General features: G+C 74.0%; 49 protein-coding genes (1 of these 49 running past the window's edge). 11 read left to right on the top strand and 38 right to left on the bottom strand.

Annotation, left to right across the window (positions count from 1 at the left end):
• Nucleotides 1-772, top strand: partial view of a type I glutamate--ammonia ligase gene (gene glnA / locus KVS67_RS02860; RefSeq protein ID WP_036314201.1) — the 3' portion only. 653 nt of this gene lie to the left of the window's left edge; 772 of the gene's 1,425 nt are visible here — the last part of the coding sequence; its start codon lies off the left edge, out of view; it ends in the stop codon at nucleotides 770-772.
• A 153-nt stretch (nucleotides 773-925) separates the two neighbouring features.
• Nucleotides 926-1,930, top strand: a complete 1,005-nt coding sequence (locus KVS67_RS02855) for an LLM class flavin-dependent oxidoreductase (RefSeq protein ID WP_036314199.1) — start codon at nucleotides 926-928, stop codon at nucleotides 1,928-1,930.
• 66 nt (nucleotides 1,931-1,996) lie between these two features.
• Here the strand turns inward: KVS67_RS02855 and KVS67_RS02850 are convergent, their stop codons facing one another.
• Together KVS67_RS02850 and glnA (KVS67_RS02845) are read right to left on the bottom strand one after the other, a co-directional pair.
• Nucleotides 1,997-5,119: a bifunctional [glutamine synthetase] adenylyltransferase/[glutamine synthetase]-adenylyl-L-tyrosine phosphorylase gene (locus tag KVS67_RS02850; RefSeq protein ID WP_082836649.1), complete on the bottom strand. Its 3,123-nt coding sequence runs from the start codon at nucleotides 5,117-5,119 to the stop codon at nucleotides 1,997-1,999.
• A 10-nt stretch (nucleotides 5,120-5,129) separates the two neighbouring features.
• The gene (gene glnA, locus KVS67_RS02845; protein ID WP_036383058.1) at nucleotides 5,130-6,470 is read right to left on the bottom strand and encodes a type I glutamate--ammonia ligase; all 1,341 of its coding nucleotides are present in this window, start codon (nucleotides 6,468-6,470) and stop codon (nucleotides 5,130-5,132) included.
• Between the two features lie 36 nt (nucleotides 6,471-6,506).
• On the opposite strand from glnA (KVS67_RS02845), the gene panB reads away from it, so the two are divergent.
• The gene (gene panB, locus KVS67_RS02840) at nucleotides 6,507-7,370 is read left to right on the top strand and encodes a 3-methyl-2-oxobutanoate hydroxymethyltransferase (RefSeq protein WP_061867229.1); all 864 of its coding nucleotides are present in this window, start codon (nucleotides 6,507-6,509) and stop codon (nucleotides 7,368-7,370) included.
• A gap of 68 nt (nucleotides 7,371-7,438) precedes the next feature.
• Here the strand turns inward: panB and KVS67_RS02835 are convergent, their stop codons facing one another.
• Nucleotides 7,439-7,651 carry an SPOR domain-containing protein gene (locus tag KVS67_RS02835; protein WP_036340724.1) on the bottom strand — a complete coding sequence of 71 codons (213 nt, stop codon included), beginning with the start codon at nucleotides 7,649-7,651 and terminating at the stop codon, nucleotides 7,439-7,441.
• A gap of 36 nt (nucleotides 7,652-7,687) precedes the next feature.
• Between KVS67_RS02835 and map the strand changes: the two genes are divergently transcribed.
• Both map and ppgK read left to right on the top strand, forming a co-directional pair.
• Nucleotides 7,688-8,632 carry a type I methionyl aminopeptidase gene (gene map, locus KVS67_RS02830; protein ID WP_217564739.1) on the top strand — a complete coding sequence of 315 codons (945 nt, stop codon included), beginning with the start codon at nucleotides 7,688-7,690 and terminating at the stop codon, nucleotides 8,630-8,632.
• A gap of 21 nt (nucleotides 8,633-8,653) precedes the next feature.
• Nucleotides 8,654-9,478 (top strand): polyphosphate--glucose phosphotransferase, encoded by an 825-nt coding sequence (gene ppgK / locus KVS67_RS02825; protein ID WP_049146942.1) that lies wholly within the window; start codon nucleotides 8,654-8,656, stop codon nucleotides 9,476-9,478.
• Nucleotides 9,479-9,636: 158 nt separating this feature from the next.
• On the opposite strand, the gene nrdR is transcribed toward ppgK, so the two are convergent.
• From nrdR to dinB, 24 genes are all read right to left on the bottom strand, one after another.
• On the bottom strand, nucleotides 9,637-10,131 hold the full coding sequence (gene nrdR, locus KVS67_RS02820) for a transcriptional regulator NrdR (protein WP_002855838.1): 495 nt from the start codon (nucleotides 10,129-10,131) through the stop codon (nucleotides 9,637-9,639).
• A 43-nt stretch (nucleotides 10,132-10,174) separates the two neighbouring features.
• Complete coding sequence (dnaE, locus tag KVS67_RS02815; RefSeq protein ID WP_063189719.1) at nucleotides 10,175-13,771, bottom strand: DNA polymerase III subunit alpha; 3,597 nt, start codon at nucleotides 13,769-13,771, stop codon at nucleotides 10,175-10,177.
• Nucleotides 13,772-13,878: 107 nt separating this feature from the next.
• Nucleotides 13,879-14,841, bottom strand: a complete 963-nt coding sequence (locus KVS67_RS02810; RefSeq protein WP_078025836.1) for an RluA family pseudouridine synthase — start codon at nucleotides 14,839-14,841, stop codon at nucleotides 13,879-13,881.
• Between the two features lie 4 nt (nucleotides 14,842-14,845).
• A complete protein-coding gene (gene lspA / locus KVS67_RS02805; protein WP_036314214.1) occupies nucleotides 14,846-15,316 on the bottom strand; it encodes a signal peptidase II in 471 nt (156 codons plus the stop codon).
• 56 nt (nucleotides 15,317-15,372) lie between these two features.
• Entirely contained in the window at nucleotides 15,373-15,972 is a 600-nt protein-coding gene (locus KVS67_RS02800) for a DivIVA domain-containing protein (RefSeq protein ID WP_036314182.1), read from the bottom strand.
• 139 nt (nucleotides 15,973-16,111) lie between these two features.
• On the bottom strand, nucleotides 16,112-16,408 hold the full coding sequence (locus KVS67_RS02795) for a YggT family protein (RefSeq protein WP_036314180.1): 297 nt from the start codon (nucleotides 16,406-16,408) through the stop codon (nucleotides 16,112-16,114).
• A 7-nt stretch (nucleotides 16,409-16,415) separates the two neighbouring features.
• Complete coding sequence (gene sepF / locus KVS67_RS02790) at nucleotides 16,416-17,048, bottom strand: cell division protein SepF (protein ID WP_036314178.1); 633 nt, start codon at nucleotides 17,046-17,048, stop codon at nucleotides 16,416-16,418.
• Nucleotides 17,049-17,158: 110 nt separating this feature from the next.
• A complete protein-coding gene (locus KVS67_RS02785; protein ID WP_036314175.1) occupies nucleotides 17,159-17,947 on the bottom strand; it encodes a YggS family pyridoxal phosphate-dependent enzyme in 789 nt (262 codons plus the stop codon).
• Nucleotides 17,944-18,765, bottom strand: a complete 822-nt coding sequence (locus tag KVS67_RS02780; protein WP_036314173.1) for a polyphenol oxidase family protein — start codon at nucleotides 18,763-18,765, stop codon at nucleotides 17,944-17,946. The genes KVS67_RS02785 and KVS67_RS02780 overlap by 4 nt, the downstream gene beginning before the upstream one ends.
• The gene (ftsZ, locus tag KVS67_RS02775) at nucleotides 18,762-19,979 is read right to left on the bottom strand and encodes a cell division protein FtsZ (RefSeq protein ID WP_036314171.1); all 1,218 of its coding nucleotides are present in this window, start codon (nucleotides 19,977-19,979) and stop codon (nucleotides 18,762-18,764) included. The genes KVS67_RS02780 and ftsZ overlap by 4 nt, the downstream gene beginning before the upstream one ends.
• Before the next feature lie 317 nt (nucleotides 19,980-20,296).
• Entirely contained in the window at nucleotides 20,297-21,025 is a 729-nt protein-coding gene (locus tag KVS67_RS02770) for a cell division protein FtsQ/DivIB (protein WP_063189721.1), read from the bottom strand.
• A gap of 53 nt (nucleotides 21,026-21,078) precedes the next feature.
• Nucleotides 21,079-22,566: a UDP-N-acetylmuramate--L-alanine ligase gene (murC, locus tag KVS67_RS02765; RefSeq protein ID WP_036314167.1), complete on the bottom strand. Its 1,488-nt coding sequence runs from the start codon at nucleotides 22,564-22,566 to the stop codon at nucleotides 21,079-21,081.
• Entirely contained in the window at nucleotides 22,563-23,693 is a 1,131-nt protein-coding gene (murG, locus tag KVS67_RS02760) for an undecaprenyldiphospho-muramoylpentapeptide beta-N-acetylglucosaminyltransferase (RefSeq protein ID WP_010078501.1), read from the bottom strand. Before murG ends, murC begins: the two co-directional genes overlap by 4 nt.
• Nucleotides 23,690-24,982, bottom strand: a complete 1,293-nt coding sequence (ftsW, locus tag KVS67_RS02755) for a putative lipid II flippase FtsW (RefSeq protein ID WP_063189723.1) — start codon at nucleotides 24,980-24,982, stop codon at nucleotides 23,690-23,692. The genes murG and ftsW overlap by 4 nt, the downstream gene beginning before the upstream one ends.
• Before the next feature lie 43 nt (nucleotides 24,983-25,025).
• The gene (murD, locus tag KVS67_RS02750; protein ID WP_063189725.1) at nucleotides 25,026-26,621 is read right to left on the bottom strand and encodes a UDP-N-acetylmuramoyl-L-alanine--D-glutamate ligase; all 1,596 of its coding nucleotides are present in this window, start codon (nucleotides 26,619-26,621) and stop codon (nucleotides 25,026-25,028) included.
• A complete protein-coding gene (mraY, locus tag KVS67_RS02745) occupies nucleotides 26,618-27,745 on the bottom strand; it encodes a phospho-N-acetylmuramoyl-pentapeptide-transferase (RefSeq protein WP_036314159.1) in 1,128 nt (375 codons plus the stop codon). Before mraY ends, murD begins: the two co-directional genes overlap by 4 nt.
• Nucleotides 27,742-29,256 (bottom strand): UDP-N-acetylmuramoyl-tripeptide--D-alanyl-D-alanine ligase, encoded by a 1,515-nt coding sequence (gene murF / locus KVS67_RS02740; protein WP_063189728.1) that lies wholly within the window; start codon nucleotides 29,254-29,256, stop codon nucleotides 27,742-27,744. Before murF ends, mraY begins: the two co-directional genes overlap by 4 nt.
• On the bottom strand, nucleotides 29,253-31,010 hold the full coding sequence (locus tag KVS67_RS02735) for a Mur ligase family protein (protein ID WP_036314155.1): 1,758 nt from the start codon (nucleotides 31,008-31,010) through the stop codon (nucleotides 29,253-29,255). Before KVS67_RS02735 ends, murF begins: the two co-directional genes overlap by 4 nt.
• 38 nt (nucleotides 31,011-31,048) lie before the next feature.
• The gene (locus tag KVS67_RS02730; RefSeq protein WP_231866325.1) at nucleotides 31,049-32,803 is read right to left on the bottom strand and encodes a penicillin-binding protein 2; all 1,755 of its coding nucleotides are present in this window, start codon (nucleotides 32,801-32,803) and stop codon (nucleotides 31,049-31,051) included.
• A gap of 68 nt (nucleotides 32,804-32,871) precedes the next feature.
• A complete protein-coding gene (locus tag KVS67_RS02725) occupies nucleotides 32,872-33,441 on the bottom strand; it encodes a hypothetical protein (RefSeq protein ID WP_230297511.1) in 570 nt (189 codons plus the stop codon).
• A gap of 20 nt (nucleotides 33,442-33,461) precedes the next feature.
• Entirely contained in the window at nucleotides 33,462-34,457 is a 996-nt protein-coding gene (gene rsmH / locus KVS67_RS02720) for a 16S rRNA (cytosine(1402)-N(4))-methyltransferase RsmH (protein ID WP_036314148.1), read from the bottom strand.
• A 142-nt stretch (nucleotides 34,458-34,599) separates the two neighbouring features.
• Complete coding sequence (mraZ, locus tag KVS67_RS02715) at nucleotides 34,600-35,031, bottom strand: division/cell wall cluster transcriptional repressor MraZ (RefSeq protein WP_002854575.1); 432 nt, start codon at nucleotides 35,029-35,031, stop codon at nucleotides 34,600-34,602.
• Between the two features lie 322 nt (nucleotides 35,032-35,353).
• Nucleotides 35,354-35,740, bottom strand: a complete 387-nt coding sequence (locus tag KVS67_RS02710) for a DUF3040 domain-containing protein (protein WP_012750919.1) — start codon at nucleotides 35,738-35,740, stop codon at nucleotides 35,354-35,356.
• A 133-nt stretch (nucleotides 35,741-35,873) separates the two neighbouring features.
• Nucleotides 35,874-37,169 (bottom strand): DNA polymerase IV, encoded by a 1,296-nt coding sequence (dinB, locus tag KVS67_RS02705; protein WP_063189731.1) that lies wholly within the window; start codon nucleotides 37,167-37,169, stop codon nucleotides 35,874-35,876.
• Nucleotides 37,170-37,225: 56 nt separating this feature from the next.
• Here dinB and KVS67_RS02700 point away from each other — a divergent pair, with 56 nt between their 5' ends.
• Complete coding sequence (locus tag KVS67_RS02700) at nucleotides 37,226-38,341, top strand: polyprenyl synthetase family protein (RefSeq protein WP_063189733.1); 1,116 nt, start codon at nucleotides 37,226-37,228, stop codon at nucleotides 38,339-38,341.
• A 42-nt stretch (nucleotides 38,342-38,383) separates the two neighbouring features.
• On the opposite strand, the gene KVS67_RS02695 is transcribed toward KVS67_RS02700, so the two are convergent.
• A complete protein-coding gene (locus KVS67_RS02695; protein WP_044659490.1) occupies nucleotides 38,384-38,782 on the bottom strand; it encodes an Rv2175c family DNA-binding protein in 399 nt (132 codons plus the stop codon).
• Between the two features lie 210 nt (nucleotides 38,783-38,992).
• Here KVS67_RS02695 and KVS67_RS02690 point away from each other — a divergent pair, with 210 nt between their 5' ends.
• Together KVS67_RS02690 and pknB are read left to right on the top strand one after the other, a co-directional pair.
• Complete coding sequence (locus KVS67_RS02690) at nucleotides 38,993-40,165, top strand: LysM peptidoglycan-binding domain-containing protein (protein ID WP_063189735.1); 1,173 nt, start codon at nucleotides 38,993-38,995, stop codon at nucleotides 40,163-40,165.
• A 54-nt stretch (nucleotides 40,166-40,219) separates the two neighbouring features.
• Nucleotides 40,220-42,169, top strand: a complete 1,950-nt coding sequence (gene pknB, locus KVS67_RS02685) for a Stk1 family PASTA domain-containing Ser/Thr kinase (RefSeq protein WP_208011606.1) — start codon at nucleotides 40,220-40,222, stop codon at nucleotides 42,167-42,169.
• A 24-nt stretch (nucleotides 42,170-42,193) separates the two neighbouring features.
• Here pknB and KVS67_RS02680 read toward each other — a convergent pair whose 3' ends face one another.
• Together KVS67_RS02680 and KVS67_RS02675 are read right to left on the bottom strand one after the other, a co-directional pair.
• Nucleotides 42,194-43,606: a class II 3-deoxy-7-phosphoheptulonate synthase gene (locus KVS67_RS02680; protein ID WP_036316682.1), complete on the bottom strand. Its 1,413-nt coding sequence runs from the start codon at nucleotides 43,604-43,606 to the stop codon at nucleotides 42,194-42,196.
• Between the two features lie 71 nt (nucleotides 43,607-43,677).
• Complete coding sequence (locus tag KVS67_RS02675; RefSeq protein ID WP_036384573.1) at nucleotides 43,678-44,385, bottom strand: 1-acyl-sn-glycerol-3-phosphate acyltransferase; 708 nt, start codon at nucleotides 44,383-44,385, stop codon at nucleotides 43,678-43,680.
• 68 nt (nucleotides 44,386-44,453) lie between these two features.
• Here KVS67_RS02675 and KVS67_RS02670 point away from each other — a divergent pair, with 68 nt between their 5' ends.
• Nucleotides 44,454-45,224 (top strand): carboxylesterase, encoded by a 771-nt coding sequence (locus KVS67_RS02670; protein WP_036316677.1) that lies wholly within the window; start codon nucleotides 44,454-44,456, stop codon nucleotides 45,222-45,224.
• 114 nt (nucleotides 45,225-45,338) lie between these two features.
• Entirely contained in the window at nucleotides 45,339-47,177 is a 1,839-nt protein-coding gene (locus tag KVS67_RS02665; RefSeq protein WP_063189739.1) for a long-chain fatty acid--CoA ligase, read from the top strand.
• A gap of 61 nt (nucleotides 47,178-47,238) precedes the next feature.
• On the opposite strand, the gene KVS67_RS02660 is transcribed toward KVS67_RS02665, so the two are convergent.
• The 8 genes from KVS67_RS02660 to KVS67_RS02625 all read right to left on the bottom strand — a co-directional run bounded on the left by KVS67_RS02660 (nucleotide 47,239) and on the right by KVS67_RS02625 (nucleotide 56,988).
• Nucleotides 47,239-48,702, bottom strand: a complete 1,464-nt coding sequence (locus KVS67_RS02660) for a mycothione reductase (protein WP_036316674.1) — start codon at nucleotides 48,700-48,702, stop codon at nucleotides 47,239-47,241.
• Nucleotides 48,703-48,784: 82 nt separating this feature from the next.
• A complete protein-coding gene (locus KVS67_RS02655; RefSeq protein ID WP_063189743.1) occupies nucleotides 48,785-52,303 on the bottom strand; it encodes a pyruvate carboxylase in 3,519 nt (1,172 codons plus the stop codon).
• Between the two features lie 111 nt (nucleotides 52,304-52,414).
• On the bottom strand, nucleotides 52,415-52,978 hold the full coding sequence (locus KVS67_RS02650) for a MerR family transcriptional regulator (RefSeq protein WP_036384587.1): 564 nt from the start codon (nucleotides 52,976-52,978) through the stop codon (nucleotides 52,415-52,417).
• Between the two features lie 211 nt (nucleotides 52,979-53,189).
• Nucleotides 53,190-53,705, bottom strand: a complete 516-nt coding sequence (locus KVS67_RS02645) for a bifunctional nuclease family protein (protein WP_063189745.1) — start codon at nucleotides 53,703-53,705, stop codon at nucleotides 53,190-53,192.
• Nucleotides 53,698-54,441: a MerR family transcriptional regulator gene (locus tag KVS67_RS02640; RefSeq protein WP_063189747.1), complete on the bottom strand. Its 744-nt coding sequence runs from the start codon at nucleotides 54,439-54,441 to the stop codon at nucleotides 53,698-53,700. Before KVS67_RS02640 ends, KVS67_RS02645 begins: the two co-directional genes overlap by 8 nt.
• 12 nt (nucleotides 54,442-54,453) lie before the next feature.
• A complete protein-coding gene (locus KVS67_RS02635; protein WP_002854606.1) occupies nucleotides 54,454-54,879 on the bottom strand; it encodes an FHA domain-containing protein in 426 nt (141 codons plus the stop codon).
• 101 nt (nucleotides 54,880-54,980) lie between these two features.
• Nucleotides 54,981-55,367, bottom strand: a complete 387-nt coding sequence (gcvH, locus tag KVS67_RS02630) for a glycine cleavage system protein GcvH (RefSeq protein WP_002854607.1) — start codon at nucleotides 55,365-55,367, stop codon at nucleotides 54,981-54,983.
• Between the two features lie 85 nt (nucleotides 55,368-55,452).
• A complete protein-coding gene (locus KVS67_RS02625; protein WP_082836651.1) occupies nucleotides 55,453-56,988 on the bottom strand; it encodes a peptide MFS transporter in 1,536 nt (511 codons plus the stop codon).
• 100 nt (nucleotides 56,989-57,088) lie between these two features.
• Between KVS67_RS02625 and KVS67_RS02620 the strand changes: the two genes are divergently transcribed.
• Nucleotides 57,089-57,610 carry an adenine phosphoribosyltransferase gene (locus tag KVS67_RS02620; RefSeq protein WP_217564738.1) on the top strand — a complete coding sequence of 174 codons (522 nt, stop codon included), beginning with the start codon at nucleotides 57,089-57,091 and terminating at the stop codon, nucleotides 57,608-57,610.
• The last annotated feature ends 61 nt before the right edge of the window (nucleotides 57,611-57,671 follow it).

Raw genomic sequence — 57,671 nt, 5'->3', positions numbered from 1 at the left:
CGCGGGCCAGGCGGAGATCAACTACCGCTTCAACACGCTGACCCACTCGGCGGACGACCTGCAGAAGTTCAAGTACGTCGTCAAGAACGTCGCCAACATGTTCGGCAAGTCCGCGACCTTCATGCCCAAGCCCGTCTTCGGCGACAACGGCTCCGGCATGCACTGCCACCAGTCCCTGTGGAACGGCGGCGAGCCGCTGTTCTTCGACGAGAAGGGCTACGCGAACCTCTCGGACACCGCCCGCTGGTACATCGGCGGCCTGCTGAAGCACGCCTCCGCGGTCCTGGCCTTCACCAACCCCACGGTGAACTCCTACCGCCGCCTGGTGCCGGGCTTCGAGGCCCCCGTGAACATGGTTTACTCGCAGGGCAACCGCTCGGCGGGCATCCGCATCCCGATCACCGGCTCCAACCCGAAGGCCAAGCGCATCGAGTTCCGCGCCCCGGACGCCTCGGGCAACCCGTACCTCGCGTTCGCCGCGCAGCTGATGGCCGGCCTGGACGGCATCCGCAACCGCATCGAGCCGGCCGAGCCGATCGACAAGGACCTCTACGAGCTGCCGGCCGAGGAGGCCGCCGACATCCAGAAGGCACCCGCCACCCTGGACGAGGCCCTGAACGCCCTCGAGGAGGACCACGAGTTCCTCCTGGCCGGCGACGTGTTCACCGAGGAGCTGATCGAGACCTGGATCGCGTACAAGCGCGAGATGGAGATCGCCCCGCTGGCCCTGCGCCCGAACCCCTACGAGTTCGAGCTGTACTACTCGGTCTGATCCGCCCGCCGCGGCCCCGACGACGGCCGTTCGTCTCCCACGCCGGAGGCGGGCGGCCGTCGTCGTGCCCGGCCGCGGAATAGTCCGGGGCCGGTGGGCGCTGGATCTGTGGAGACCTCCGCCCGGCCGGGCGGCCCGCAGACCAGGAGCACCATGACCGAGCACACCGCCCCCACCCCCCTGCCGCTGTCCCTGCTGGACCTCGCCCTCGTCCGCGACGGCGCCCCGATGGGCGAAGCCTTCGCCGAATCCGTGGAGCAGGCCCGCGTCGCCGAGGCCGCCGGCTTCCGGCGCGTCTGGTACGCGGAGCACCACAACATGCCCTCCATCGCCTCCTCCGCCACGGCCGTACTCATCGCGCACGTGGCCGCGCACACCGACTCGATCCGCCTCGGCTCCGGCGGCGTCATGCTGCCCAACCACTCGCCGCTGGTGATCGCCGAGCAGTTCGGCACCCTGGCCGAGCTGCACCCCGGCCGCATCGACCTGGGCCTGGGTCGCGCCCCCGGCACCGACCAGCGGACGCTGCAGGCGCTGCGCCGGGATCCGTCGGCGGCCGAGCGCTTCCCGCAGGACGTGCTCGAGCTGCAGGGCTACCTCACCGGCCAGAGCCTGATCCCCGGCATCGACGCCTACCCCGGCAAGGGCACCAACGTGCCGCTGTACATCCTCGGCTCCTCGGCGTTCGGCGCCCAGCTGGCCGCGCAGCTCGGCCTGGGCTACGCGTTCGCGAGCCACTTCGCACCGCAGATGCTCGAGCATGCGGCGCGCCTGTACCGGGAGCACTTCGAGCCCTCCGAGGCCCTCGCGGAGCCGCACTTCATCGCGGCGGCCAACGTGATCGCCGCGGACACCGAGGAGGTGGCCGAGCGGGAGTGGCAGGCCGCGCAGCGGGCGCGCATCCGGATGATGCTCGGCCGGGGCCGCACCCTCACCGACGACGAGGTCGAGATGCTGCTGCACTCCCCCGCCGGTCAGCAGGTGCTCGGGATGCTCGAGTGCACGGCCGTGGGCACCGGCCCGACGACGGCGGCGTGGCTGCACGACTTCGCGGCGCGGGTCCAGGCGGACGAGCTGATCATCACGACGGCGGCCCAGGACGCCGGCGTGCGGCGACGCACCCTGGAGCTGCTCGGGGAGCACGTCGTGCGCGCCTGAGCCGGCGCTCGTGACACCGGAGCACGGCCGGCCCGCCACCCCGTCGAGGTGGCGGGCCGGCGTCGTTCAGAGCCCGTAGAACCGGGTCTCGAACACCTGACGGGCCAGGCGGGTCACCCGCAGGTAGCGCTCCTCGAGCTCCCCGCCGGTCGTGCCCACCCCGCTGAGGCGGGCCACGGCCTCGAGGTCGCGCATGTTCGTGGGCAGCACGTCCGAGACCTTGCCCGTCCACAGCAGCAGGGCGGCGCGGATCCGGGTGGCCAGCAGCCACGCCTCCTCCAGCACGGCGACCTCGGCCTCGGGCAGCAGCCCGTGCCGGGCGATCGCCCGCAGGGCCGGCAGCGTGCCGGTGACCCGCAGGTCCTCGACCTCTCCCGCGTGGCGCAGCTGCAGGGACTGCACCAGCCACTCCACGTCCGAGAGCCCGCCGCGGCCGAGCTTGACGTGCCGGGAGGGGTCCGCGCCGCGGGGCAGGCGCTCGGCCTCCACACGGGCCTTGATGCGCCGGATCTCCCGCGCGTCCGCGGTGGTCAGGTCCCCGGCGTAGCGGACCCCGTCGGCCCACCGCCGGAAGTCGGTGGCCAGGTCGTCGTCGCCGGCCAGGGGCCGGGCGCGCAGCAGCGCCTGACGCTCCCACATCTCCGCCCAGCGCCCGTAGTACTCCCGGTACGAGTCCAGGGTGCGCACGAGCGGCCCCTGGCGCCCCTCGGGGCGCAGGTCGGCGTCCACCTCGAGCGGCCGCTCGCCGGGCAGCGGCGGGGTCGCGGGGCGGTGCAGCAGGGACATCAGCGTCCGCACGACCTCCTCGGCCTGCTCGCGCGCCCGCCCCTCGTCGACGCCGGGGCGTGGCCGGTGCACGAACAGGGCGTCGAGGTCCGAGCCGTAGGTGATCTCCCGGCCGCCCTGGCGGCCCATGGCCACCACGAGCACGTCGGTGAGCGGGTCGGCGTCCCCGACGACGGCGCGCGAGGCCACGCGCAGGGCGCCGACGACGGTGATCTGGTCGATGTCCGACAGGGCCCCGGTGACGGCCTCGAGGTCCAGCAGCCCCGAGATGTCCGCCAGGGCCACGCGCAGGGTCTCGCTGCGGCGCACCTGCCGCACGTGGCGGACGGCGGCCGGGGCCTCCTGCGCGGCCACGCGGCGGTCGAGCCGCGCGTCGACCTGGCGCCAGAGCTGTATGGCGCCCCGGGGGTCGAGCTCCCGGTCGTCCCCCACCCAGGCCACGGCCTCGGGCGAGTGCTCGAGCAGGTCCCCCACGAACCGGGAGCCGGACAGGACTAGGCACAGCCGCCGGGCGGCGTCCGAGGAGTCGCGGAGCATCCGCAGATACCAGGCCGTGCCGCCGAGCGACTCGGAGAGCCGGCGGAAGGCGAGCAGGCCGCCGTCGGGGTCGGCGCCCCGCGCGAACCACCCGAGCATGGCCGGCAGCAGCTGCCGCTGGACCGCGGCCCGGCGCGAGACGCCCTGCGTGAGGGCCTCGATGTGCCGCAGGGCGCCCTGCGGGTCGCGGTAGCCCAGCGCCGCCAGGCGGTCGCGGACGGCCTCCGCGGACAGCCGCACGTCCTCGGCGGACAGGGCGGCCGTCGTCGACAGCAGCGGCCGGTAGAACACGGTCTCGTGGAGACCGCGCACGGCGCGGCGCACGCGCGTGAACTCGGCCTGGAGGTCCTCGCCGGTGGCGGGGCCCCGGTCGGCGGCGCCGCGCATCGACCGGGCGACGACGCGGCGGGCCTCTTCCTTGACCGGCATCAGGTGGGTGCGCCGCAGGTGCACGAGCTGGATGCGGTGCTCGAGGGTGCGCAGCCACCGGTAGTGCTCGTCGAACGCCCGCGCGTCTCGCGTGGTGACGTAGGAGGCGGCGTGCAGCGCCCGCACCGCGTCGAGCGTGCCGCGCACCCGCAGCGACTCGTCCGCACGGCCGTGCACGAGCTGGAGCAGCTGGGCCGTGAACTCGACGTCGCGCAGACCGCCGGGCCCGAGCTTGATCTCCCGCTCGCGCTCCGCGGGGGCGAGGGTGTCCAGGACCCGGGCGCGCATGGCCCGGACGGACTCGACGAACCCGTCGCGCGAGGAGGACTCCCACACCCGGGGCCAGATCTCCGCGATGTAGCGCTCGCCGAGCTGTGGCGAGCCCGCGATGGGACGGGCCTTGAGCAGGGCCTGGAACTCCCAGCCGTGGGCCCAGCGGCGGTAGTACTCGGCGTGGGACTCCACGGTGCGGCTCAGGGCGCCGTCCTTGCCCTCGGGACGCAGGTTGGCGTCCACTTCCCACAGCCCCGGCTCGGGGGCCGCACCCTGGATCACGCGGCCGATGCCCGCGGCCAGCTCGGCCGCGAGCGCGGCGGCGCGCGGCCCGTCCGGGACCTGGGCGTCGGGGTCCGCGCCGTCCACGGCCTCGCGGACGGCGTGGGCGAACACGACGTCCACGTCCGAGACGTAGTTGAGCTCGCCGGCGCCGCACTTGCCCATGCCGATCACGGCGAGGTCCAGGCGGTCCACCACGGGGCCCTCCCGCTCGGTGAGGACGGCCCGTGAGACGGCGAGCGCCGCGTCCACGGCGGCGCCGGCCAGGTCCGCGAGCCAGCGGCCCACCGAGGGCATGGCCGCCGTGGGCTCGGCGGAGTCGAGGTCACGCAGGGCGATCGCGGCCAGCTGGCGGCGGTAGGCGCGGCGCAGGGCGACGGCGGCGTCCTTGCCGGTGACGGCCGCGAGGGGGCGGTCGGCGTCCGGGTCGGCGCCCACCGAGTCCAGGAGCAGGCGGCGCAGGGCGGCGGACGCATCACCCCAGGGCTCGCCGGCGGTCGGGTCGGGCTGGGCGAGGGCGGGCGCGGTGGCGGCGGCCGCGTCCGGGTCGAGGACGAGGTCCAGGTGCTCGGGACGGCGGATGAGGAACTCGCCGAGGGCCTCGGAGGCGCCGAGCAGCCGCAGCAGGCGGGCCGTCGTCCCGGGGTCCCGGAGGGCGTGGTGGACGCGGGGCTCGCGCTCGGCCAGGCGCACCCACAGCAGCAGGGCCCGGTCGGGATCGGCGGCGTGGCCGAGGAGCTCGACGAGGGGACGCACGTCCACGCCCTCGAACTCGGGCGAGGTGAGCAGCGTCTGCACGCGGCCGGCGTCGGCGACGCCGGCGTGCGCGAGGGTGCGGCGGTCCGGGGCGTCGGCGGTCGCCGCGTCGGGCAGGGCGGACACGGCCGGCGCCTCAGAGGCCGGAGAGGTAGCGCCGCAGCTCGTACGGCGTGACCTCCACCCGGTAGTCGTCCCATTCCTGGCGCTTGTTGCGCAGCAGGGCGTCGAAGACGTGCTCGCCCAGCACGGATGCCACGAACTCGGACTCCTCGGCGGCGCGCAGGGCGTCGTGCAGGGTGCCGGGCAGGGGGACGTGGCCGAGCACGCGCCGCTCGTGGGTGGTCAGCGCGCTGACGTCCTCGGCGGCGGACTCGGGCAGCTCGTAGCCCTCCTCGATGCCCTTGAGCCCGGCCGCGATCAGCAGGGCGTAGGCCAGGTACGGGTTGGCCGAGGCGTCGATGCCGCGGTACTCAATGCGGGCCGAGCCGGCCTTGTCCGGCTTGTACAGGGGCACGCGCACGAGCGCGGAACGGTTGTTGTGGCCCCAGGAGACGTACGAGGGCGCCTCGCCGCCGCCCCACAGGCGCTTGTAGGAGTTCACGAACTGGTGGGTCACCGCGGTGATCTCCACGGAGTGGCGCAGCAGGCCCGCGATGAACCGGCGGCCCGTGACGGAGAGCCGGAACTCGTCCGCCGGGTCGTAGAACGCGTTCGCGTCACCCTCGAAGAGGGAGAAGTGGGTGTGCATGCCCGAGCCGGGGTGCTCGGAGAACGGCTTGGGCATGAACGTGGCGTACGTGCCCTGGGCGGCGGCGACCTCCTTGACGACGGTCCGGAACGTCATCACGTTGTCCGCCGTCGTGAGCGCGTCCGCCGCGCGCAGGTCGATCTCGTTCTGGCCGGGGCCGTTCTCGTGGTGGCTGAACTCGACGGAGATGCCCATCCCCTCGAGGAGGCTGACGGCGTCGCGGCGGAAGTCGGCCGCGTCGGAGCCGGGCACGTTGTCGAAGTAGCCCGCGCGGTCCACGGGCACCGGCTCCCCGTCCGGGCCGGGCTGGTCCGACTGGAGGAGGTAGAACTCGATCTCCGGGTGGGTGAAGCACGTGAAGCCCCGGTCTGCGGCCCGGTCCAGCACGCGGCGCAGCACGTGCCGCGGGTCGGCGGGGGCGGGTCGGCCGTCCGGGGTGAGCACGTCGCAGAACATCCGGGAGCTCTGTCCCTGGTCGCCGCGCCACGGCAGGATCTGGAAGGTCGAGGGGTCGGGCTGCAGCAGCATGTCTGACTCGGAGATGCGGGTGTATCCGTCGATCGAGGAGCCGTCGAAGCCCAGGCCCTCCGTGAAGGCGTTCTCCACCTCGGCCGGAGACAGGGCCACCGACTTCAGCGTGCCGATCACGTCCGTGAACCAGAGCCGGACAAACCTGACGTCCCGGTCCTCGATGGTGCGGAGCACGTAGTCCTGCTGTCGATCCATGCCGCCACTCTAGACGCGCCGCGTAGACTCCGGCCCATGTCTGCTCCCCAGTCCCCCCGGCAGCCTGACGACACCGCCCCCTACGGTCCGCCCGCCCCGTCCCGGTACCGGACGGTCCACCTGCAGCGGGCCAAGGACGAGGGCCGGCGCTTCGCGATGCTCACCACCTACGACGCGATGACGGCGGCCCTGTTCGACGAGGCCGGCGTCGAGGTGCTGCTCGTGGGCGACTCGGTGGGCAACACCGTGCTGGGCCACCCCACCACCCTGCCGGTCACCCTGGACCAGATGATCCTGTTCACCCAGGCCGTGGTGCGCGGTGCCGAGCGTGCCCTCGTGGTCGCGGACCTGCCCTTCGGCTCGTACGAGGCCTCCCCGCGGCAGGCCGTCGAGTCGGCCGTCCGCCTCGTGAAGGAGTCCGGCGCGCACGCCGTCAAGGTGGAGGGCGACGAGCGCTTCGCCGAGCACGTGGCCGCGATGACGGCCGCCGGCGTCGCGGTCATGGCCCACATCGGCTTCACCCCGCAGTCCGAGCACGTGCTCGGCGGCTACCGGGTGCAGGGCCGCGGCGCGGGGGCGGCCGAGCGGATGACCGTGTCGGCCCGGGCCCTCGAGGCCGCGGGGGCGTTCGCCGTCCTGATGGAGATGGTCCCCTCGGACGTCGCCGCCGCCGTCGACGCCGCACTGCGGGTGCCCACCGTGGGCATCGGCGCGGGCCCGGGCACCACGGGCCAGGTGCTCGTGTGGCAGGACATGCTCGGTCTACGCGAGGGACGGGTGCCCCGGTTCGTCCGTCAGTACGCCCGCCTGCACGAGGTCGTGGGTGAGGCGGTCCGGGCCTATCGCGCGGACGTGCTCGACGGCGCGTTCCCGGCCCCGGAGCACGGCTTCGAGGGCTGAACCCGCCCCGTGCGACGACCGGGCCCCCGTCCCTCAGGACGGGGGCCCGGTGTCGTCCGGTGCCGCGGTCAGGAGGCGTCATCGACGGGACGGCTGTCCCAGTCGTCGTCGCGCGCGTCCTCCGCGTCGGCGGCCTCGTTGTTCGCCCGCACGCGGTCCATCGCGGCCTGGGCCTCCTCACGGGTGCCGAACGGGCCCAGCAGCTGGGACCAGTCCGACTGGGCGCCCACCTCCACCTGATGCGTGTTGACGTTGTACCAGAACTCGCTCGTCTCGGTCATGGGGGCCACAATAGCCGGGCCGATAGGCTGGAGGACATGTCCCAGCGTCAGAACCCCGCCGTCCCGTCCAGCCACAACGGTCCCCGCCCCGCGGGCCCCACCGCACCGGAGCCCGGGTCGCTCGCCCCCGTCGGCACTCTGACGCCCGGGGCCCCGTCCCCCGCCCCGCCCGTGCCGGCCGCGATCCCGCGCCCCGAGTACGTCGGCAAGGCCACCCCGGACGAGGGCAACGCCTCGGACGTCTACGACGCCGCCGGCATCGAGCGGATCCGCGCCGCCGGCCGCCTGGCCGCGCAGGCCATGGAGCACACCGCCGCCCACATCCGCCCGGGCGTCACCACGGACGAGCTGGACCGGATCGCGCACGCCTTCGTCGTGGAGCGCGGCGCCTACCCGTCCTGCCTGGGCTACCGCGGCTTCCCGCGGTCCATCTGCACCTCGATCAACGAGGTCATCTGCCACGGCATCCCGGACGGCACCGTCCTGGAGGACGGGGACATCGTCAACCTGGACATCACCGCGTACCTGGACGGCGTCCACGGGGACCACAACCGCACCTACCTGGTCGGCGACGTGGACGAGGAGTCCCGGCTGCTCGTCGAGCGCACCGAGGAGGCCCTGCGCCGCGGCATCCGCGCCGTGAAGCCCGGCCGTCAGGTCAACGTGATCGGCCGCGCCATCGAGTCCTACGCCAAGCGCTTCGGCTACGGCGTGGTGCGCGACTTCATCGGCCACGGCGTGGGCGTGGACTTCCACTCCGGCCTCGTGATCCCCCACTACGACGCGGCCCCGGCCCACGACCGCCTGCTCGTGCCCGGCATGGTGTTCACCATCGAGCCGATGCTCACCCTCGGCACGATCGAGTGGGACCAGTGGGACGACGGCTGGACCGTGGTGACCCGCGACCGCCGTCGCACCGCGCAGTTCGAGCACACGATCGTGGTCACGGACGACGGCGCGGAGATTCTCACGCTGCCGTGACCCGGCACTAAGCTGGGGGCCGTGACGACGCACACCAGCACCGCCCAGCGCTCCTCCAAATACCCCACGACGATCGGCATCGACGTCGGGGGGACCGGCATGAAGGGCGGCCTGGTCCGCCTCGGGTCGGGGCCGAAGGCGGGCACCCTGCGCGGGGACCGCTTCCGCATCCCCACGCCGCAGCCGGCCATGCCCGAGCCCGTGGCGGCGACCCTGGCGGCCATCACCGCTGAGCTCGACGGGCGCGAGAAGGCGCCGAAGCCCTCCGCCCCGCTGGGCGTGTGCTTCCCCTCGATCGTCAAGGACGGGGTGTGCCTGTCCGCGAACAACATCGACCACTCGTGGATCGGCACGGATTTGCGCGGCACGTTCGAGGAGCACCTGCGCCGCCCCGTGACCGTGGTCAACGACGCCGACGCGGCCGGCCTCGCGGAGGCCCGCTACGGGGCCGGGCGGGGCGTGCGCGGCCTGGTGCACGTGATCACCCTCGGCACCGGCATCGGCGGCGCGATGATCCACGACGGCGTGCTCGTCCCGAACTTCGAGGTCGGCTCCCTGGAGCTCGACGGCGTGATGGCCGAGTCGCGGGCCTCCGCGAAGGCCCGGGAGCGCGATCAGCTCAGCTGGGCCGAGTACGCCGAGCGACTGCAGCGCTTCTTCTCCCACGTGGAGCGGATCTTCTCGCCGGACCTGTTCATCGTCGGCGGCGGCATCTCCAAGCGGCCGGACGACTACCTGCCGCTGCTGCGCCTGCGCACCCCGATCGTCCCGGCCCAGCTGCAGAACAACGCGGGCATCGTGGGCGCCGCCCTGGCCGCGCACGGCTCGCTCGCCGACGGCAACTGAGGGCGCAGACACCGAGGGCGGTTCCGGCTTCCCCTCCGGAACCGCCCTCGGCAGTCTTGCCGGGCCGACCGATGTCGACCCGGGGATCACTGTAGCGCCTGGAGGCCGTGCGCACCACTGCACCGTCGATCCCGGCGGCGCCGTCGCATCGGCCCAGGTCAGCGGGTGAACAGCCGCGGCTGCACGGCGGGACGGCCGCGGTCGTCCCCGTCACCGGCCCGGAGCTCCGCGATGGCCTCCTCGAAGTCGTCGAGGGACTCGAAGTCCCGGTAGACGGAGGCGAAGCGCAGGAAGGCCACCTGGTCGAGACGGCGCAGCGGATCGAGGATGGCCAGGCCGACGTCGTGGGCGTCCACCTCGGCGTTGCCCGTGGCACGGACCGTCTCCTCGACCTCCTGGGCGAGCATGGCCAGGTCGTCGCTCGTCACCGGCCGCCCCTGGCACGCCTTCCGGACGCCGTTGATCACCTTGGAGCGGTCGAACGGCTCCGCCACCCCGGAGCGCTTGACGACGGTCAGGGCGGTGGTCTCCATGGTCGTGAACCGCTTGCCGCAGGCCTGACACTGCCGACGCCGACGGATGGCGGAGCCGTCGTCGAGGGAGCGTGAGTCGACCACGCGCGAGTCCTCATGGCGGCAGAACGGGCAGTGCATCAGCTCTCTCCTCCTGGGCGGGGCACTCCCATGCTACGTCCGCTCAGCCGAGGCAGGCCGGACCCAGCAGGATCTTGAGGTCGCCGAACAGCGCCGGGTTCGGGCTCACTCGGAACTGCGGGCCCAGCTGGAACTCCTGCGTGGCACGCTGGCCCACCAGGGACAGCCGCACCTCCGAGGAGCCCTCATGGGTGCGCAGCACGTCCGCCAGCTGTCCCATGACCTGCTCCGTGGCCTTGAACGCCGGCAGCGTGATCCGCACGGGGCCGCCGGGGCCGTCCGAGAGCTCCGGGATGGTCAGCTCCATCGCCGACAGGGACACCGACCCGTCGTCGCGGCGCTGGACCCTGCCCTTGACGGCGACGACGAGGTCCTCGGCCAGCATCATCGCGATGGGCGCGTACACCTGGCCGAAGAACATGACGTCCATCGAGCCGCCGAGGTCCTCGATCTCGCAGCGCGCGTACGCGTTGCCCGAGGACTTGGCGATGCGGCGCTCGAGCGTGGTGATCAGGCCCGCGATGGTGACGATCGCGCCGTCCGCGGGCCCGTCGTCGTCGAGGACGCGGGTGATCTGGACGTCGGCGTGCTGGGCCAGGACGCCGTCGAGGCCCTGCAGCGGATGGTCGGACACGTACAGGCCCAGCATCTCGCGCTCGAACGCGAGCTTCTCCTTCTTCGCCCACTCCGGCAGGTCCGGGACGGCGACGCCGTCCGCGGCGTCGGAGTCGTCCTCGTCGCCGCCGCCGAGCGCGAACAGGTCGAAGGTGAACTCGCCGTGGTCCTCCTTGCGCTTCTGCGCCACGGTGGCGTCCACGGCCTCCTCGTGCACGGCCAGCAGGGCCCGGCGGGCGTAGCCGAGGGAGTCGAAGGCGCCGGCCTTGATCATGGACTCGATGGTGCGCTTGTTGCACACCACGAGCGGCACCTTCGCCAGGAAGTCGCCGAAGCCCGTGTACGAGCCCTTCTCCTCGCGCCCCTGGACCATGCCCTTGACCACGTTGGCGCCCACGTTGCGGACGGCGCCCATGCCGAAGCGGATGTCCCGGCCGACGGGGGTGAAGGTCAGGTGGGACTCGTTCACGTCCGGGGGCAGCACGGTGATGCCCATGTGGCGGCACTCGTTGAGGTACATGGCCAGCTTGTCCTTGTCGTCGCCCACCGAGGTGAGCAGCGCGGCCATGTACTCCGCCGGGTAGTGCGCCTTGAGGTAGGCCGTCCAGTAGGAGACCAGGCCGTAGGCGGCCGAGTGCGCCTTGTTGAACGCGTAGTCCGAGAAGGGCAGCAGGATGTCCCACAGGGCCTTCACCGCGGCCTCCGAGTAGCCGCGGTCCAGCATCCCCTGGTGGAACGCCTCGTACTGCTTGTCCAGCTCTGACTTCTTCTTCTTGCCCATCGCACGGCGCAGGATGTCGGCCTGGCCGAGGGAGTAGCCCGCCACCTTCTGGGCGATCGCCATGACCTGCTCCTGATACACGATCAGGCCGTAGGTGGTGTCCAGGATCTCCCGCAGCGGCTCCTCCAGCTCCGGGTGGATCGGGGTGATCTCCTGCTGCCCGTTCTTGCGCAGCGCGTAGTTGGTGTGCGAGTTCGCGCCCATGGGGCCGGGGCGGTACAGGGCGATGGTCGCCGAGATGTCCTCGAAGTTGTCCGGGCGCATCATCTTCAGCAGCGAGCGCATGGGGCCGCCGTCGAGCTGGAACACGCCGAGGGTGTCGCCGCGGGCCAGCAGCTCGTAGGCCGCCGGGTCGTCCACGTCGAGGGTCTCCAGGTCCAGGTCCACGCCCTGGTTCGCCTTCACGTTCTCGAGCGCGTCCGAGATGATCGTGAGGTTGCGCAGCCCCAGGAAGTCCATCTTGATCAGGCCCAGGGACTCCGCCATCGGGTAGTCGAACTGGGTGATGACCTGGCCGTCCTGGAGGCGGCGCATGATCGGGATGACGTCGATCACCGGCGCCGAGGACATGATCACGCCGGCCGCGTGCACGCCCCACTGCCGCTTCAGGCCCTCGAGGCCCTTGGCGGTCTCGAAGACCTCCTTCGCCACCGGGTCCGTGGCGATCAGCTCGCGGAAGGGCGCGGCCTCCCCGTAGCGCGGGGCCGCGGGGTCCTCGATGTCCTTGAGCGGGATGTCCTTGGCCATCACCGCCGGCGGCAGCGCCTTGGTGAGGGACTCACCCATCGAGAAGGGCTGGTCCATCACGCGGGCCGAGTCCTTCAGGGCCTGCTTGGTCTTGATGGTGCCGTACGTGACGATCATGGTGACGCGCTCGTCGCCGTACTTGCGGGTGACGTAGTCGATCACCTCGGAGCGACGGCGGTCGTCGAAGTCGACGTCGAAGTCGGGCATGGACACGCGGTCCGGGTTGAGGAACCGCTCGAAGATCAGCCCGTGCTTGAGCGGGTCCAGGTCCGTGATGCGCAGCGCGTACGCCACCATCGATCCGGCGCCCGAGCCGCGGCCCGGGCCCACCCGGATGCCGTTCTCCTTGGCCCAGTTGATGAAGTCGGCCACGACGAGGAAGTACCCGGGGAAGCCCATCGAGATGATGACGTCCAGCTCGTAGTCCGCCTGCTTGCGCACGTGGTCCGGCACGCCGTCCGGGTAGCGGTAGGCCAGACCGGAGGCGACCTCCTTGATGAGCCAGCTGGTCTCGTCCTCGCCCTCCGGCGTGGGGAAGACCGGCATGTAGTTGGCCTTCGTGTCGAACTCGACCTCGCACCGCTCGGCGATGAGCAGCGTGTTGTCGCAGGCCTCGGGCAGCTCCGCGAAGAGCTCGCGCATCTGCCGCGGGGACTTCAGGTAGTACTCGGTGCCGGAGAACGCGAAGCGGGAGCCGCCCTGGTCGTAGCTGGGCTCGTTGAGCTTCGAGCCCGACTGCAGGGCCAGCAGCGCCTCGTGCGCCTTGGCGTCGTGCTCGTGGGTGTAGTGCAGGTCGTTCGTGGCCACGAACGGCAGGCCCAGGTCCTTGGCGAGCCGGCGCAGGTCCGTCATCACCCGGCGCTCGATGTCGAGGCCGTGGTGCATGATCTCGCAGTAGTAGTTGTCCTTGCCGAAGATGTCCCGGAAGTCCGAGGCCGCCTGCATCGCCTCCCGGTACTGGCCCAGGCGCAGGCGCGTCTGCACCTCGCCGGAGGGGCAGCCCGTGGTGGCGATCAGGCCCTTCGAGTACTGGCTCAGCAGCTCCCGGTCCAGCCGCGGCCACTTGGCGTACACCGAGTCCAGCGAGGCGATCGAGCCCATCCGGAACAGGTTGTGCATCCCCTCGGTGGTCTCGCTCAGCAGCGTCATGTGCGTGTACGCACCGCCGCCGGACACGTCGTCCCCCCGCTGGTGGGGCTCGCCCCAGCGGGTCTTCTCCTTGTCCGTGCGGTGCTGCTGCCCGGGGGCCACGTAGGCCTCGAGCCCGATGATCGGCTTGACGCCCGCCGCCTTCGCCTTGGACCAGAAGTCGTAGGCGCCGAAGAGGTAGCCGTGGTCCGTGATGGCCAGCGAGTCCATGCCCAGCCGCTGGGCCTCGGCGAACAGGTCGTCCAGCTTCGCGGCGCCGTCGAGCATGGAGTACTCGGTGTGCGTGTGCAGGTGGACGAAGCCGCCGTCCTTCACGGCGTCGGGGCGGGCGTCGGCGGACACGGTCATGCGGGGTGGGCCTTTCGACGGGGAGGACGGCGGGGCCGCACCAGCCTACTCGTGGTGCCCGGGCGGCGGGGCCGGACCGGGACGGGGGTCACGTCGACGGTGCCGGCTCAGTCCTCGTCGCCGCGCAGCGCCGCCAGGGCGTGGGCGAGGTCGTCCGGATACGGGGAGGTGATCGTCACCGGCTCCCCCGTGACCGGGTGCGGGAACGCCAGGCGGTGGGCGTGCAGCCACTGGCGGGTCAGCCCGAGCTCGGCCGCCAGGCGCGGATCCGCCCCGTACGTGAGGTCGCCGACGCACGGGTGGCGCAGCGCCGAGGTGTGCACGCGGATCTGGTGGGTGCGCCCGGTCTCCAGGTGGACCTCGAGCAGGGTGGCCCGGCCGAACACCTCGAGCGTCTCGTAGTGGGTCACGGACGGCCGGCCGTCCTCGAGCACCGCGAACTTCCAGTGGTGGCCGGGATGCCGCCCGATGGGCGCGTCCACGGTGCCGCTCAGCGGGTCCGGGATGCCCTGGACCACGGCGTGGTAGACCTTCTCCGGCACGCGCTCGCGGAACTGGTCCTTCATGGCCGTGTAGGCGCGCTCGGTCTTGGCCACGACCATGACCCCGGTGGTGCCGACGTCGAGCCGGTGCACGATCCCCTGGCGCTCAGGGGCGCCCGAGGTGGTGATGTCGTAGCCGAGGGCGGCCAGGGCGCCCACCACGGTGGGCCCGACCCAGCCCGGCGAGGGGTGCGCGGCCACGCCGGTGGGCTTGTCCACGGCCACCAGGTCCTCGTCCTCGTACAGGATGCTCAGCGCGTCCACGCGCTCTGCCCTCACTTCCAGGGGGTCGGGGTCGTCGGGGACGTCGACGGCGAGGGTCTCCCCCGCCACGGCCTTCGCGGACTTGGCCAGGACGCGGTCCCGGCGGCCGGAGCGCGACTCGGCCCGCACCAGGCCCCGGGAGAACCAGTCCGCCAGCAGCGAGCGGGAGACGCCGAACGCGTCGGCGAGCACCGCGTCGACCCTCCGGCCCGCCTCGGCCTCGGTGACCTCGAGCCGCTCGGTCAGTCCCGGTCTCATGCCCATGTCCTCACGCCTCCCGTGTGCCGTCCAGGCGGCGGCCGGTCATCACGAGCAGGGCGACGCCGATGACGGAGCAGACGATGAACGAGTCCGCCACGTTGAAGATCGCGAAGTGCGGCACGGAGATCATGTCGACCACGTGGCCGCGCCCGAACGCCGGGGGCCGGAACAGCCGGTCCGTGAGGTTGCCGAGCACACCGCCGGCGAGCCCGCCCAGCGCCAGGGCCCACGGCGTCGAGCGCACGCGGGCGATCCCGACGAGGGCGGCGACCGCCACCACGGCTTGGATGATGGTGAACACCCAGGTGTGGTCCTCGCCGATGGAGAAGGCCGCGCCCGGGTTCAGGATGTAGTGCCAGCGCAGCACCCCGGGGATCACCGCGACGGAGTCCCCCAGCTGCATCGTGCTCTCGACCGCGTACTTGGTCAGCTGGTCGAGGGCGTAGGCCAGCACCGCCACGATGAGGGCGGTGAGCACGGCTCGCCGGCCCGCGCGAGGGGATCGCGGGGCCGGCGCGGCGTCGACGGCTCGGCTCACGCCGTGGGCGTGGGGGGCTCGACGCGCTTCTGGGCGCGGATCTCGCGCAGCTGGCCCTCGATGTAGGAGGTGAGGCGGCTGCGGTAGTCGGTCTCGAAGCTGCGCAGCTGTTCGACCTCGCCCTCCAGGCCGGCCTTCTCCTCGGCCAGGGCTTCGAGGGTGCGGGCCTTCTGCTCCTCGGCGTCGCTGACGAGCCGGGCCGCGGTGGCCTCGGCCTCGGCGACGAGCTCGGTGCTGCGCTGCTCGCCCGCGGCGACGTGCTCGTCGTGCAGCCGCTGGGCCATGGCCAGGACGCCGGCGGCGGAGGTCGCGGCCGCGTCGGCGGACTCGGGGGCGGCGGCCGGGGCCGACTCCTCGGCGGAGGCCGGGGTCGCGGCGGCCTCCGGGGTGTCCGCAGCGGGGCCGGCGGCCGGGGCGGCGCCGCCGGCGCGCAGCTCCGCGTTCTCGGACTCGAGCTGCTCGTTGAGGGCGATCAGGCGCTTGAACTCCGCCACGATCTCGTCGAGGAAGTCATCCACCTCGGTCTGGTCGTAGCCCTCGCGGAACTTCGTGGGCTGGAACTGCTTGTTGACCACGTCTTCCCAGGACAGCGCCATGGAACCGTCTCGCTCTCTGCTCGGTGCTCGGGGACGGCCGGGCGGCCCGGCGCGTCGGCGGTCGGCGCGCCGGTGAGGGGCGGCGCCGATCCTGCCGCGAAGACTACCACCGGGGCCGACAGCCGCCCCGGGCCGCGGGTCAGGCCACGCCGGCCAGGCTCAGCACCAGGACCCGCAGCAGGACGACGCCGAGGAACACGATGAGGAAGGCCACGTCCAGGCCGATGCCGCCCAGGTTCACCGGCGGCACGGCACGACGCACGGGGCGCAGCAACGGATCGGTGGCCCCGTACACGCCGCTGGCCAGCATGAGGGCCGCCCCGGTGGGGCGCCAGTGGCGGACGAACGACTGCGTGACGTCCAGGACGATCCGCACGGTCAGCGCCGCGAGCACCACCGTCAGGGCGATGTAGGCGAGGGCGAGGAGCAGCTGCATGGGCGCCTCAGTCGCCGTCGAACGGGGAGTCGGCCGCGCCGGACTCGCCCTGCTCGGCGCCGACGACGTCCACGGTGGCCGGGGTCAGCAGGAACACCTTGCTGGTGATGCGGGAGATCGAGCCGTGCAGGCCGAAGACGAGGCCGGCCGCGAAGTCCACGAGGCGCTTGGCCTCGTTCTCACCGAGGTCGGTCACGTTCATGATCACGGGGACGCCGGAGCGGAAGGCCTCGCCGATCGCCTTCGCGTCGTTGTAGGAGCGGGGGTGGACGGTGGAGAGGGTGTGCACGGAGGCTCCTTCGGCAGACGACGCTGCGGCTCGCTTGATGGGGGTCACCGGGGCCCGGTAGCCCGGGTCGACCGGCTCGGGACGCGCCGGACGCCGGGGTTCGACGGGATCGGCCGCGGTGGAGCCGGACGGGGTCACGGGCTCCGGCCGCTCGGCCGGCTCGGGATCGCGGACCGCAGCCGGGCGGACGGCCTCCATGTGGGGGTCGGTGTCCGGCTCCGCGGGGCGGCGCGCCTCGACGACCTCGTGTCGGGGCGCGGTCTCCCGCTCGGCCGCACGCGGCTGCTCGTCGTACTCGTCGCCGTCGGCCAGGCCGAGGTAGATCATCGTCTTCTTCAGGGCACCAGCCATGAGTCTTCCTTCACCACGTCCTCCGGCCCCGGGGGCCGCCGTCGTTCGTCGTCGGTGCGCGTGCGTCCGCACGGTCCTGTCGCGTCCCGCCGGGACGCGCGGGGTCAACGTTAGCCCACCGCGTCCCGGGCCCCCAGAACGTCGGAGCCGATGCGCACCTGTGTCGCCCCGGCGCGCACGGCCGCCTCGAGGTCCGCGCTCATCCCCATGGACAGTGCGGTGGCCTCCGGATGCGTCTGCCGCAGGCGCGCGCCGAGTGCGGCAAGGCGGCGGAACGCGTGCTCCGGGTCCAGGCCGCGCGGTGCCACGCACATCAGCCCGCCCAGCCGCAGGCCCGGCAGGCCTGCGATGACGTCCGCGAGGGCGGGGACGTCCTCGGGGCGGGCGCCGCCGCGCGGGCCGATCCCCTCGGGACGGTCCTCGTCGGCGCGGTCGTCGACATCCACCTGCACGAGGCACTCCAGGTCGGGGATCGCGGCCTCGGGCTCGCGCTCGCGCCGCAGCACGAGCGCCCGCGAGAGCGCCTCGGCCAGTTCGGGTCGGTCCACCGACTCCACCACGGACGCGTAGCGCACCACGTACTTGGCCTTGTTGGTCTGCAGCTGGCCCACGAAGTGCCAGCGCGGGGCGTCCGCCCCCAGAGCCGCGGCGACGGCCTCGGCCTTGGGCCGGGCCTCCTGGTCGCGGTTCTCCCCCACGTCGGTCACGCCGAGCGCGGCGAGGCGCACGACGTCCTCGGCGGGGTGGGTCTTGGTCACGACGACGAGCGCGGGCTCCGCCTCGCGCCCGGCGTCCCGCGCGGCGTCGGCGATGCGGGCGTGCACCGCGGCGAGCGCGTCGGCGATCTCCCGGGCGCGGGGGTCCGTCGGGGTCGGCCCGGCGGTGGCGGGGGCGGTCATGCGTCTCCTCTCGGGACGGTGGCGTCGGGGTCGGCGCGCCAGACGAGGCCGGCGAACCGGCCCTCACCGGGCGCCCGACGGTGTGAGAACAGGCGCTCGTCCTCCCGCGTGCACACGTCGATCGTCGCGGTGGCCACCCCGCGGGCACGGAGGACCTCCGCGGCGCCGGCGGGCAGGTCGAGGGCGGGGGTGCCCCAGGACGTGGTGGCCGCGGTCGCCGGGAGGCGGGCGGCGGCCTCGTCGCGCATGGCCGCGGGCACCTCATAGCAGCGGCCGCACACGCCGGGGCCGATCCAGGCGCGCAGGCCGGGACCGGTCCGGTCGGCCTCCGGCCGCAGGGAGAGCAGCCGATCGACGGTCGCCTCCAGGACGCCGTCCAGCAGCCCGCGCCGCCCGGCGTGGGCCACGGCGGTCGCGCCGGTCGTCTCGTCGACGACGACCACGGGGAGGCAGTCGGCCACCATGACGGCCAGCGGCCGTGACCCGTCGCGGCTCACGGCGGCGTCGGCCACGGGGGCCGAGGCACCGCCGCGCCCGGGCCCGTCCGCCCACACGACGTCGGCCGAGTGCACCTGGTCCAGATAGAGCGTGGCGCCCTCGGGGACCCCCATCACGCGCTCCAGGGCGCGACGGGCGGCGCTGACGCGAGCGAGCCCCTCGGCCTCGTCCGGCGGGACCACGTGCAGCGCGAGGTTGCCGGCGGCCACGGAGGTCCAGGCGACGTGCACGGCGCCCGTCGCGGTGCGGACGGTCTCGCGGTGCACGAAGGGGCCAGCGGGGACCCGTGCGGTCCCGGCCGGCCCCTCCGCGGCCGTCACTTGAGGAAGTCCGGGACGTCCAGGTCCGAGGACCCGGCGCCGAGGTCCGGCTCCACCACGGTGGGCAGGTCCTGCTGGCGGCGCGGCTGCTGCTCCTGCGGGGCCAGCGGCACGGTGCCGCGCACGGCGGGGCGCTCGGCCTGCTGCGGCTGGGCCGGGGCGGCGGGCTGCGGCTGGGCGGCGGGCTGCGGCTGCGCGGGGGCCGCGGCCCGCTGCGGGGCCGCCTGCTGCTGCACGGCCTGCGGGGCGGCCGGGGCGGAGGTGACGTCCACCTTGTCGAAGCCCGCGGCGATCACGGTCACGCGCACCTCGTCGCCGAGGGCGTCGTCGATGACCGCGCCGAAGATGATGTTGGCCTCCGGGTGGGCGACCTCCTGGACCAGTCGCGCGGCCTCGTTGATCTCGAAGAGGCCGAGGTCGGAGCCGCCCTGGATGGAGAGCAGCACGCCGTACGCGCCGTCGATGGAGGCCTCGAGCAGCGGCGAGGCGATCGCCAGCTCGGCCGCCTTGACGGCGCGGTCCTCGCCCTGCGCGTGGCCGATGCCCATGAGCGCGGAGCCCGCGCCCTGCATCACGGACTTCACGTCCGCGAAGTCGAGGTTGATCAGGCCCGGGGTGGTGATCAGGTCGGTGATGCCCTGGACGCCGGAGAGGAGCACCTGGTCCGCCTGACGGAAGGCGTCCATGACCGAGACGTTGCGGTCCGAGATGGACAGCAGCCGGTCGTTCGGGATCACGATGAGGGTGTCGACCTCGTCCCGCAGGGCGTCGATGCCCGCCTCGGCGGAGCCGGCGCGACGGCGGCCCTCGAACGTGAACGGACGGGTCACGACGCCGATGGTCAGGGCGCCGAGCGAGCGCGCGATGCGGGCCACGACGGGCGCCCCGCCGGTGCCGGTGCCGCCGCCCTCGCCCGCGGTCACGAACACCATGTCCGCGCCCCGCAGGACCTCCTCGATCTCCTCCGCGTGGTCCTCGGCGGCCTGGCGGCCCACCTCGGGGTTCGCGCCCGCGCCGAGTCCACGGGTGAGCTCGCGGCCCACGTCCAGCTTCACGTCCGCGTCCGACATCAACAGCGCCTGGGCGTCCGTGTTGATGGCGATGAACTCCACGCCGCGGAGCCCCACCTCGATCATGCGGTTCACGGCGTTCACGCCGCCGCCGCCGATGCCGACGACCTTGATGACGGCCAGGTAGTTCTGGGGTGCAGCCACGGTGTTGGTTCCCTTTGTTCGAGATCTCGAGAGGTCCGCGCGAGGCACATCGCCCCGATGATCGGCGGCCACCCGGGGTGGACACCTTCAAGCACAGCGTGAAGCGAGCCTCGCGCGCGTTCGGGTCCACCGTACTGGGAGGCCCGCGTCACGTGCAAAAGAAAACGGCGTGTCCACGCGGAAAAGACGGCTCCCGCATCAACTTTCACGTGAGACTCGAAGGAGCAGTCACCGCGGTGATGGCACCCCGACTCGCGCGAGGCCACGCACCCCGACCTTCACCTTCACGTTCTACTGGAGACTCCTGCGGCCCCGGTTCAGCGCGTGATCGGCCGCGTGGGCACGGAGACGTCGATCTCGGCGACGCCACCCTCCGCGGACCCGTGCCGCTCGTCCGCCAGGAACGCCTCGGCCACGGGCCCCTTGAGGCCGGCGTCCTGCGCGTCGCCCCAGACCAGGGTCACCCCACCCTCGAGCGCCAGACGGACCTGGCCCGGGCCCCGGGAGTCGGCCGTCTCGACACGATCCGCCACGGCCTCCGGCAGGGCGGCCAGCACCTCGGCCACCTCGGCGCGCTCCTCCTGCGCCCGCTGCGCCAGCTCCTCCGAGAACGCGGGGAGGTCCTCGCCCTCGAGCCGTTCCTCCGGCACTCCCGTCAGGACGGTGCCGTCTGCGAGCAGCAGCTGCACACCGTCGTCGCCGTCCCGCCGGGCCCGCGTCTCATGCTCCCGGACCACGACCTCCAGGCCGGTGGGCAGGCGGGGAACGGTCTGGACCTCGGCCACTCCGGGCAGACCACCGACCAGCTCGCCCACACGGCCGGCGCCGACGCGGGACAGCGGCACGCCGTACACGGGCTCCAGGCGCTCCTGGACCTCGGCGGCGGAGACATGGCGGGTGCCGGTGACCTCGACGCGGTCCACCGCGAGCACGGGCGAGAAGAACACGACCCAGCCCAGGGCGCCCAGCACCGCGAGGACCGCGGCCGCCACACCCCAGCGCGTGGCGCGGCGCCGGCGCGCGGTGCGGCCCGGGAATCGGACCACGGTGGAGGCGTCGGCCCCGGCTGGTGCGACCGGCGGCGTCCCGCGGCCGAGCCTCACGGGTGGGCGACGCCGGGCGCCGCGTCCCGACCGAGCTCGGCCAGCAGGTCCGCACCCAAGGCGGTGACGTCCCCCGCGCCCATCGTCAGGACGACGTCGCCGGCCGTGGCGCCCGCCGCGAGCGAGCGCACCGCCTCGGCCCGGTCCTCAGCGACGACGCGGTCTTCGGCGGCGCCCGTCGTGAGGCGGGAGGCGATGAGGGACGAGTCGACGCCGGGCATCGGCTCCTCCCGAGCCGCGTACACGGGCAGCACGCGCACCGCGTCCGCCCCGGAGAGGGCGGCGGCGAACTCGGCGGCGAAGTCCCGGGTGCGGGAGAACAGGTGGGGCTGGAACAGGACGTGCACGCGGGCGTCGCCGGCCACGGCACGGCCGGCGGAGACCGCGGCGGCCACCTCCGTGGGATGGTGCGCGTAGTCGTCGAAGACCCGCACGCCGCGCGCGGCGCCGCGGAACTCGAAGCGGCGGGCCGTGCCCCGGAAGGCCTCCACGCCCCGCACGGCGGCCTCGAAGGCCATGCCCGCCCGGACGGCGGCCAGGACCACAGCGGCGGCGTTCAGCGCGTTGTGCCGGCCGGGCACCTGCAGATGCAGGGTGCGCTCCGGGCCGCCCGCCATCCGGAACGTGGCGCGCTGGCCCACTCCGGTCTCGCCCGGCTCCACCGCGAGGTCGGTGACCAGCAGGTCCGGCGCCACGCCGTCACGGGGCGCCGAGCCGTAGGTCACGACGTCGGCGGCCGCGTGCTCCCGTGCCCAGGCGGCCAGGTCCGCCGCGCCGGCGTCGTCGAGGCAGGCCACGAGGACCCCGCCCTGGGCGGCGGCCGGCAGCCCGCCCGCGAAGTCCCGGAAGACCTGGTGCACCGCCTCCTCGGTCCCGTAGTGGTCCAGGTGGTCGGCCTCCACGGTCGTGACGATCCCGATCGTGCTCGGGTAGTTCACCAGGGTGCCGTCGGACTCGTCGGCCTCCGCGATGAACCACTCGCCCCGGCCCGCCCGGGCGTTGGTGCCGAGCCCGGCGACGGCGGCGCCGACCGCGAACGTGGGGTCCCAGCCGGCGTCGGAGAAGGCCATGGCGGCCATGGAGGACGTGGTGGTCTTCCCGTGCGTGCCGGCGACGGCCAGCACCCGGTGGCCGCGCATGGCCAGGGCGAGGCCCTCTGAACGGTGCAGCACGCGCAGTCCGCGCGCCACGGCGGCGTCGTGCTCCGGGTTGCCCGGCCCGGCGATCGAGGAGGCGATCACCGTGGTGACGTCCCGGCCGAGATGCGCGGCATCGTAGCCGACCGTGATCCGGGCACCGCCCGCGGCGAGCTCGCGCATCACGGGCAGGTCCTTCGCGTCGGAGCCGGACACCGCGACGCCCTGCTCCTGGAGGATGCGGGCGACCCCCGACACGCCGACGCCGCCGATCCCCAGCAGGTGCACGCGGCCCAGGTCGGCGAAGCGGCCCTCGGCCGCGGGACGGGTGCTCTCGTCGCGGCTCATCGCCGGGCTCCTTCCTGGGCGGCCGAGCGCACGAGGCCGGCCATGGTGACGTCCGCGTCCCGGACGCCGAAGCGGGCGGCCGCCTCCCCCATGCGCGCGAGACGCTCAGGGTCGGTCGCCAGCGGGATCAGCTGACGCTGCACCCACGCGCGCCCGAAGGCGTCGTCGCGGACGAGCAGCGCTCCCTCCGCCTCCACCACGGGGCGGGCGTTGAGCGCCTGCTCGCCGTTGCCGATGGGCAGGGGGACGTAGACGGCGGGCAGGCCGACCGCGGACACCTCGCAGACCGTGCCGGCGCCCGAGCGGGCGACGATCAGGTCGGCGGCGGCGTAGGCCTGCTCCATGCCCGCCAGGTACTCCCGCTGGACGTAGCCGTCCCGGACCAGCAGGCTGCCGTCGTCCTCGGTGAGGGCCTTGTCCCGACCGGTCAGGTGGAACACCTGCAGACCGGCGTCCAGGAGGTCGCCCAGCGCGGCGCGCACGGTGCGGTTCACGGCCAGCGCACCCGAGCTGCCGCCGGTCACCACGACGGTGGTCCGGTCCGGGTCGAGGCCGAGGGCCTCACGGGCGGCACGGCGGGCGGCCGCCCGGTCCAGACCGGAGATCTCGGGGCGCATCGGCATGCCCACCCAGCGGGCGCCGCGGAGGCGGGTGTCCGGCAGGGCGGTGCCGACGTGCGTGGCCCGCAGGGCGCCGATGCGGTTGGCCAGGCCGGGGCGGGCGTTGGCCTCGTGGACCACCACGGGCACACCGGCACGGAACGCGGCGAGGTAGACGGGGGTCGCGACGTAGCCGCCCACGCCCACGACGACGTCGGCGCGCCGGTCCCGCAGGATCCGGGCCGCCGTGGCGACCGCGGCGCGCATGCGGGCCGGGAAGCGGACGACGTCCATCGACGGGCGGCGCGGCATCGGGACCCGGTCGATCAGGTCGAGCTCGTAGCCCGCCTCGGGGACGAGACGCGTCTCCATGCCGGAGGCGGTGCCGACCATGGTGCACTCGACGGGACCGCCGCCGTCGCCCTCCAGGGCGCGGGCGATGGCGAGCATCGGGGAGATGTGGCCGGCGGTGCCGCCGCCGGCCAGCACCACCCGCAGGGGTCCGGAGGGATGAGAGGTCTGCGTCATCGGGGCTCCTGGAGGGCGGGGGTGGGGATCACGGGGAGGGGGTCGGTGTCCGGCTCGTCCGCCTGGGGGCGGGCGTCCGGCTGGGCGGCACGGCGGCGCTCGTGGCGGGCGAAGGCCAGCACGATGCCGACCGCGCTCAAGGACAGGGTGAGCGCGGAACCACCATAGGAGATGAAGGGCAGCGGGACGCCCACCACGGGGATGACCCCGGAGACCATCGCGATGTTGACGGCCGCCTGGCCCACCAGCCAGGCCAGGATCCCCCACGTGGACAGGCGGATGAACGTGGACGTGGTCCCGGCGGCGACGCGGTAGATGCCGATCGCCAGGCCGAGGTAGGCCAGCAGCACCACCAGCGTGCCCACGAGCCCGAGCTCCTCGCCGAGGATGGTGAAGATGAAGTCGTTCTCGGCCTCCGGGATGTAGCTCCACTTCTGTCGGGACTGGCCGAGGCCCGCGCCCCACCAGCCGCCGGAGGCCAGGGCGTACATCCCGTGCGCCGGCTGGAAGCAGGGGTCGGTGGCGTCCGAGCAGTCCCCCATCCAGGCCTGCACCCGGACCATGCGGTGCGGGGCGAGGAGGGTCAGGGCCAGGATGCCCAGCACGCTCAGCGCCAGGAAGGTGAGGAAGACCCCCCAATGGGTGCCGGCCACGTACAGCACCGTGGCCAGCACGATCGCGAGGATGATCGCGGTCCCGAGGTCGCTGCCCGCCATCACCAGGACCAGCAGCAACAGGCCGCCGGGCAGCACCGGGATCAGCGCGTGCCGCACCTGGGTGACGAGGCGGTGCTTGCGCTCCAGGACCGCCGCCGCCCACAGGGCCAGGGCGAGCTTGGCGGCCTCGGAGGGCTGCATCCGGAACCCGCCGATGCCCAGCCAGTTGCGATTGCCGCCCACGGTGACGCCGAGCGGGGAGAACGCGACCAGCGCGAGCAGGATCACGGCCACGCCGAACGCCGGCCAGGCGAGCGCCTTGAGGACGCGCACCGGCAGGCGCGAGAACACGAGCAGGGCCGCCACGCCCGCCACCGCCCAGGCGCTCTGGCGCAGGAACAGCGCGTACGAGCCGCCGCCGGTGCCGATCGCCTCGACGGAGGACGAAGAGAGCACCATCACGAGCCCCAGCACGGTGAGCAGGGCGGTGCAGCCGCTGATGAGCAGGACCGACAGGTCGAGGGCGCGGCGGCCCTCGAGGACCCGCCACATCCGGCGCAGGATCCGCTCCCGGTGCTCGGGGGCGTCGTCGTCCGCGCGGGGGCGGACCGGGCGGAGCTCGATCGGGGACATGGCCCTCCTCACGGGGGAAGCGAGACGGTCGGGTGGCGGCGGGTCAGTCGGCGTCGGGCGCGGCGTCGTCGTGCACGTCCCAGCCGTGCTCGCGCATCAGCCCGGCAACGGCCTCGATGAACGCGTCGCCGCGGGCCGCGTAGGAGCGGAACTGATCCATCGACGCCGCGGCGGGCGCCATGAGCACGATGTCGCCGGGGCGGGCCAGGCCGTCGGCCACACGCACCGCCTCGGCCATCACGGCCGCACCGTCGGCGGGGCCGGTGCCGTCGGCCGCGGCGAGGGGGGCGTGGACGGGGACCTCGGGGGCGTGCGCGGCCAGGGCCGCGCGCAGGGCGGAGGTGTCCCGGCCCAGGAGCACCACCGCGCGGAGCCGGTGGGCGTGCGCGGCCACCAGCTCGTGATAGGTCACGCCCTTGGGCAGGCCGCCGGCCAGCCACACCACGGAGCTGAACGCCGCCAGCGACGCGTCCGCGGCGTGGGGGTTCGTCGCCTTGGAGTCGTTGACCCACATGACGTCGCGTGAGGTGGCCACGAGCTGGATGCGGTGCTCTCCGCGGTCGTAGGAGCGCAGGCCCTCGGCCACGGCCGCGGGGCTCACCCCGACGGCCCGGGTCAGCGCCGCCGCGGCGGCCGCGTTGGCCACGGTGTGGCGCGGCGCCACCGGGCCCAGGTCGGCGCGCTCGGCCAGGGCGATCGCCTCGTGGCGCCGGTTGTCCAGGAACGCACGGTCCACGAGGATCCCGTCCACGACGCCGATGTCGGACAGGCCCGGGGTGTCCGTGGTGAAGCCGATCGCGCGGCAGCCCTCCTGGACGTCCGCGCGCTCCACGAGGGTGCGGGTCAGCGGGTCCTGCTCGTTGAACACGCAGGCCACCCGCGTGTTCGCATACACCTTGCCCTTGGCGGCGGCGTACTCCTCCATCGAGCCGTGCCAGTCCACGTGGTCCTCGGCCAGGTTCAGCACCGCAGACGACGCCGGGGCCAGGCCGTGCGTCCAGTGCAGCTGGAAGCTGGAGAGCTCGAGGGCGAGCACGTCGAAGCCCTGCGGGTCGCGGATCGCGTCGAGCACGGGGGTGCCGACGTTGCCGCAGGCCACCGCCCGGCGCCCGTCGGCCCGCAGGATGGCCTCGACCATCGTCACGGTCGTCGTCTTGCCGTTCGTGCCCGTCAGGCACACCCAGTCGGCGGTCTTCCGGCCGGCGCGCTCGCGCAGCCGCCAGGCGAGTTCGACGTCGGACCAGATCGGCAGGCCCGCCGCGTGGGCGGCCATCAGCAGCGGCTGGTCCGGCCGCCAGCCCGGGGAGGTCACGACGAGGTCCGCGGCGGCGCCGTCGACCTCGGGCAGCGCCTGCGTGGCCGCCCGGTCCAGCAGGACCTCGCGGACCCCCACGATCCGCAGGGTCTCGGCGCGCGCCCGGTTCTCCGGCCCGTCATCGCCTTCCACCACCACGACGGCGGCGCCCAGCTCGGCCAGGGTGTCGGCCACGGAGAAGCCGGTGAGGCCCAGGCCCGTGACGACGACACGCAGGCCGGCCCACCCCGGAGCGTCCCAGGACGTGAGGTCGGCGGTGCGGGCGGTGTCGGCGCGGGGCCGGCGCACCGGTGCGGGCGCGGCGTCGGACGCGGGGCCGGTCACGGGGTCACCCCCGCGAGGCCGCCCTGGCGGATGAGCCAGTCGCCGTAGAAGATCGCGAGCCCCACGGTGACGCACATCAGGGACAGCAGCCAGAAGCGGACCACGACGGTCACCTCGGCCCAGCCCTTGAGCTCGAAGTGGTGCTGCAGCGGCGCCATGAGGAACACGCGCTTGCCGCCGGAGACCTTGAACCAGCCCACCTGGATGATGACGGAGAGGGTGATCGCGACCATGAGGCCGGCCAGCACGGCCACCAGGATCTCGGTGCGCGTGAAGATCGCGAAGCCGGCCAGGGCGCCGCCCAGGCCCAGGGAGCCGGTGTCCCCCATGAAGATCTTGGCCGGGGAGGTGTTCCACCAGAGGAAGCCCAGCAGGCTGCCCGTGAGGATCGCCGCGAGCAGGGCGAGGTCCATGGGGTCGCGGACCTCGTAGCAGCCGCGGGTGCCCTCGAGCGCGCAGGACTGGCTCGACTGGAAGAGCGATATCAGGACGTAGGCGCCCGTGATCATGGCGGTGGCGCCCGTGGCGAGCCCGTCGAGGCCATCCGTGAGGTTCACGGCGTTCGTGGTGGCGGTGGTGATGAGGTTCGACCAGATCACGAACAGGATGACGCCGATCGCGGGTCCGGCGAAGGCCAGGTCGAGCCACGGGATGTCCCGGGCGAAGGAGATCGCCGTCGAGGCGGGGGTCAGGCCCCGCTCGTCCGGGAAGTTCAGGGCGAGGACCGCGAAGGCGGTGCCGATCAGGGCCTGGAGGATGATCTTGCCGCGCGGCGTCAGGCCGAGCGAGCGCTGCTTCGTGATCTTCGTGAAGTCGTCCACGAAACCGACGAAGGCCATGCCCACCGTGAGCAGCAGCAGGATCAGGCCGGAGGCCGTGGGCCCGCCGAAGTCGACGCCGAACACCGCGAGCAGCCCGTGGGTGATCAGGTACGCCAGCACCATGGAGCCGATGATGACCGCGCCGCCCATCGTGGGCGTGCCGCGCTTGGTCTTGTGGGTGGTCGGGCCGTCGTCGCGGACGAACTGGCCGTATCCGCGCTTGACGAGGAACCTGATGAACAGCGGGGTGCCGACGGCCGAGAGGACCAGGCCGAGCACGCCGCCGATGAGCAGTCCGATCACGGTCGGGACTCCTTCGGGGAGGCGGAGGGGGCGGCGACGGCGTCGGCCGTGGCGAGGCGCTCGCCGAGGGCCGCGAGCCCGACGCCGTTGGAGGACTTGACGAGGACGAGGTCGCCGGGGCGCAGGTGCTCGGCGAGGAACGCCTCGGCCTGCGCGGCGTCGTCGACGAAGTGCGCCTCCTCGCCCCAGCTGCCCTCGTTGAGGGCGCCGATGTAGAGCGGCCGGGCTCCGGCGCCCACCACCAGCAGCTGGGCGATGTTCAGGCGCACCACGGACTCGCCCACGAGGGTGTGCTCACGGACGCGGGCATCGCCGAGCTCGAGCATCTCCCCCAGGACGGCCCAGGTGCGGCGGCCGCTGGAGCGGCCGAGGGTGGCCAGCGTCCGCAGCGCGGCGCGCATGGACTCGGGGTTGGCGTTGTACGCGTCGTTGATGATCGTGACGCCGTCCGCGCGGTCGGTGCGCTCCATCCGGAAGCGGCTGGCGGGCCCGAGCCCGTCGAGACCACGGGCGATCTCGGCCGGGTCCATGCCGGCGGCGTGGGCGGCCGCGGCGGCGGCCAGCACGTTGTGCACGTGGTGCAGGCCGGTCAGTCCGGAGGCGACCGGATGCCGCACGGCGGCCTCATCCGTCCCGACCTGCAGGTCGAAGACGGGGCGCTCCTGGTCGTCGGCTCGCACGTCCCGTGCGGCGACGAGTCCCGACGCGCGGCCGGCGGCCACGTCCTCGGCCGCGCGGGCGACGCCCCGCTCGTCCGCGGTGAACCAGGTGATCGGGGCGGCGGTCCGTGCCGCCATGCCGGCGACACGCTCGTCGTCGAGGTTGAGGACGGCGACGCCCTCGGGGCCGAGGGCCTCCACGAGCTCGCCCTTGGTGCGCGCGATGTTCGCCACGCCGCCGAAGCTGCCCGCATGGGCGGTGCCCACCATGAGCACGACGCCGATGTCCGGGCGCACGATGTCGCAGAGGTACGCGATGTTGCCGACGTGGTCCGCGCCCATCTCGACCACGAGGAAGCGCGTGTCCAGCTCCGCCCGGAACACCGTGAGCGGCACGCCGACCTCGCCGTTGTACGAGCCGACCGGTGCGACGGTGGGGCCCTGGGTGGCCAGCAGGGCAGCGAGCAGGTCCTTGGTGGTGGTCTTGCCGGCCGAGCCGGTGATGCCGATGACGGTGGTCGGGGAGTGCCCCCGGACGCGGCGCACGACCTCCCGGGCGAGCGCGCCCATCGCGAGCACGGCGTCCTCGACGATGATCGCCGGGTGCGCGGCGCCGTCGGGGGCGTGCGTGGCGCGCTCGGCGAGCACGGCGGCGGCGCCGGCACCCAGCGCGGCGTCGATGAAGTCGTGGCCGTCGGCGCGCTCCCCCGGCTTCGCCACGTAGAGCGTGCCCTCGGCGGTGACCTCCCGCGAGTCGGGGGTGACGTGCACCAGCACGGTGGCGGGGTCGAGGGTGGCCGAGAGCGTGCCGGACACGGCCTCGGCGATCTGGGCTGCGGTGAGAGCGATCATGACTCGATGACCTTACCCTCGCGGGCGGGGCCGGAGCCCGAGGCGGAGGCCGCCGCGACACGGGCGGCCAGGGCCTCGCGCAGGGCCACCCGGTCGTCCAGCGGGACGAGCTCGCCGTCGTAGTCCATCGTGGTCTCGTGCCCGCGGCCGGCCAGGAGGATGCCGTCCTGCGGCCCCGCCAGCTCCACGGCGCGGCGGATGGCCGTGGCACGGTCGGCCACCTCCTCGATCACGACCGTGCGGCCCTCCTCCCGCGCGATGCGGTCGGCCTCGGCGCGGGCGCCGGCGAGGATGTGGGCGCGGATCGGGGCCGGGTCCTCCGAGTGGGGGGTGTCGTCGGTGACGATCAGCACATCCGCCGCCCGGGCCGCGATCGCGCCCATCACGGGCCGCTTGTCACGGTCACGGTCGCCGGCGGAGCCGAACACGATCAGGGTGCGGCCGCGCGTCCCGGCCGCCGCCCGGGCGTCGGCGAGGGAGCGCAGCGCCTGGACCATGCCGTCCGGGTTGTGCGCGAAGTCGACGACGGCGTCCGGCTCGCGGCCCACGACCTCCATCCGCCCCGGGACGGCGGCAGCCAGAGGGCCCTCCCCCGCGGGCACGTCCAGGACCGCGGCGAGCGCGTCCAGGTGCTCCTCCCCCACGGCGTGCAGCACGAGCAGAACCGCGAGGGCCGCGTTGGCCACGTTGAAGCGGCCCGGCAGACCGACGGAGGCCCGCAGCTCCCGGCCCGTGGCCGCGTGGCGCAGCGTGAAGCGGTGGCCGAGGCCGTCCGGCGCGAGCTCGGCGACCTCCCAGTCCGCCCGGAGGCCGGGGTCGTGTTCGGCCAGGGCGCCCGGCGTCGGCGCGGCCGGCCCGAGGGCGAGCGTGGTGACGGGAGCGCCGGCGGCCCGGGCCATGGCGACGCCCCAGCGGGGCCCCTCGCCGCCGTCGAGCGTGATGACGGCGTGGTCGGTGCGAGCGGGGTCGAACAGACCGGCCTTGGCCGCGAAGTACTCCTGCATCGAGCCGTGCATGTCCAGGTGGTCCTGGGTCAGGTTGGTGAACCCGGCCACCGCGTAGCGCAGGCCGGCGATCCGCTGGTACGCCACGGCGTGGGAGGAGACCTCCATGACGGCGGTGTCCACCTCCTCCTCGCGCATGAGCGCCATGAGGGCGTGCAGCTGGGTGGCCTCGGGCGTGGTGAGCGTGGAGGGGACCTCCCGCTCCCCCGCGCGGATCAGGATCGTGCCCACGATGCCCGACCGGCGCCCCAGGGCCTCGAGCAGGGCGGCGGCGAGGAAGCTCGTGGTGGTCTTGCCGTTGGTGCCGGTCACGCCGAGCAGGCGCGGGCCGGTGTCGCCCCCGCCGCCGTAGACGCGGGCCGCCACGGTGCCGGCGGCGGTGCGCACGGCGTCGACCTCGAGCACCGGGACGTCGGCCAGGCCCTGCTCCGCCAGGAGCGCGCGGCCCGCCGCGTCCGTCAGGACGCCGACGGCGCCGGCCTCCAGCGCCGTGGCCGCGAACGCCGCGCCGTGGGCGCGCGCCCCCGGAACGGCGACGTAGAGGTCGCCCGGGCGCACGACACGCGAGTCGAGGCTGACCCCCGTGACGCCGTCGGCCGGGGCCGCGCCGTGGACGTGGGCCGCGATCCCCGCCTCGGCCAGCGCCTGTGCGAGGGCGGGCCAGGCCGCGGCGGGGGTGTGGGAGGGCCGGAAGGCGGCGTCCTGCTGGGCCGGGGTCAGCGGCGCAGGGGGGTCGCTCGGAGTGGTCATGGGGGTGCTCCTGGGGTGCTCGGGGCCGGCGGCGTGGGTCACCACGGCCGGTCCTGCGGATCGTCCACGAAGACGCGGTAGTCGTTCGGCTCGGCTCCGGTGGCGGGCACGTCCGCCTGGCGGAGCATGTACTCCATGATCGTGGCGGCCGCGACGGACACGTCTCGGGAGCCCTGCTTCGACGGCGGCCGATGCATGGACACGGACACCACGAAGCGGGGGTCGTCGAGCGGGGCGACGGCGGTGAAGCCGAGGTTGTAGCCGTCGTACGTGCCGGTGTCGCTCGCAGCCTCGGCGGTGGAGGACTTGCCGCCCACGCGATACCCGGGGATCGCGGCGGCCTTGCTGGTGCCCTGCGTCACGACGGTCTCCATCATGCGGAGCATCTGCGCAGCCGTCTCCTCGGAGACCACGCGGTGGGGCTCCGCGGACGTCTCCCAGCGCTTCTCCGCGCCGTCGCCGTCCACCGTGGCGTCGATCAGCCGGGCCGGGATCAGCACGCCGCCGTTGGCGAGGGCCTGATACATCTGGGCGGTGTGCAGGGTGGTCTGGGTGTAGCCCTGGCCGAAGGCCGTGGTCAGGCGCTGGCGGCCGTCCCACTGTTCGGGCGGGACGAGGACGCTGCCCGCCTGCTGCGGCAGGCCGAGGTCGATGGGCTGGCCGACCCCGAAGGAGCGCATGTACTCGTAGCGCTGCTCGTCCGTGATCTTCTCGGCGATCTGCACCGTGCCCGTGTTGTAGGAGCGCGCGTAGATGCCTGCGACGGTCATGTCGAACGTCGGGTGCGGGGAGAAGTCCCGGATGGTCTGCCCGTCGAAGTCCTGGCTGCTGGGGACGGTGAAGCCGTCCGTGGCGGTGACCTTCCCGGCGTCGACGGCGGCCGCGATCGGCAGCGCCTTGCCCGTGGAGCCCGGCTCGTACGGGGTGCTCATCACGGTGGAGGTGCGGAAGTTCCCCTCGGTGGCGTCGGGGTCGGCGGGGTCCACCGTGGTGGAGTCCGCCATGACGATCACGTCGCCCGTCTTCACGTCCATCACGACGGCGTTCGCCCACTCCGCGTCGTACTCGGCGGCGAGGGCGCCGAGGGTCTCCTGCGCGAACCACTGGGCGTCCTTGTCCACGGTCAGGCGCAGGTCGGCGCCGTCCACGGCCGGAACCTCCTCGAGCGGGGCGTTGGGGATGCGGATGCCGTCTGCGCCCACCTCGAACGTGCGGGTGCCCGGGGTGCCGGTCATGACGTCGTCCTGGCTGAGCTCGAGGCCCTCGAGGGCGGTGCCGTCACCGCCCATGAAGCCGATGATGCTGCCGGCGACCGACCCGTTCGGGTAGGTGCGGCGGTCCACCGCCTCGGAGAGCAGGCCCGGCACGTTGAGCGCCATGGCCTTGTCCCGGACCTCCGGGGTCACGGAGCGACGCACCACGGCGTACGGGCGGGAGCCGATGGTGGCCTCGCGCACCTCCTCCTCCGTCATGCCGAGCACCTCGGCCAGGCTGGCCAGGCGGGAGTCCACGTCCACGAGCACGGTCTCCCGGGCCTCGCGGTCCCATTCGTTGAAGTCCTTGACGAGGCGCTGGTCCACGACGATGTCGTAGCGGCGCACGCTGGCGGCCAGCACGTCGCCGTCGCGGTCCAGGATGGACCCGCGCTGCGGCAGGGTCTCCTGGTGGGTCAGGCGCTGGTCCATGGCCGCCGCGGCCTGCCCCGTGGGGTCGATGCCCTGCACGTAGACGAGCCGCAGTGCGAGCCCGCCGAGCAGGACGAAGACGAGCAGGAGAAGGATGCGGGTGCGCACGGCGGGGTGCCCGGGAGCGGGCCCGACCGTCGATCCGCCGCGGGGAAGGTGCGAGGCGGGACGGTCGATCAACGGTCGGCGGCGTCCTGGTCGGGGGCGGCGGAGGCGTCCTCGCCGCCGAGGGTGCGCGGTCCCTCGATCTCGTCCTGGCCGTCGCCGGCCGTCCCCTGGCGGACCGCGTCCGCGTCCGCCGGCGGCGCGACGTAGGTGGCGGAGATGTCGCCGTCCTGGGCCGCCTGGGCCTCGCCGCTGAACTGGCCCGTGCCCGCGTCCACGGAGGCGGTGCCGGCGGGGGCGACCATCCCGAGGGCGTCGGCGCGCGCGGCCAGGTTCTGCGGCGCCTCGAGGTGGCCCACCTGTTCGGCCAGCCGCTCATTGGTCTCGGTGACGGCCTGCTGCTCCTGGCGCAGGTCCAGGAGGGCGTACTGCCGGTTGGACATCGTGATGTTCATGACGAGCACCGCCGCGAGCGCGGCGAGCACCACGAGGACGCACAGCACGGTCACGCCGGAGCGGGATCGGGGCAGCGGGGCGGGCACCACCGAGAGCGGCGTGCGCTCCTGCGGAGTCGGCCGCGCAGGGGCGACGGGGGTCGACCCGGGGCGCAGCGACTCTGCGATCCGTGCGTGTGCGGCCATGCTCATCTCCTCGTGCAGCGTCATGCCGTGGTCCTGGACGTCCTGATCTTCTCAACCGCACGCACTCTCGCGGAGGAGGCGCGACGGTTCTCGGAGATTTCTTCTTCGGTGGGCTTCTCGGTGCCGCGGGTGAGCACCCGCACCACGGGTTCGTGCTCCTCCAGCACCACTGGGAACCCCGGGGGCGCCGTGGACGTGGCCCACGCGCTCAGGTGCCGCTTCGTGATGCGGTCTTCGAGGGAGTGGTAGCTCATCACCACGAGGCGCCCGCCCACGTGGAGGGCGTCGAGGATGGCGGGCACGGCGGCGTCGAGGATGTCGAGCTCCTCGTTCACGGCGATGCGCAGGGCCTGGAAGGTGCGCTTGGCCGGGTGCCCGCCGGTTGCCCCCGCGGCGACGGGGACGGCCGAGCGGATCACCTCGACGAGGCGGCCGGTGGTCTCGATGGGGGCCTCGTCGCGGGCCCGGACGATGGCCCGTGCGATGGGGCCGGCGAAGCGCTCCTCGCCGTCGCGACGGATGATGCGGCGCAGCTCCTGCTCGTCCAGCTCCGCCACGAGCGTCGCGGCGGAGCGCTCGGCGGTGTCGTCCATGCGCATGTCCAGCGGAGCGTCGTAGGAGTAGGCGAAGCCGCGCTCCCGGTCGTCCAGCTGGTAGGAGGACACACCGAGGTCGTAGAGCGCGGCGTCGACCTTCGTGACGCCCGCGGCGGCCATGGCCTCGGGCACCCGGTCGTAGGTGCCGTGGAAGGGGATCAGGCGCTCGGCGAGGGGGCCGAGGCGCTCGACGGCCATGGCCTGGGCGTGGACGTCGCGGTCGATGCCGATGACGCGCAGGTGGGGGAACCGGGTCAGCAGGGCCTCGGTGTGCCCGCCCATGCCCAGCGTGCCGTCGACGGCGACGGGCGTACGGCCGGCCTCGAGCGCGGCCTGGACGGCGGGGGCGAGGAGGTCGACGACGCGGTCCCGCATCACGGGCAGGTGGCGGTCCTCGGGGCGCGGCTGGCCTGCGTCCACTCTCGACCTCCTGCTCACATCGCGGTCCTGGCGGACCTCGGGCGGGATCCCCATCCGTCCGCCGCCGCGCCTGGCCCAGGGGAAGACGGGTCAGGTGCGGCGGCGTCGGCTGGAGGTCTCGCTCGAGGTCGGGTGGTCATGGTCAGAAGACGCCGGGCAGGACGTCCTCGTCGGTCTCGGAGAAGGCGGCTTCCTGCTCGGCGAGGTAGGTGTTCCAGGACTCCGAGTCCCAGATCTCCACTCGCGTCCCCGCGCCGATCACGGTCACGTCCCGGTCCAGCCCCGCGTACTGTCGCAGCGGCGCCGGCACGGTCACCCGACCCTGCTTGTCCGGGACCTCGTCCGACGCCCCCGAGAGGAAGACGCGGATGTAGTCACGGGCCTGGCGGGAGGACAGTGGAGCCGACCTCATCTGCTCGTGGACCCGCTCGAACTCACGAGCGCTGAACACGTAGATGCAGCGCTCCTGACCCCGGGTCAGGACCAGCCCCTCCGCCAGCTCCTCGCGGAACTTGGCGGGGAGGATCAGCCGGGACTTCTCGTCGAGCCGGGGGGTGTACGTGCCCAAGAACACGGCAGACCCCCTGGCTCGTCGAGCGGTCCCTCCCGACCAAGGTCGGGACCCATGCTCTCTCCTTCCCTCCACATTACCCCACTTCCCTCCACCATCAACCCCGGACGCGGGTCCCGGCGCCACGGGCGTGTCGAGGCCCCCCGAGTCCGGCGCGCCATCCCGCGGGTCCCGGGGCCGGCGTCGCCGTGGAGGGACGTGGAGGACCGGTGGGCCCCGGTGGAGGGCCGCGGCGACGACGGAGCCTCGGGCAGCGGAAAGGCCCCGATCCGGAGCGGATCGGGGCCTGGAGTGGAGGATAGTGGGGGCCCGGCGGGCCAGGCGCTCAGTCGCCTCCGGCGCGCCGCTCGTCCCAGCGCCGCTCGAGGCGGCCCATGAAGTCGCCGCCTCCCTGCCGTCGCGGTGCGCCCGACCGGCGGGCCTCCGGGCCCGAGGCCCCGGAGGCGACGGCGCGCGGCCGCGTGGTCAGCAGGAAGATGCCGGCCCCGATGACGACGACGCCGAGCACGCCCAGGAGGATCGCGTGGTTGGCGACCCCGAGGACCACGACGAGCAGCCCGACCACGGCGAGGACGGCCCCGGCCACGACGCGACCCACGGGCAGCCGATGCCGCCCCGTGTCCGCCATCTGGGTGGCCAGCCGGGGGTCCTCGGTGCGCAGCTGCTGCTCCAGCTGGTCCAGCATCCGCTGCTCATGCTCTGAGAGGGGCATGGCGACTCCTTCGAACGCGGCCTCCGACACCTCCGGGACCGGGAGGGGACGCCCGCGCGTCCGACTTGCCCTCCAGGATAGGACCTGCCGCCCCACCCTAGCCAGGTGGCGACGTCGCCGGCCCCGGAACCCCTCACTCCCGGTCCGGGCCTCCGGGGCCCGGCCGCGGCGCGTCCCGGCGGGCGTCGGCGCGGGCCTCGCGGCGACCCAGCAGCGACGCCGGCCGCACGGCCGCCGTCGGGAAGCGCCGGGCGACGGCGTCCAGGGCGGCCTCGGCACCGGCCCAGTCGCCCGCCTCCGACGCCTCGCCCTCCGTCCCCCAGGCGGGACCGCCGAAGAGCGCCTCCTGGGCCGGGGGCTGATCGGCCTCGTCCCCGAGGCGCTCGGCGCGCACGCCCACGAGCCGGACCGGATGCGGCCGTTCGGCGTGCAGCTCGCGGACGAGTCGCCGCGCCGGGCCGAGGAGGTCGTGGCCCGTGGCGGTCGGCCGGGCGAGGCGGGCGGTGCGGCTGCGGACCGACCCGTCCGGCGCCTTGAGGCGGACTGTGACCGCGCCGGCGGTGGCCTGCTCCGCACGCAGCCGGGCCGCGACCCGGTGGCACAGGCGCAGGACCTCCGGGTCGACGCCCGCGACGTCGACGGGGTCGACGTCGAAGGTGTGGTCCGCACCGATGCTGCGGGCCGCCGGGCGCGGGGCGACGGGACGCGGGTCGATGCCCCGGGCGAGCGACGCCCACTCCCGGCCGGCGGCCCCGAACGACGCCTCCAGTCGCGCGGGGTCCACCCGGGCGAGGTCGCCGATGGTCGCCACCCCCCGCCGGGCGAGCCGCTCGGCCGCCTTGGGGCCCACGCCCCACAGCCGGCCCACGGGCAGCGGATGGAGGAAGTCCAGGGTGCGCTCCGGCGGCACGATCAGCAGGCCGTCGGGCTTGGCCGCGGTGGACGCCGTCTTGGCCACGAACTTCACGGCCGAGCCGCCCACGGTGCACGGCAGCCCCAGCGCGGAGCGGACGCGCTCCCGGATCAGGTGGCCGATGTGCTCGGGCGGGCCGAGCCGACGGCGCGCGCCGGCGACGTCGAGGAACGCCTCGTCCACGCTGAGCTGCTCCATCACGGGGGTCACGTCCGCGAGCACGGCCATCACCTCGGCGGAGACGGCCCGGTAGAGCTGCTGGCGCGGCGGGATGACCACGAGGGGCGGGCACAGGGCGCGGGCGTGCGCCAGGGGCATCGCCGAGCGGACCCCGTAGGCCCGCGCCGCGTACGAGGCGGAGAGCACCACGGACCGGCCGCTCGGGGCGGCGACGGCGGCGGGACGCCCCTCGAGGTCGGGCCGTTCGCGCAGCTCGACGGACAGGAAGAACGCGTCCATGTCCACGTGGAGGATCGTCGCCTCATCGCGGGGTGCAGCGGGCGCGGTCTCGGACATGGACCGAGCCTATCCGGGACCGGCGATCCGTCGCGCGGCGCGGCTAGGGTGGGGCCATGCCCGCCGACGTCGCCGTCCCCCGCCCCCGTCCCGCCGACCAGGACCGCTTCCGCGCCGCCGTCGCCGACGCCCTCGACCGCCTGCTGGCGGAGCACCGGGACCTCGCCCGGGACGTCCACCCGCTGACCGCGCCCCTCGTGGACGCGATCGCGGACCTGACCGCGGGCGGCAAGCGCCTGCGCGCCGTCCTGGCCTGGCTCGGCTGGCGGGCGGCCGGTGGCGAGGCGGAGGACCCCCGCATCGCCGAGGCGGGGGCGGCGTTCGAGCTGTTCCAGGCCGCGGCGCTGATCCACGACGACATCCTGGACCGCTCGGACACCCGCCGCGGGATGCCCAGCGTGCACCGCCGCTTCGAGTCCCTCCACCGGGAGGCGGGCTGGCGGCACGCCGCGGAGCACTTCGGCGTCTCCGCCGCGATCCTCGCCGGCGACGTCGCGCTGGGGATGAGCGAGACGGCCTTCGCGCGCGTGCTCGCCGGCACGCCCCGGGAGGACCGGGCGCGGGTCGAGCTCGAGCGGATGCGCTTCGGCGTGATGGCGGGTCAGTACCTCGACGTGGTGGCCGAGATGGCCCCGGCGGCGCGCGACGCCCGCGAGGCCGAGGCGGCCGCCGAGGCGGTGGTGGAGCACAAGTCGGCGCGCTATTCGGCGGTGCACCCGCTCGCCCTCGGGGGGCTGCTGGCGGGGGCGGACGACGGGCTGGTGACCGCGTTCGCCCGGGTGTCGCTGCCGTTCGGCATGGCCTTCCAGTACCGGGACGACCTGCTCGGCGTGTTCGGCGACCCGGCGACCACGGGCAAGCCCGCGGGCGACGACCTGCGGGAGGGCAAGCAGACCGTGCTCATCGCCCGCGCCGTCGAGCTGCTCGCCCCGGACGAGGCCGCCGCGCTCGACGCGGACCTCGGCGACCCGGACCTCGGTGCGGACCGGGTGGCCCACTGGCAGGGCGTCCTCGAGGCGTGCGGCGCGCGCCGGGCCGTCGAAGAGCGGGTCGCGGCGCTCTCGCACGAGGCGGCCGGGGCCGTGGCGGGCCTGCTCGCGCACGGCGTCCCCGAGGACGTCAGCGCCGAGCTCACGCAGCTGATCGACGCCTACACGTCGCGCCGCCACTGAGCGGCACGGACCCCGCGGGCTAAGGCCGCCCGCGGGGCCGGCTCACCAGGCCAGGGCCTGGGCGCGACGCCGGATCTCGGTCTTCCGGCCGTCCCGGAGTGCGTCGATGGGCCGGCCGGGCAACGACTCGTCCTCGGTGAACAGCCAACGGAGGGCCTCCTCGTCGGAGAAGCCGGCGTCGGCCAGCAGCACGAGCGTGCCCTGCAGGGAGTCGAGCACGCCGGTCTCGGTGAGGAACAGGGCCGGCACGGACCGCACCGCGGGCTCGGGACGACGCACGGCCAGCAGGCGGCGATCATGCACGAGGTTGTGGACGCGGGTCACGCGCTGGTCGAGGTGCTCCGCCACGTCGGGCACGGAGAGCCACTCGCCCACGAGGGCGTCGAGCTCGGCGGGGATCGCGTCAGCGGGGACCGGGGTGTCGGAGGAAGTGGTGCTCACAGGCGCCAGCCTACGTGGCCGCCGACGGGCCCGGCCCATCGCGCCCCGGACGGCATGGATCTCAGTATGGTCACGAAGATCACATTCCGATAACATCGCCGAGGCTCCATGGCCGGGCGCCGACGTCGTCGGTCGACCGCGGGGGCCACGGGTCCCACCCGTCACTTCCCCGTCGTGTTCCATCCATCCGATCCGATGCCGAGGTCTGCCGTGCCCCACACCCCCGTCCGCTCCCGCTGCCTGCGCTCCGTCCTGACCGGCGGCGCGGTGCCCCTGCTGCTGCTCACCGGTCTGCCCGCCCAGGCCCACGCCCAGGAGGCGGCGGTGCACACCGTGCGCCCGGGCGACTCCCTCACCCGGATCTCGGCCGCCCGCGGCGTCTCCGTCGCCGACCTGCTGCGGTTCAACGGCCTGGGCCTGGAGACCGTGCTCTACCCGGGTGACGAGCTCCGCCTGACCGGCGCGGCGGCCCCGGCCCCGGCCGCGGGGACCTACACGGTGCAGCCGAACGACGGGTGGTGGGTCATCGCCCGCCGCACCGGCGTCTCCGCCGCGCAGCTGCAGCGGCTCAACGGCATGAGCGCGTCGAGCATGCTCCACCCGGGCATGGTCCTGACCACGCAGCGCACGGCCGCCGCACCGAAGGCCCCCGCGTCGCCCGCCCCGACCACGACCCCCGCCACCGCGCCGGCGTCGACGACCCCGACGGCGGCCGGCGGGACGGTCCGGTACACCGTGGTCTCCGGCGACTCCCTCTGGGGGATCTCCCAGCGGTTCGAGGTCTCCATCCCCCGTCTGCGCGAGCTCAACGGCCTGACGCGGGCCTCGACGCTGCACCCCGGCGACGTGCTCGTGATCTCCGACGGCACCCTCGAGGTGGAGCCGGTCTCGGCCGTCCAGGCGGTCGGCGACACCTTCCTCGGGCGCACCTACGCGCCGCACGTGACGGCCTCGGCGAACGAGAACCTGCGCCTGCTGCGCTCCGTCCCGCAGCCCACCCCCGAGCAGATGCAGCAGATCGTCCGCGAGACCGCCGAGCGGATGGGCGTGGACCCTCGCCTGGCCCTGGGCCACGCGTACACCGAGTCCCGCTTCCGCATGGCCTCGGTCTCCCCCGGCAACGCCGTGGGGGCGATGCAGGTCATCCCGATCACGGGCGAGTTCGCCTCGGAGCTGGTGGGCCGCGAGCTGAACCTGCTGGACCCCCACGACAACGCGGTGGCCGGCGTCGCGTTCATCAAGTACGTGCAGGACCGCACCCCCACCCTCGATGAGGGCATCGGGGCCTACTACCAGGGCCTCGGCGGGGTGCTGGACAGCGGCCTGAACCCGGAGGCACGGGACTACGTGGCCAAGGTGCGCGCCGCGATGGCGATGTTCTGATCCGCCGGCGGCGGACCGCCCCGAGGGGTCCGCCGCCTGTCCTACCCTGGGACGATGAGCAGCGCACGCCGCGACCCCCTCGTGGGGGGCATCGTCGACGGCCGCTACCGGGTCGTCGAGCGGCTGGCCCGGGGCGGCATGTCCACCGTCTACCTGGCCGTGGACGAGCGTCTCGACCGCCAGGTGGCGCTCAAGGTCATGCACCCGCACCTGGCGGAGGACCCCGTCCTCGTCGGCCGGTTCGAGCAGGAGGCCAAGACGACGGCGCGGCTGTCCCATCCGCACGTCGTCGCGGTCCTGGACCAGGGCCACACCGAGGCCGAGGACGGCGACGTGCTGGCCTACCTCGTGATGGAGCACGTGCCCGGCCGCACGCTGCGCACCGTCATCCGGGACCGTGCACCGCTCTCGCCCCGGGAGGCGCTGCGATTCCTGCGTCCGCTCGTCGACGGCCTGGCCGCCGCGCACGGCGCCGGACTGGTGCACCGGGACGTGAAGCCCGAGAACGTGCTCGTCCGCGACGACGGCCGGGTGACGGTCGCGGACTTCGGCCTGTCCCGCGCCGCCACGGCCCACACCATGGCCGGGCAGGCCGTCGTGGGCACACCCGCCTATCTCGCCCCCGAGCACATCGCCGGGGCGCCCGCCGACGCCCGTTCCGACGTGTACGCCGTGGGCATCATCCTGTTCGAGCTGCTCACGGGCCGCCAGCCGTACACCGCGGCGACCGCGCTGCAGGTCGCCTACCGGCACGTCCACGAGCGGGTCCCCGTGCCGTCCACGCTGCACCCCGGGCTCCCCGAGGACCTCGACGACCTCGTGCTGTGGTGCACCGAGCCGGACCCGGCCGACCGGCCCGCCGGTGCCGGCGAGCTCCTGCACCGCATCGAGGCCGTGGCGGCGGGCCTGGACCCCGACGCACCGGACCGCCGCCCCGCCGCGCAGCCCGCCGAGGGCCCGGGCGCGGACCCGGCCCCGGCCGGCCCCGCCGCCGATGGCCTCGAGGATGCGGCCCCGGACGGGAACCTGGAGACCCGGGCCCTCGACGCCGGCGACCACCACGCGACGCGCGTGCTCCCCGCCCTGGCCGAGTCCGACCTCGACGAGGACATGACCGACGTCATCGACACCCGTGTGGCGACGCACGGGGGCGACCCGCGGCCCGCCGCGCGCCCGGCGGAGCCGATCGGCCCGCTCGGGCTCGACCCCGCTCCGGCGGACCGGCATCCGGGGCGCGGCTCCCGGCGGCGGCTGCGTCGGGCGGCCCGCCGCCCCGCCCTCGACCTCGGCCAGGGCACCGGCCGGGCCGCGGCGATCGGCGCGGCCGTGACCCTGCTGCTCACCGGCGTCGCCCTGCTGCTGGGCTGGACGCTGGGCTCCGGCGGCCTCGGAGTCGGTGGTGTGGCGGTGGTCCCCGACCTCGACGGGCTGGCCCGGGAGGCGGCGGAGGAACGGCTGACCGCCGCGGGCTTCACCGCGGCGGTCACGGCCCGGCATGACGAACTCCGCACGGAGGGCACGGTCGTCGCCAGCTCACCCGCGGCCGGGGAGCCGGCGGGGCGCGGCGCCCCCGTCGAGCTCACCGTCTCCGCCGGCCCCGCGCCGGTGCCGGTGCCCGACCTGACCGGCGTCGTGATCCGGCAGGCCCACGGCGTGGCCCGGGACGCCCGATTCACCGTGGAGGTCGCGGAGCGCCGCACCGATCCCGCAGTGCCGGCCGGGGCCGTGATCGAGCAGCACCCGGCCCCCGGCGAGCAGGCGACGCCGGGCACCGCGGTCCGCGTGGTGCTCTCCGAGGGCCGCGCCGTGCGCCCGGTGCCGGACATGACCGGGCAGGATCCGGAGACGGCGCACACGACGCTGGCGGACGAGGGCTGGGACGCCCGCGTGCATCGCCTGCCGCTGCCGCTCTCCGCCCGGGGCGAGTCCCGGGTCCTGCACCAGTCCCCCGCCGCCGGGACCGCGCTGCCGGAGGGCACCGCGGTCCACGTCTGGGTCGGCTGAGCCGGGGCGTGCCCGGCCGCGCGGTCAGGCCCGCGGCGCGCGGCGCTCGGGGTGCGAGAGGGCCTCGGTGACCTTGAACGCCATCTCCAGGGACTGCTGGTGGTTCAGCCGCGGGTCGCACAGCGTCTCGTAGCGGGCGTCGAAGTCGGCCTCGTTGATCGGGTCGGAGCCGCCCAGGCACTCGGCGACGTCGTCGCCGGTCAGCTCGACGTGCATGCCGCCCGGGTGCGTGCCGAGCTCGCGGTGCACCTCGAAGAAGCCGCTGACCTCGTCCATCACGTCCTCGAACCGGCGGGTCTTGTAGCCGTTGGCCGCGGTCACGGTGTTGCCGTGCATGGGGTCGGTGACCCACACCGGCTCCAGCCCCGCGTCGCGGACGCCCTCGACGATGCCGGGCAGCACGTCCCGGATCCGCTCCGCACCCATGCGGGTGATGAAGGTCAGGCGGCCCGGCTCGCGCTCCGGGTCCAGCCGCTCGGCGAGCTCGAGCGCGTCCGCGACCGTGGTGGTCGGGCCGAGCTTCACGCCGATCGGGTTGCGGACCCGGGAGAGGAAGTCGACGTGGGCGCCGTCCACCTGGCGGGTGCGCTCGCCGATCCACAGGAAGTGGGCGCTCGTGGCGTAGGGGTCGCCGCTGCGTGAGTCCACGCGGGTCAGGGCACGTTCGTAGTCGAGCAGGAGCGCCTCGTGGGCCGAGTAGAACTCGGTGCGGCGCATGGCCTCGAAGTCCACGCCCGCGGCGTTCATGAAGCGGACCGCGCGGTCGATCTCGGCGGCCATCTCCTCGTACTGGGCGTAGGCCGGGTTGGCCATGAAGCCCTGGTTCCACTGGTGCACGCTGCGCAGATCGGCGAAGCCGCCCTGGGTGAAGGCGCGGACCAGGTTCAGGGTGGAGGCGGAGGTGTGGTACGCCTGCACCATCCGTCGGGCGTCGTGCCGGCGTGCCTGCTCGGTGAACTCGTAGCCGTTCACGATCTCGCCGCGGAAGCTGGGCAGCGTGACGCCGTCGCGGGTCTCCGTGTCCGAGGACCGCGGCTTGGCGAACTGGCCGGCGATCCGGCCCATCTTCACGACCGGCATGGAGGCGCCGTAGGTCAGCACCGCGGCCATCTGCAGGATGGTCTTCACCCGGGCGCTGATCCGGTTGGCGGTGGACCCGGCGAACGTCTCGGCGCAGTCGCCGCCCTGCAGGAGGAACGCGCGGCCCTGGGCGACGTCGGCCAGACGGGCGCGCAGCAGGTCGACCTCGCCCGCGAAGACGAGCGGGGGCAGGGCGCTCAGCTCGGCGACGGCGGCGCGGTGATCGGCCTCGTCCGCCCAGGACGGCGCCTGTGCGATCGGCAGCGAGCGCCAGTGGTCCAGGCCGGGGATGTCGGCGGCGCCCTCCGAGATGGCGGTGCCGAAGGCCAGGATCTTCTCGCGGGGGTCTTCAGTCATGTGCACCAGGCTAGGGGCCGCGTGCCGCGCCCCGGTCTGAGCGTCCCCGGATGACGACGCGCGGGCCCCGCTCAGTCGCGGGCGCGTGGCGGAGCGGCCGTACGGCCCGCCTTCACGTCCGCCGCGTAGGTGTCCACGTACTCCTGGCCCGACAGGCGCCGGATGGCCTCCATGATCTCGTCCGTCACCTCCCGCAGCACCCGGGGGTCGCCGACGGCCTCGGCACGGTCGGAGAAGTCCAGCGGCTCACCGAAGATCATGCCCAGGCGCCGGATCCGCGGCAGCACATGGCCGATCGGCTGGACCTGGTCCGTGCCGATCATCGCGATGGGCACCACGGGCGCGCCCGAGGCCAGCGCGAGCTTGGCCACGCCGATCTTGCCGCGGTGCAGCCGCCCGTCCGGGCTGCGGGTGCCCTCCGGGTAGATCCCGAGCAGCCGGCCCTCCCGCAGCGCCTCGAGGCCCGCGTCCAGCGAGCGCAGGGACGCCTCTCCGCCGGAGCGGTCCATGGGCAGCTGGTTCGCCGCCTCGAAGAACCGGCGGGTGACCCAGCCCTTCACGCCCGGGCCGGTGAAGTACTCACGCTTGGCCAGGAAGTGCACCTGGCGGTCGAGCATGGCCGGCATGAACACCGAGTCCGAGACGGACAGGTGGTTGCTGGCCAGGATCGCCGGGCCCTCGGCCGGCACGTTCCCGAGGCCCTTCACCCAGGGGCGGAACAGCAGGCGGGTGGCCGGAGCCACGGCGAACGTCTTGGCGGACCAGTAGAACGTGGACACGAGGGCCTTCCGGTCGGGGCGGTCGGGTGCCTGCCCATCGTATGGTCCGCCTGCCTTACCCTGGCACCATGCCCCGCCCCGTCGCCGTCGCCCCCGAAGACCTCCCCCTGCGCCTCATGCCCGCCGCTCCCGCCCGGCGCGACCACTGCGTCGTGCTCCTGCACGGGTTCACCTCGACTCCGGCCTCCGTCCGCGCCTGGGCCGAGGGGCTCGCGGCAGGCGGCTCCCCCGTGAGCGTGCCCCTGCTGCCGGGGCACGGCACCCGGTGGGAGGACCTCGCCGCCACCGGTGCGGACGAGATCCGCGCCGCCGTCCGGGCCGTCGTGGACCTCGAGCTCGCCCGACACGGCCGCGTGGTCATGGCGGGCATCTCGATGGGCGGCGCCCTCGCGCTCGACGCCGCCGCCCACCGACCCGTGGCCGGGGTGCTCGTGGTGAACCCCGCGCTGCGCTTCGCCAGCCCGCTCGCCCCCTTCGCCCCGCTGCTGGCCCCGTTCGTCCCCACGGTCGCCCCGATCGCGGACGACATCGCGGACCCGACGGCGCGCGAGCGCGCCTACCCCCGCACGCCGGTGGCCGGCGTCGCCGCCCTCGGCCGCATCCAGCGGGCCGCCCGCCGCGCCCTGCCGCGGATCACCGCTCCCGTGACGGTCTACCGGTCCGCCCGCGACGCCGTCGTGCCCGCCTCGAGCCACCGGACCCTGGTGCGGGGCCTGCGCCAGGCCCCCGTGGAGGTGGTGGGACTGCCCCGCAGCCGCCACGTCGCCACGCTCGACTACGACCTGCCGCTGCTGATCGACCACGGCCGGAGCGCGGTCGCCGCCATGACGACGCACTGAGTCGCGCCCGGACCCTGCCGCTGCCGGTTGTAGAGTGTGCGTGACACGACTCACACATACTTCCGTTCCGCCGACCATCGGTCGGCGGGACCGACCCGACGCCCGAGGAGTCCCATGCACGAGATCAGCGAGCCGTACCACCACCCCCGCCTGTCCCCGGAGGCGAACATCACGGACTTCCTGGAACGCCAGGCCACGGAGCGTCCCGACCACGGCCTCTTCGCGGTGCCCGACGCGCAGGACCAGTGGACGGACGTCTCCGCCCGGGACGCCCGCGAACGCGTGCGGGCCCTGGCCAAGGGGCTCATCGCCGCCGGGATCCAGCCCGGGGAGACGGTCGGTCTCCTGGCCTCCACCCGCCTGGAGTGGACACTGGTCGACTTCGCCATCTGGTATGCCGGCGCGGTCACCGTGCCCGTGTACGAGACCTCCTCCGTCAGCCAGGTGTCCTGGATCATCGAGGACTCGGACGTGCGCGCCGTCGTGACCGGGAACGAGGACCTCGCCAAGACGGTGCGGGACGCGGTGCAGCGCGAGGGCCTGCCGGAGCTGATCGGCCTGTGGACGATGGACCCGGCCGACGGCGCCCCCGGCTCCGGCCTCGAGGCGCTCGTCGCCCTGGGCGCGGACGTCACCGATGAGGAGCTCGAGACGCGCCGGTCCTCCGCCGGCCTGGCCGACCTGGCGACCATCATCTACACGTCCGGCACCACGGGCCGGCCCAAGGGCTGCGAGCTCACGCATGAGAACTTCGCGGAGCTCGTCAACCAGACCCTGTTGTCCTCGCTCGGCGACGTCGTGCGCCAGGACACCTCCACCGTGCTGTTCATCCCCCTGGCGCACGTGTTCGCGCGCTTCGTCTCGGTGCTCACCGTCGCCGCGGGCACACGCTGCGGGCACGTCTCGGACATCAAGCGGCTCTCGGTCTCGTTGCAGACCTTCCAGCCGAGCTTCGTGCTGGCCGTGCCGCGCGTGTTCGAGAAGATCTACAACGCGGCGCTGCTCAACGCGCAGAGCGGCGGCAAGGAGAAGATCTTCCGCCGTGGCGCGGACGTGGCGATCCGCTGGTCCCGGGCGCTGGACTCGGGCCGGATGACGGCGCCCCTGCGGCTGCAGCGCGCGTTCTACTCCGCGCTGGTCTACCGCCGGATCCGGACGGCCATGGGCGGCCGGCTCGCGTACGCGGTCTCCGGCGGCGGCCCCCTCTCCACCGACCTGGCGCACTTCTTCCGCGGCGTGGGCGTGACCATCCTCGAGGGCTACGGCCTCACCGAGACGACGGCCCCCATCACCGTGGGCCGGCCGGACCGGCTGAAGATCGGCACGGTCGGACACCCCCTCGGCGGCAACCAGGTGCGGATCGCCGAGGACGGCGAGATCCTCACGCGCGGCACGTCGCTGATGCGCGGCTACCACAACCGGCCGGAGGCGAACGAGGAGGCCTTCGAAGACGGCTGGTTCCGCACCGGCGACCTCGGGGCCCTGGACGACGACGGCTTCCTCACGATCACCGGCCGCAAGAAGGAGCTGCTGGTGACGGCCGGCGGCAAGAACGTGGCACCGGCGATGCTCGAGGACGCGATCCGCAGCGACGCGCTCGTCTCCCAGGTGATGGTGGTCGGCGACGGCAAGCCCTTCATCGCGGCGATCGTCACCCTCGACACCGACACCCTGCCCGCGTGGCTCGCCGCGAACGGGCTGCCGAAGGACCTCGACGTCGCTGCGGCCGCACGCGAGGACGCGGTGCGCCGTCACATCCAGGAGGCCGTGGACAAGGCCAACAGCCTGGTCTCGCGCGCCGAGGGGATCCGGGAGTTCCGCATCCTCGACCGCGACTTCTCCCTGGAGGAGGGCCATGTGACCCCGTCCCTGAAGATGCGCCGGTCGGCGATCATGAAGGACTTCGCCGCGCAGATCGCGGACATCTACGGGGAGCCCGCCCCGCAGAACTGAACGCCCCTCGACGACGGCGCCCGGCCCCCGCGGCCGGGCGTCGTCGTCCCCGCGGGTCCGGTCAGAGCAGACCGGAGTCCGGCACGTCCAGGCCCAGCAGCGCGTTCTCGACGACCTCGGTGAGGGCCGGGTGGGGCCAGTACTGGCCCCGCGCGAGCCGGTGGGCGTCGATGCCGAACGCCATGCCGGTCACGAGCGGCTGGATGAGGTTCGCGGCCTCGTGCCCCAGGATGTGCCCGCCCAGGATCCGTCCGGTGGCCTTCTCCGCGACGACGGTGCACACACCCTCGGTGTCCTCCATGGCCCAGCCGTAGGCGACGTCCCCGAAGGGCTGGGTCTTCACCGTGATCGCGTCCGCGCCGTAGTCGGCGAGCGCCTGCTCCACCGTGAGCCCGACGGAGGCCGCCTGCGGGTGGGTGAACACGGCCGCCGGCACGGGGCCGAGCGTGTTGGCGCGGAGGTCGTCCGGATGCTCCAGGTTGTGCGCGACGACGCGGGCCTCGTGGTTGGCCACGTGCTTGAGCTGCCACGTGTTGGCGACGTCCCCGAGCACGTAGACCCCCTCCACCGGCGCGCCGTCGGAGAGTGCGCGCTGGTGCTCGTCGCTGGCCAGGATGCCGTCGTCGGTGACGTCCAGTCCCGCGGCGGCGGGGTCGAGGCGGTCCGTGTTCGGCGTCCGGCCGACCGCGATCAGCACCGCGTCCGCCTCGATGGCCTCCTCCACGATGCCGGTCTGCTCCTGGCCCTCCGCGCGATCCAGGCGCACCCGGACCCAGCCGTCCGCGGCCCGCTCGGCGTCCTCGACCGGTTCGATCCCGGCCGGGGTCCACCCCGTGCGCAGGTCCCACCGCCGGGCCGCGATCTTCGTGAACGTCGTGGACACGGACATGTCGTGCTGCTTGAGCAGCCGGTGGCCGCGGTTGACCTGGACGACCTCGGTGCCCAGCCCGGCGAAGACGGACGCGAACTCGCAGGCGATGAACCCGCCGCCCACCACGAGCAGCCGCCGCGGCAGCCGATCCAGTCGCATGACGGTGTCCGAGGTGTGCACCGACGGCAGGTCCAGGCCCGGGATCTCCGGGAGGGTGGGCCGCGACCCCGCGGCGACCACGACCTGGTCCGCCGTGATCTCCCGACCCGAGGCGGTGCGCACGCGGCGGGGACCGACGAAGCGCACCTCCTCCTGGATCACGCTCGTGTAGTCCAGATCATCCCGGCGGTGGCGCAGCCCGTCCCGGCTGATGCCGTCGATGCGCGTGAAGATGCGGTCCCGGATGGCCGGGAAGTCGGCGCCCGTGAACTCCAGCCCCACCCCGAGGCTCCGGGCCTCGGGCGGCAGCGCCGCCAGGCTGGCCGGGTAGGCGTACATCTTGGTGGGGATGCAGCCGACGTTCAGGCAGGTGCCGCCGAACGGGCCGGAGTCGGCGATCACGACGCTCCGGCCCTTCCAGTGTTCGCTGACCAGGGAGTTCCCCGATCCGGATCCGATGATGAGCAGGTCGTGGTGTTCCGCAGTGGTGGCCATGCCTCCCAGGATAGGCACGGGCCCGGACGCGGTGGCGTCCGGGCCCGTGGGGCGGCCCGCCGGCGGCGGGCTCACGCGGGGCTCACTCGATCACGAGCAGCAGGTCTCCGCCGTTGACGGGCGTGATGCCCTCCGTGACCACGCGGCGCACGGTGCCCGCGACCTGGGCCGTGATCGCGGCCTCCATCTTCATCGCCTCGATCGTGGCCACCGCCTGGCCGACCTCGACGGCGTCGCCCTCGGCCACCTGGACGGTGACCGAGCCCGCGAACGGGGCGGCGACGTGGCCGGGGGTGCCGGGGTCCGCCTTCTCCGCGGTCCGCACGGTGGACTCGATCGAGCGGTCGCGGACGGTCATCTGGCGCAGCTGGCCGTTCAGGGTGACCATCACGGTGCGCATGCCCTTCTCGTCCGGCTCGGAGACGGACATGAGGGTGGCGAGCAGCCGCACACCGCGTCCGAGCGAGATGACGTGCTCGCGCCCGGGGACGAGGCCGTAGAGGAAGTCGCGGGTGTGCAGGGTGACGGTGTCCCCGAACTCCTCGCGGTGCGCCTCGAACTCCTTCGTGGGGCCGGGGAAGAGCAGGCGGTTCAGCACCCCGCGGCGGGTCTGTCCGGCCTCGCCGAGGGCGCTCGAGTCCTCCGCGGAGATCTCCACCATGCCCGCGCCCTCGCGGCGACCCTGGAGGGCCTTGGTCCGGAAGGGCTCCGGCCAGCCGCCGGGCGGGTCGCCGAGCTCGCCGCGCAGGAAGCCGATCACGGAGTCCGGGATGTCGAACTCCTGCGGACGCTCCGCGAACTCCTTCGGGTCCACGCCGGAGCCGACCAGCTGCAGCGCCAGATCGCCCACCACCTTGGAGGACGGGGTGACCTTGACGAGGTGGCCGAGCAGGTCGTCGGCCGCGGCGTACATCGACTCGATGGCCTCGAACCGCTCCCCCAGGCCGAGCGCGATCGCCTGCGTGCGCAGGTTGGACAGCTGGCCGCCCGGGATCTCGTGGTGGTACACGCGGCCGGTCGGGGCGGGCAGCCCCGCCTCGAAGGGCGCGTACGCCGAGCGGACGGACTCCCAGTAGGGCTCCATCGCGGTGGCGGCCTCGAGGCCGAGACCGGTGTCCCGCTCCGTGTGCTCGAGCGCCGCCACCAGGGCGGACAGCGGCACCTGGCTGGTGGTGCCCGCCATGGACGCGGTGGCCGCGTCGACGGCGTCCACGCCGGCCTCCGCCGCTGCGAGCAGGGTGGCCAGCTGACCGCCGGCGGTGTCGTGCGTGTGCAGGTGCACGGGCAGGTCGAACTCGGCGCGCAGGGCGGTGACCAGCTCGCGCGCCGCGGCGGGCCGCAGCAGGCCCGCCATGTCCTTGATCGCCAGGACGTGGGCGCCGGCGTCGACCATCCGGCGGGCGAGGCCCAGGTAGTAGTCGAGCGTGTAGAGCGTCTCCTGGGGATCCGTCATGTTGCCCGTGTAGCACAGGGCCGCCTCGGCCACGGCGGTGCCCGTGGCACGCACCGCCTCGATGGCCGGGGTGATCTGCTCGACGTCGTTGAGCGCATCGAAGATGCGGAACACGTCGACGCCGGACGCCGCGGCCTCGGCCACGAACGCGTCCGTCACCTCGGTGGGGTACGGCGTGTAGCCCACCGTGTTGCGGCCGCGCAGCAGCATCTGGATCGGGATGTTCGGCAGCTCCGCGCGCAGCAGCTCGAGGCGCTGCCACGGGTCCTCGTGGAGGAAGCGCAGCGCGACGTCGTACGTCGCCCCGCCCCAGGCCTCCACCGAGAGCAGCCCCGGCAGGGTGTGCGCGACGGCGGGGGCGGCGGCCAGCAGGTCGCGCGTGCGGACGCGGGTGGCCAGCAGGGACTGGTGGGCGTCGCGGAACGTGGTGTCCGTGACGGCCAGCGCGGTCTGCTCGCGCAGGGTGCGGGCGAAGCCCTCGGGGCCCTGCTCCAGCAGCACCTGACGCCAGCCGCGCGGGGGCACCGCGTCCTCGTTCCGGCTCGGGCCGTCGAAGGGCGAGCGGTCCGGCTCCTGGTGCTTGTCGCCCGGGTGCTCGGGGAGGCGGTCGCGAGGGTCGATGCCCTCGACGCGCGGGCCGTGCGGCTGGTTGACGGTGACGTCCACGAGATACTGCAGGGCCTTGGATCCGCGGTCCTGGGAGCGGTTCACCGTGGCCAGCTCGGGGTGCTTGTCGATGAAGTCCGTGGCGACGTCGCCGCTGAGGAACTGCGGGTCGTCCATCACGTTCATCAGGAACGGGATGTTGGTGGCCACGCCGCGCACGCGGAACTCTGCCAGGGCGCGGCGCACGCGGCGCACCGCCGTGGCGTAGTCGCGTCCGCGGCAGGTGAGCTTGACCAGCATGGAGTCGAAGTGGGGGCTGATCTCCGCACCGGCGTAGATGGTGCCGCCGTCGAGGCGCACACCGGAGCCGCCGGCCGAGCGGTAGGCGGTGATGGTGCCGGTGTCCGGGCGGAAGCCGTTGGCCGGGTCCTCGGTGGTGATGCGGCACTGGATGGCGAAGCCGCGGACCTGGAGGGCGTCCTGGGTGATGCCCAGCTCGGGCAGGGTGGCGCCGGCGGCGATGCGCAGCTGCGCGCCCACCAGGTCGACGTCCGTGACCTCCTCGGTCACGGTGTGCTCCACCTGGATGCGGGGGTTCATCTCGATGAACACGTGCTGGCCCGCACGCTCGCCCGCCGTGTCCACGAGGAACTCGACGGTGCCCGCGTTGACGTACCCCATCTCCTTGGCGAAGGCGACGGCGTCCCGGTGCAGGGCCTGCCGGATCTCCTCGTCCAGGTTCGGGGCCGGGGCCATCTCGATGACCTTCTGGTGGCGGCGCTGGAGCGAGCAGTCCCGCTCGAAGAGGTGCACGACGTTGCCCTCGCCGTCGGCGAGGATCTGCACCTCGATGTGCCGCGGCCGCAGGACGGCCTGCTCGAGGAACACGGTGGGGTCGCCGAAGGCGGTGTCCGCCTCGCGCATCGCGGCCTCGAGGGAGCCGCGCAGGTCCTCGCGGCGCTCGACGCGGCGCATGCCGCGGCCGCCGCCGCCGGCGACGGCCTTGACGAAGATGGGGAAGCCGATCTCCTCGGCCTGCTCCAGGAGCCACTCGACGTCGGCGCTCGGGTCCGAGGAGGCCAGGGTGGGGATGCCCGCGCGCTTGGCCGCGCGCAGGGCCTCGACCTTGTTGCCGGTCAGCTCGAGGACGTCGGCGGGCGGGCCGACGAAGGTGATCCCGTTCTCGGCCGCGGCGCGGGCCAGGCCGGCGTTCTCCGACAGGAAGCCGTAGCCCGGGTAGATCGCGTCGGCCCCGGCGTCCTTGGCCACGCGGATGATCTCGTCCACGTCGAGGTAGGCGCGCACGGGGTGGCCCTCGTCGCCGATGCGGTAGGCCTCGTCCGCCTTCTGGCGGTGGATCGAATTGCGGTCCTCGTAGGGGAAGACGGCGACGGTGCGGGCGCCCAGCTCGTAGCAGGCGCGGAAGGCGCGGACGGCGATCTCGCCGCGGTTGGCCACCAAGACCTTGGAGAAGACGGCGCCGGCTCCGGTCGACCCGGCCGCGTCCTCTGGAGGGGTGAAGTTCTCGACAGGTGCGGTCATGGTTGGGAGTGTGTCACACCGCGCCGGAGTTCCGCCTCATGTCGCGCACAGTCACCGCTGCGAGACGAAAGATGACTGACTCGGCCCTCCGGGGCGCCCCGGGGTGGAGGGTCAGGCGGAGCGGCGGGCCCGACGCCGCCCGGCCAGCTCGTCCCCCGGCTCGGGGGCGCCGACCACGCTCTCGCGGGGCAGCTCGGCGAGGCTGCCCTCGACCTCGCGCCACACGCGGCCGACGGCGATCCCGAAGACGCCCTGGCCGCCCTGGACGAGGTCCACGACCTCGTCCGCCGAGGTGCACTCGTACACCGAGGCGCCGTCGCTCATCAGGGTGATCTGCGCCAGGTCCTCGACACCCCGCTCGCGCAGGTGGCCCACGGCGGTGCGGATCTGCTGGAGCGAGACGCCGGTGTCCAGGAGGCGCTTGACCACCTTGAGGACGAGGATGTCGCGGAACGAGTAGAGCCGCTGGGAGCCGGAGCCGGAGGCGCTGCGGACCGTGGGGACCACGAGGTCCGTGCGGGCCCAGTAGTCGAGCTGGCGATAGGTGATGCCGGCGGCCTTGCACGCGGTGGGACCGCGGAAGCCGACGTCGTCGCCCCGGGTCGCGCCCTCGTCGAAGAGCGTGCCCTGGGTGCCGAGCGCGGGGGGCCGGCCAGGACCTGCAGTGGGTGTCACGGGGAACCTCCTGGTGCGGGGCCCCCGGTGCGGGAAGGGGACGCGACCGTCATGTGCCGCCGGTGACCGTGGCGGCGCTCCCCGGTGACCGTGGGGAGGACGACGGAGGCGCCCCGGGTGGCGGGGCCCTCTTCCCCTCGAAGGTACGCGCGGGTCCGGGGGCGGTCAACGAAGCTGGCGGCGCGGCCGCGCCGTGTCGCGCCGGCTCCGCTCAGGCGAAGTCCTCGGGGCGCACCGTGTCCAGGAAGTCGCGGAAGTCCTCGACGGCGCGCTCCTGGCCGGCGTCCTCCTCCCCCGTCCGCGCCGGCATGCCGGCGTCCGCGAGCACGGCGGGGCTGCCGAGCACGGGGGCGTCGGCGCGCAGGGCGACCACGACGGCGTCCGACGCGCGGGCGTCGACCCGGGCGCCCGTGGAGAGCACGAGCTCGGCGTGCACGACCTCGTCCCGGACCTCGGTGAGCCGCACCCGCACGACCTCGGCGCCCAGGGCGCCGACGGCGGCCAGGAGCAGCTCATGGGTGAGGGGCCGGGGCGCGCGGACGCCCTCGAGCGCGAGCGCGGCGGCGGCGGCCTCGGGCGCACCCACCCACAGGGGGACCATCGTGCGGCCGGGCGGATCCACCAGCAGGATCACGTGGTGCTGCTCGGGCAGCTCGACGCGCACGCCGAGCACGGAGAGCGGCACGTCGCCGACGTCGTCGGCGGGCACGGGGCGCGGCTCAGTCATCCCACTGCTCCAGCCCCTCGGCCACGAGGGCCGCATGCAGCCGCAGGCTGGCCTGCGCGATCTCCCGTGCCGAGCGGGCCACGCGGGGGCGGGTGCCGGCGTCGCGGCGGGCCTGCAGCGGGGCGACGGCGCGCTCCACCAGGCCCAGTTCGCGGTCGGCCGCGGCCCGCAGCGGGCGGAGGTGCCGGGGCTCCAGGCCGTGGCCCGCGAGCACGACGGCGGCCCGGGCCACGTCCATCGCGTGGCTCGGGTAGCCGCCGTCGGGATCGACGGGCAGGAGCGAGTACTGATCCAGCTCGGCCAGCAGCTCCTCGCCCGCACCGGATTCGGCGGCGAGCTCGGCGCGGGTCCACGACCGGCGACCCCCGGCGACCTCGCGGCCGAGCCGCTCCGCGTCCGAGGACGCCGGGACCGCCGCGGTTCCGGGCAGGCCGGTGGGGCGTTCGCCGCGGTCCAGCGCGGCCAGGTGGTCGGCGATGACCTTGAGCGGCAGGAAGTGGTCGCGCTGCAGGGCGAGGACGAACCGGAGCCGGTCCACGTCCCCGGGCCGGAAGCGCCGGTAGCCGGCGGGAGTCCGCTCGGGCAGGACGAGGCCGCGGTCCTCCAGGAAGCGCACCTTGGACGCGGTGACGCCGGGGAATTCGGCTTCGAGGGCGGCCACGACCTCGCCGATGCCCAGCCGGCCCGCAGGGCGGGCGGCGGGGACGGCGTCGGGTCGCGGGCGCGGATCGGTCACGGGGATGACGGCTCAGCCCCGCGCCGGCCCGGCGTAGTACGTGAGCCGGTACTTGCCGATCTGCACGTGCATCCCGGAGCGCAGCAGGATCTCGTCCACGCGGTCGTGGTTCACGAAGGTGCCGTTGAGGGAGTTCAGGTCCACGAGCCGGTGGCCGCCGTCCTCGGCCCGGAACTCCGCGTGACGACGGGAGACGGTGACGTCGTCGAGGAAGATGTCCGCGTCCGGGTGGCGCCCCACGGAGACCACGTCCTCGTCCAGCAGGAAGCGGGCCGACTGGTCCGGGCCCTCGTGGGCGAGCAGCAGCGCGGAACCGGCCGGGAGGGCGCGGATCGCGTCCGACTCCTCACGGGTGAGGTCCGCCGAGACCAGCGGCGCCAGCTCGGTGAGGTTGATGGCGGAGGTGGACAGGTCCGGTTCACGTCCGGGCTGGTTCATGGGGTGCTCCTGTGCGGGGGCCGGCGCCGCGGCGCCGGAGGGAGAGACGAAGGGGACGCCGTCGCCCCGCCGGCCGGCGGCGGGGCGACGGCGGACGGGGCTCAGCTGGTGTGCGAGGCGTAGCCCTCGGCGTCCATGAGGCCCTCGAGCTGGGCCTCGTCCGCGAGGGTGATCTCGAACAGCCAGCCGCCCTCGTAGGGGGCGGAGTTGACCAGGCCGGGCTCGCCGTCGAGCTCGTCGTTGACGGCGGCCACGGTGCCGGAGACCGGGGCGTAGATGTCCGAGACGGACTTCGTGGACTCGACCTCGCCCACCGCGGTGCCCGCGGTGACCTCGGTGCCGACCTCCGGCAGGTCCACGTACACGACGTCACCCAGCGCATCCTGGGCGAAGTCGGTGATGCCCACGCGGACCGTGCCGGCGGCACCGGCCTCGGCGATCCACTCGTGCTCGGCGGAGTACTTCAGGCCTTCGGGGATGGAGCTCATGGAGTGCGCGTCCTTTGTGTGGTCGGGAGGGATGACGTCGTCTCGCAGACTACCGAGCGGCGCGTGATTCGCGCCACTGGCGTGCTCAGAGCACGCCGCGCATGCCGCGACGCACCGGCTTGGCGATGGCCAGCACGATCAGGCCCACGCCGAGGGTGACCGCACCGATCGTGCCGAAGTAGCCCACCTCGTTCTGCTCCGAGTAGGAGCCGGCCAGGGAGCCGGCCAGGGCCGTGCCCAGGGCGACGGACAGGTTGTACAGCGACACCATCATCACCGGGAAGCTGCGCGGGGCGACCTTGGTGGCCAGGGAGAGGCCCACCGGGGAGACGAGCAGCTCGCCCATGGTGCAGACGAAGAGGATCAGCGTCAACCACAGCAGCGGCACGGCGGCGACGTCGGCCACCGGGATGAACAGCAGGAAGGCGATGCCGATCAGGACGATGCCGATGCCGAACTTCACCGGGGTGGCGGGCTGGCGGGTGCCCAGCTTGGTCCACAGCGCGGCGAACACCGGGGCGAACACGATGATGAAGATCGGGTTGATGGAGTTGACCCACTCCATGGGCATGAGCCAGCCGAACAGGTTCCGGTCGAGGCGGTGCTCGGAGTACAGCGCGATCACGGTGAACTGCTGCTGGAAGAGGGCGAAGAACACGGACGTGCCGATGAACAGCGGGATGAACGCCTTCACGCGCGAGCGCTCCTCCTCCGAGACCTTCGTCGAGGTCAGCAGGACCGCGAAGATCGCGATGGCCGCGACGGCGGCGAGCACGACGACGGCGTCGGAGAGGTTGCCCAGGGTGATGACGTCCGTGAGGAACAGGGCCACGACGACGGCGACCATCCCCAGGCCGATCAGGCCCCAGCGGCCGTACTGCGACCGCGGCAGCGGATCCGGGACCCGGTGCACGTCCGTGGGCAGGTTCTTGCGGGTCAGGGCGTACTGCGCCAGGCCGATGGCCATGCCGGCGGCGGCGAGGCCGAAGCCCACGTGGAAGCCCATCGTGTCGCGTGCCAGGCCGGTGAGCAGCGGGCCGAAGAGGGCGCCGATGTTCACGCCCATGTAGAAGATGGAGAAGCCGGCATCGCGCTTGGGGTCCTCGCGGGAGTACAGGGAGCCGACGAGGTTCGTGGCGTTGGCCTTGAGGCCGCCCGAACCGACGGCGACGAGCACGAGGCCCAGGGTCAGGCCCGGGACGCCCGGGACGAGGGCCAGCGCGATGTGGCCCAACATGATCCCGACGGCGCTGACGAACATGGTGCGCTCGGAACCGAGCAGGCGGTCGGCGACCCAGCCGCCGAGGATGCAGAACACGTACACCATGCCGCCGTAGGCGCCGACGATGCCCGTGGCCACGGCCGGGTCGATCCCGAGGCCGCCCTCCGCGGCGGTCCAGGACATGTAGTACACGAGCATCGCCTGCATGCCGTAGAAGGAGAAGCGCTCCCACAGCTCCACGGAGAACAGGTTCGCCAGCGGGCCGGGCTGGCCGAGGAACGGGCGGCCGCGCCAGTCGGGGGTGGCGTCGTCGGGACGGGTGGCCGTCGACGCCGCCACGCGGGCGGACGGCTCGACGTCGGGCACGCGGCCCGCGAGAGGATTCTGGGGATTTTCCACCGATCTACTGTCCTCCCCTGAGGGAGCCAGAGCAAACTCCCCGCCCGATGACGCCGATCACATCCGCGGCCCGGGCGGCGTCCGTCCTAGAGTGGAGGCCGTGTCCGTCACCTCCGAGATCGCCCGTGCCCGCTCGCTCATCCGTGTGGTCCCCGACCATCCCAGCCCGGGCGTGGCCTTCCAGGACATCACGCCCCTGCTCGCCGACGCCCGCGCCCTGAGGGCGTGTGTTGAGGCCCTGGTGGCGCCGTTCGAGGGACGCTTCGACCTCGTGGCCGGCCTCGAGGCCCGCGGGTTCCTGCTCGCCGGGGCGGCCGCCGTCCTGACCGGCACCGGCCTCGTGCCGCTGCGCAAGGCCGGGCGCCTCCCGGCTCCCGCGGCCCGTGCGGGCTACACGCTGGAGTACGGGACCGCCAGCATCGAGGTCTCCGGGGACCGCGGGGCCGGGCCCCGGGTGCTCCTGCCCGACGACGGCCCCGCCCCGGGCGGCCCCCCCGCCGCCGGCCGGCGGCTCATCGAGGCGCGGAGTGCGGAGGTGGTGGGCGCGGCCTGCCTGCTGGAGCCCACGGCCCTCGGCGGCCGGGCCGTCGTGCCGGACACGCACGTGCTGTTCGCGGCCTGAACCGCCCCGCCCGACCCACGGAGAGTGGCGGACCCGGCTGCTCCGCGCCGGGTACGGCGGG

Source organism: Micrococcus sp. GbtcB5, from assembly GCF_019091605.1.
GTDB lineage: Bacteria > Actinomycetota > Actinomycetes > Actinomycetales > Micrococcaceae > Micrococcus > Micrococcus luteus.
The sequence above is the reverse complement of the archived record's forward strand: the minus strand, read 5'-3'. Positions and strand labels throughout refer to the sequence as shown.

Coding starts and splice junctions, on each gene's coding strand:
- KVS67_RS02855 (WP_036314199.1), top strand. CDS start 926: ATGACCGAGCACACCGCCCCCACCCCCCTGCCGCTGTCCCTGCTGGAC.
- glnA (WP_036383058.1), bottom strand. CDS start 6,470: ATGGATCGACAGCAGGACTACGTGCTCCGCACCATCGAGGACCGGGAC.
- panB (WP_061867229.1), top strand. CDS start 6,507: ATGTCTGCTCCCCAGTCCCCCCGGCAGCCTGACGACACCGCCCCCTAC.
- KVS67_RS02835 (WP_036340724.1), bottom strand. CDS start 7,651: ATGACCGAGACGAGCGAGTTCTGGTACAACGTCAACACGCATCAGGTG.
- map (WP_217564739.1), top strand. CDS start 7,688: ATGTCCCAGCGTCAGAACCCCGCCGTCCCGTCCAGCCACAACGGTCCC.
- nrdR (WP_002855838.1), bottom strand. CDS start 10,131: ATGCACTGCCCGTTCTGCCGCCATGAGGACTCGCGCGTGGTCGACTCA.
- dnaE (WP_063189719.1), bottom strand. CDS start 13,771: ATGACCGTGTCCGCCGACGCCCGCCCCGACGCCGTGAAGGACGGCGGC.
- KVS67_RS02810 (WP_078025836.1), bottom strand. CDS start 14,841: ATGGGCATGAGACCGGGACTGACCGAGCGGCTCGAGGTCACCGAGGCC.
- KVS67_RS02800 (WP_036314182.1), bottom strand. CDS start 15,972: ATGGCGCTGTCCTGGGAAGACGTGGTCAACAAGCAGTTCCAGCCCACG.
- KVS67_RS02795 (WP_036314180.1), bottom strand. CDS start 16,408: ATGCAGCTGCTCCTCGCCCTCGCCTACATCGCCCTGACGGTGGTGCTC.
- sepF (WP_036314178.1), bottom strand. CDS start 17,048: ATGGCTGGTGCCCTGAAGAAGACGATGATCTACCTCGGCCTGGCCGAC.
- KVS67_RS02785 (WP_036314175.1), bottom strand. CDS start 17,947: ATGACCGCCCCCGCCACCGCCGGGCCGACCCCGACGGACCCCCGCGCC.
- murC (WP_036314167.1), bottom strand. CDS start 22,566: ATGAGCCGCGACGAGAGCACCCGTCCCGCGGCCGAGGGCCGCTTCGCC.
- murG (WP_010078501.1), bottom strand. CDS start 23,693: ATGACGCAGACCTCTCATCCCTCCGGACCCCTGCGGGTGGTGCTGGCC.
- ftsW (WP_063189723.1), bottom strand. CDS start 24,982: ATGTCCCCGATCGAGCTCCGCCCGGTCCGCCCCCGCGCGGACGACGAC.
- murF (WP_063189728.1), bottom strand. CDS start 29,256: ATGATCGCTCTCACCGCAGCCCAGATCGCCGAGGCCGTGTCCGGCACG.
- KVS67_RS02735 (WP_036314155.1), bottom strand. CDS start 31,010: ATGACCACTCCGAGCGACCCCCCTGCGCCGCTGACCCCGGCCCAGCAG.
- KVS67_RS02725 (WP_230297511.1), bottom strand. CDS start 33,441: ATGGCCGCACACGCACGGATCGCAGAGTCGCTGCGCCCCGGGTCGACC.
- KVS67_RS02710 (WP_012750919.1), bottom strand. CDS start 35,740: ATGCCCCTCTCAGAGCATGAGCAGCGGATGCTGGACCAGCTGGAGCAG.
- dinB (WP_063189731.1), bottom strand. CDS start 37,169: ATGTCCGAGACCGCGCCCGCTGCACCCCGCGATGAGGCGACGATCCTC.
- KVS67_RS02700 (WP_063189733.1), top strand. CDS start 37,226: ATGCCCGCCGACGTCGCCGTCCCCCGCCCCCGTCCCGCCGACCAGGAC.
- pknB (WP_208011606.1), top strand. CDS start 40,220: ATGAGCAGCGCACGCCGCGACCCCCTCGTGGGGGGCATCGTCGACGGC.
- KVS67_RS02680 (WP_036316682.1), bottom strand. CDS start 43,606: ATGACTGAAGACCCCCGCGAGAAGATCCTGGCCTTCGGCACCGCCATC.
- KVS67_RS02670 (WP_036316677.1), top strand. CDS start 44,454: ATGCCCCGCCCCGTCGCCGTCGCCCCCGAAGACCTCCCCCTGCGCCTC.
- KVS67_RS02665 (WP_063189739.1), top strand. CDS start 45,339: ATGCACGAGATCAGCGAGCCGTACCACCACCCCCGCCTGTCCCCGGAG.
- KVS67_RS02660 (WP_036316674.1), bottom strand. CDS start 48,702: ATGGCCACCACTGCGGAACACCACGACCTGCTCATCATCGGATCCGGA.
- KVS67_RS02655 (WP_063189743.1), bottom strand. CDS start 52,303: ATGACCGCACCTGTCGAGAACTTCACCCCTCCAGAGGACGCGGCCGGG.
- KVS67_RS02645 (WP_063189745.1), bottom strand. CDS start 53,705: ATGACTGAGCCGCGCCCCGTGCCCGCCGACGACGTCGGCGACGTGCCG.
- KVS67_RS02635 (WP_002854606.1), bottom strand. CDS start 54,879: ATGAACCAGCCCGGACGTGAACCGGACCTGTCCACCTCCGCCATCAAC.
- gcvH (WP_002854607.1), bottom strand. CDS start 55,367: ATGAGCTCCATCCCCGAAGGCCTGAAGTACTCCGCCGAGCACGAGTGG.